This window comes from Rothia sp. CCM 9417, assembly GCF_048513575.1.
Lineage (GTDB): Bacteria > Actinomycetota > Actinomycetes > Actinomycetales > Micrococcaceae > Rothia.
In genome coordinates this window covers 1-57,671 of sequence record NZ_JBLXXT010000007.1, presented here as the reverse complement: position 1 = coordinate 57,671, position 57,671 = coordinate 1, and the positions used below count along the sequence as shown (strand labels likewise).

44 protein-coding genes, 1 tRNA gene, 1 other RNA gene, 1 pseudogene and 1 riboswitch (1 of these 48 running past the window's edge) are annotated in these 57,671 nt (G+C 57.6%); of the genes and pseudogenes, 25 read left to right on the top strand and 22 right to left on the bottom strand.

Annotated features, from left to right (window positions below):
• The 6 genes from ACN082_RS08320 to ACN082_RS08295 all read left to right on the top strand — a co-directional run.
• A protein-coding gene (locus tag ACN082_RS08320) for a DNA-formamidopyrimidine glycosylase family protein (protein ID WP_419100395.1) crosses the window boundary here: on the top strand, window positions 1-100 show its 3' portion. The gene continues 785 nt to the left of window position 1, outside the view; only the last 100 of its 885 coding nucleotides appear in the window; its start codon lies beyond the left edge, outside the window; its stop codon occupies window positions 98-100.
• A gap of 444 nt (window positions 101-544) precedes the next feature.
• A complete protein-coding gene (locus tag ACN082_RS08315; RefSeq protein WP_419100394.1) occupies window positions 545-1,678 on the top strand; it encodes a pseudouridine synthase in 1,134 nt (377 codons plus the stop codon).
• Between the two features lie 261 nt (window positions 1,679-1,939).
• The gene (locus ACN082_RS08310; RefSeq protein WP_419100393.1) at window positions 1,940-3,208 is read left to right on the top strand and encodes a glycoside hydrolase family 76 protein; all 1,269 of its coding nucleotides are present in this window, start codon (window positions 1,940-1,942) and stop codon (window positions 3,206-3,208) included.
• Window positions 3,209-3,226: 18 nt separating this feature from the next.
• Entirely contained in the window at window positions 3,227-3,712 is a 486-nt protein-coding gene (locus tag ACN082_RS08305) for a TspO/MBR family protein (protein ID WP_419100392.1), read from the top strand.
• A gap of 166 nt (window positions 3,713-3,878) precedes the next feature.
• A complete protein-coding gene (gene tgt / locus ACN082_RS08300; RefSeq protein WP_419100391.1) occupies window positions 3,879-5,378 on the top strand; it encodes a tRNA guanosine(34) transglycosylase Tgt in 1,500 nt (499 codons plus the stop codon).
• Between the two features lie 2 nt (window positions 5,379-5,380).
• Window positions 5,381-5,884 (top strand): SRPBCC family protein, encoded by a 504-nt coding sequence (locus ACN082_RS08295; protein ID WP_419100390.1) that lies wholly within the window; start codon window positions 5,381-5,383, stop codon window positions 5,882-5,884.
• 113 nt (window positions 5,885-5,997) lie between these two features.
• Here ACN082_RS08295 and ACN082_RS08290 read toward each other — a convergent pair whose 3' ends face one another.
• From ACN082_RS08290 to ACN082_RS08280, 3 genes are all read right to left on the bottom strand, one after another.
• Window positions 5,998-6,438 carry an acyl-CoA thioesterase gene (locus ACN082_RS08290; RefSeq protein ID WP_419100389.1) on the bottom strand — a complete coding sequence of 147 codons (441 nt, stop codon included), beginning with the start codon at window positions 6,436-6,438 and terminating at the stop codon, window positions 5,998-6,000.
• 138 nt (window positions 6,439-6,576) lie between these two features.
• The gene (locus ACN082_RS08285) at window positions 6,577-7,947 is read right to left on the bottom strand and encodes an amino acid permease (protein ID WP_419100440.1); all 1,371 of its coding nucleotides are present in this window, start codon (window positions 7,945-7,947) and stop codon (window positions 6,577-6,579) included.
• A 197-nt stretch (window positions 7,948-8,144) separates the two neighbouring features.
• Window positions 8,145-9,524: an amino acid permease gene (locus ACN082_RS08280; protein ID WP_419100439.1), complete on the bottom strand. Its 1,380-nt coding sequence runs from the start codon at window positions 9,522-9,524 to the stop codon at window positions 8,145-8,147.
• A 958-nt stretch (window positions 9,525-10,482) separates the two neighbouring features.
• Here ACN082_RS08280 and ACN082_RS08275 point away from each other — a divergent pair.
• Entirely contained in the window at window positions 10,483-10,938 is a 456-nt protein-coding gene (locus ACN082_RS08275; RefSeq protein WP_419100388.1) for a hypothetical protein, read from the top strand.
• A 7-nt stretch (window positions 10,939-10,945) separates the two neighbouring features.
• Here the strand turns inward: ACN082_RS08275 and ACN082_RS08270 are convergent, their stop codons facing one another.
• Window positions 10,946-11,626 (bottom strand): queuosine precursor transporter, encoded by a 681-nt coding sequence (locus ACN082_RS08270; protein ID WP_419100387.1) that lies wholly within the window; start codon window positions 11,624-11,626, stop codon window positions 10,946-10,948.
• A 278-nt stretch (window positions 11,627-11,904) separates the two neighbouring features.
• Between ACN082_RS08270 and ACN082_RS08265 the strand changes: the two genes are divergently transcribed.
• Window positions 11,905-12,573, top strand: coding sequence for a TetR/AcrR family transcriptional regulator (locus ACN082_RS08265; protein WP_419100386.1), 669 nt, complete (start codon window positions 11,905-11,907; stop codon window positions 12,571-12,573).
• 233 nt (window positions 12,574-12,806) lie between these two features.
• Here ACN082_RS08265 and ACN082_RS08260 read toward each other — a convergent pair whose 3' ends face one another.
• The 3 genes from ACN082_RS08260 to ACN082_RS08250 form a co-directional block, all read right to left on the bottom strand.
• Window positions 12,807-13,136, bottom strand: a complete 330-nt coding sequence (locus ACN082_RS08260; protein ID WP_419100385.1) for a type II toxin-antitoxin system VapB family antitoxin — start codon at window positions 13,134-13,136, stop codon at window positions 12,807-12,809.
• Between the two features lie 68 nt (window positions 13,137-13,204).
• Window positions 13,205-15,499, bottom strand: a complete 2,295-nt coding sequence (locus tag ACN082_RS08255; protein WP_419100384.1) for a S8 family serine peptidase — start codon at window positions 15,497-15,499, stop codon at window positions 13,205-13,207.
• A gap of 403 nt (window positions 15,500-15,902) precedes the next feature.
• Window positions 15,903-15,987 (bottom strand) — tRNA-Ser (locus ACN082_RS08250).
• 161 nt (window positions 15,988-16,148) lie between these two features.
• On the opposite strand from ACN082_RS08250, the gene ffs reads away from it, so the two are divergent.
• An RNA gene (ffs, locus tag ACN082_RS08245) (signal recognition particle sRNA small type) lies at window positions 16,149-16,245 on the top strand.
• Window positions 16,246-16,254: 9 nt separating this feature from the next.
• Here ffs and ACN082_RS08240 read toward each other — a convergent pair.
• Window positions 16,255-16,722, bottom strand: a complete 468-nt coding sequence (locus tag ACN082_RS08240) for a MarR family winged helix-turn-helix transcriptional regulator (RefSeq protein ID WP_419100383.1) — start codon at window positions 16,720-16,722, stop codon at window positions 16,255-16,257.
• 225 nt (window positions 16,723-16,947) lie between these two features.
• Here ACN082_RS08240 and hchA point away from each other — a divergent pair, with 225 nt between their 5' ends.
• The 5 genes from hchA to ACN082_RS08215 all read left to right on the top strand — a co-directional run bounded on the left by hchA (window position 16,948) and on the right by ACN082_RS08215 (window position 24,790).
• Window positions 16,948-17,802 carry a glyoxalase III HchA gene (hchA, locus tag ACN082_RS08235; RefSeq protein WP_419100382.1) on the top strand — a complete coding sequence of 285 codons (855 nt, stop codon included), beginning with the start codon at window positions 16,948-16,950 and terminating at the stop codon, window positions 17,800-17,802.
• 244 nt (window positions 17,803-18,046) lie between these two features.
• On the top strand, window positions 18,047-20,737 hold the full coding sequence (locus ACN082_RS08230; protein WP_419100381.1) for a DNA polymerase III subunit gamma and tau: 2,691 nt from the start codon (window positions 18,047-18,049) through the stop codon (window positions 20,735-20,737).
• A gap of 12 nt (window positions 20,738-20,749) precedes the next feature.
• The gene (gene recR / locus ACN082_RS08225; RefSeq protein WP_419100380.1) at window positions 20,750-21,829 is read left to right on the top strand and encodes a recombination mediator RecR; all 1,080 of its coding nucleotides are present in this window, start codon (window positions 20,750-20,752) and stop codon (window positions 21,827-21,829) included.
• A 138-nt stretch (window positions 21,830-21,967) separates the two neighbouring features.
• On the top strand, window positions 21,968-23,260 hold the full coding sequence (locus tag ACN082_RS08220) for an aspartate kinase (protein ID WP_419100379.1): 1,293 nt from the start codon (window positions 21,968-21,970) through the stop codon (window positions 23,258-23,260).
• Window positions 23,261-23,833: 573 nt separating this feature from the next.
• Window positions 23,834-24,790, top strand: a complete 957-nt coding sequence (locus ACN082_RS08215; protein WP_419100378.1) for a 3-methyladenine DNA glycosylase — start codon at window positions 23,834-23,836, stop codon at window positions 24,788-24,790.
• A 108-nt stretch (window positions 24,791-24,898) separates the two neighbouring features.
• Here the strand turns inward: ACN082_RS08215 and ACN082_RS08210 are convergent, their stop codons facing one another.
• The 3 genes from ACN082_RS08210 to ACN082_RS08200 form a co-directional block, all read right to left on the bottom strand.
• Window positions 24,899-26,338: a PepSY-associated TM helix domain-containing protein gene (locus ACN082_RS08210; RefSeq protein WP_419100377.1), complete on the bottom strand. Its 1,440-nt coding sequence runs from the start codon at window positions 26,336-26,338 to the stop codon at window positions 24,899-24,901.
• A gap of 87 nt (window positions 26,339-26,425) precedes the next feature.
• Window positions 26,426-27,100 carry a hypothetical protein gene (locus ACN082_RS08205; protein ID WP_419100376.1) on the bottom strand — a complete coding sequence of 225 codons (675 nt, stop codon included), beginning with the start codon at window positions 27,098-27,100 and terminating at the stop codon, window positions 26,426-26,428.
• Window positions 27,101-27,218: 118 nt separating this feature from the next.
• Entirely contained in the window at window positions 27,219-30,104 is a 2,886-nt protein-coding gene (locus ACN082_RS08200) for an S-layer homology domain-containing protein (RefSeq protein ID WP_419100375.1), read from the bottom strand.
• Between the two features lie 232 nt (window positions 30,105-30,336).
• Here ACN082_RS08200 and purS point away from each other — a divergent pair, with 232 nt between their 5' ends.
• From purS to ACN082_RS08155, 9 genes are all read left to right on the top strand, one after another.
• Window positions 30,337-30,588: a phosphoribosylformylglycinamidine synthase subunit PurS gene (gene purS, locus ACN082_RS08195; RefSeq protein ID WP_419100374.1), complete on the top strand. Its 252-nt coding sequence runs from the start codon at window positions 30,337-30,339 to the stop codon at window positions 30,586-30,588.
• A 3-nt stretch (window positions 30,589-30,591) separates the two neighbouring features.
• Window positions 30,592-31,401 carry a phosphoribosylformylglycinamidine synthase subunit PurQ gene (purQ, locus tag ACN082_RS08190; protein ID WP_419100373.1) on the top strand — a complete coding sequence of 270 codons (810 nt, stop codon included), beginning with the start codon at window positions 30,592-30,594 and terminating at the stop codon, window positions 31,399-31,401.
• A gap of 26 nt (window positions 31,402-31,427) precedes the next feature.
• On the top strand, window positions 31,428-33,734 hold the full coding sequence (purL, locus tag ACN082_RS08185) for a phosphoribosylformylglycinamidine synthase subunit PurL (protein ID WP_419100372.1): 2,307 nt from the start codon (window positions 31,428-31,430) through the stop codon (window positions 33,732-33,734).
• 495 nt (window positions 33,735-34,229) lie between these two features.
• Window positions 34,230-36,776, top strand: coding sequence for an HAD-IC family P-type ATPase (locus ACN082_RS08180; protein ID WP_419100371.1), 2,547 nt, complete (start codon window positions 34,230-34,232; stop codon window positions 36,774-36,776).
• A 271-nt stretch (window positions 36,777-37,047) separates the two neighbouring features.
• Window positions 37,048-39,147: a glucose PTS transporter subunit IIA gene (locus tag ACN082_RS08175; RefSeq protein WP_419100370.1), complete on the top strand. Its 2,100-nt coding sequence runs from the start codon at window positions 37,048-37,050 to the stop codon at window positions 39,145-39,147.
• Window positions 39,148-39,432: 285 nt separating this feature from the next.
• Window positions 39,433-39,912, top strand: a complete 480-nt coding sequence (locus ACN082_RS08170) for a GNAT family N-acetyltransferase (RefSeq protein ID WP_419100369.1) — start codon at window positions 39,433-39,435, stop codon at window positions 39,910-39,912.
• A 351-nt stretch (window positions 39,913-40,263) separates the two neighbouring features.
• Window positions 40,264-42,012: an ABC transporter substrate-binding protein gene (locus tag ACN082_RS08165; protein ID WP_419100368.1), complete on the top strand. Its 1,749-nt coding sequence runs from the start codon at window positions 40,264-40,266 to the stop codon at window positions 42,010-42,012.
• A gap of 159 nt (window positions 42,013-42,171) precedes the next feature.
• Window positions 42,172-43,704 carry an ABC transporter permease gene (locus ACN082_RS08160; RefSeq protein ID WP_419100367.1) on the top strand — a complete coding sequence of 511 codons (1,533 nt, stop codon included), beginning with the start codon at window positions 42,172-42,174 and terminating at the stop codon, window positions 43,702-43,704.
• Entirely contained in the window at window positions 43,704-44,891 is a 1,188-nt protein-coding gene (locus ACN082_RS08155) for an ABC transporter permease (RefSeq protein ID WP_419100366.1), read from the top strand. The genes ACN082_RS08160 and ACN082_RS08155 overlap by 1 nt, the downstream gene beginning before the upstream one ends.
• A gap of 101 nt (window positions 44,892-44,992) precedes the next feature.
• Here ACN082_RS08155 and ACN082_RS08150 read toward each other — a convergent pair whose 3' ends face one another.
• Window positions 44,993-45,613 carry a PH domain-containing protein gene (locus ACN082_RS08150; protein ID WP_419100365.1) on the bottom strand — a complete coding sequence of 207 codons (621 nt, stop codon included), beginning with the start codon at window positions 45,611-45,613 and terminating at the stop codon, window positions 44,993-44,995.
• A 77-nt stretch (window positions 45,614-45,690) separates the two neighbouring features.
• Here ACN082_RS08150 and ACN082_RS08145 point away from each other — a divergent pair, with 77 nt between their 5' ends.
• Complete coding sequence (locus ACN082_RS08145) at window positions 45,691-47,445, top strand: ABC transporter ATP-binding protein (protein WP_419100364.1); 1,755 nt, start codon at window positions 45,691-45,693, stop codon at window positions 47,443-47,445.
• 242 nt (window positions 47,446-47,687) lie between these two features.
• Here the strand turns inward: ACN082_RS08145 and ACN082_RS08140 are convergent, their stop codons facing one another.
• A complete protein-coding gene (locus tag ACN082_RS08140; protein WP_419100363.1) occupies window positions 47,688-48,650 on the bottom strand; it encodes an NAD(P)-dependent oxidoreductase in 963 nt (320 codons plus the stop codon).
• Window positions 48,651-48,677: 27 nt separating this feature from the next.
• On the bottom strand, window positions 48,678-49,382 hold the full coding sequence (locus ACN082_RS08135; protein ID WP_419100362.1) for a TetR/AcrR family transcriptional regulator: 705 nt from the start codon (window positions 49,380-49,382) through the stop codon (window positions 48,678-48,680).
• Window positions 49,383-49,474: 92 nt separating this feature from the next.
• Here ACN082_RS08135 and cls point away from each other — a divergent pair, with 92 nt between their 5' ends.
• Window positions 49,475-50,974 (top strand): cardiolipin synthase, encoded by a 1,500-nt coding sequence (gene cls / locus ACN082_RS08130; protein WP_419100361.1) that lies wholly within the window; start codon window positions 49,475-49,477, stop codon window positions 50,972-50,974.
• 88 nt (window positions 50,975-51,062) lie between these two features.
• On the opposite strand, the gene ACN082_RS08125 is transcribed toward cls, so the two are convergent.
• The 8 genes and pseudogenes from ACN082_RS08125 to ACN082_RS08090 form a co-directional block, all read right to left on the bottom strand.
• Window positions 51,063-51,722, bottom strand: coding sequence for a hypothetical protein (locus ACN082_RS08125; protein ID WP_419100360.1), 660 nt, complete (start codon window positions 51,720-51,722; stop codon window positions 51,063-51,065).
• 354 nt (window positions 51,723-52,076) lie between these two features.
• Window positions 52,077-52,721, bottom strand: a complete 645-nt coding sequence (locus ACN082_RS08120) for an SDR family oxidoreductase (protein ID WP_419100359.1) — start codon at window positions 52,719-52,721, stop codon at window positions 52,077-52,079.
• A 182-nt stretch (window positions 52,722-52,903) separates the two neighbouring features.
• Window positions 52,904-54,362: pseudogene (locus tag ACN082_RS08115) on the bottom strand (LLM class flavin-dependent oxidoreductase).
• A gap of 109 nt (window positions 54,363-54,471) precedes the next feature.
• A riboswitch (SAM riboswitch) is annotated at window positions 54,472-54,572 on the bottom strand.
• A 206-nt stretch (window positions 54,573-54,778) separates the two neighbouring features.
• Complete coding sequence (locus ACN082_RS08110) at window positions 54,779-55,276, bottom strand: GNAT family N-acetyltransferase (RefSeq protein WP_185173596.1); 498 nt, start codon at window positions 55,274-55,276, stop codon at window positions 54,779-54,781.
• A 9-nt stretch (window positions 55,277-55,285) separates the two neighbouring features.
• Window positions 55,286-55,681: a hypothetical protein gene (locus tag ACN082_RS08105; protein WP_419100358.1), complete on the bottom strand. Its 396-nt coding sequence runs from the start codon at window positions 55,679-55,681 to the stop codon at window positions 55,286-55,288.
• Between the two features lie 70 nt (window positions 55,682-55,751).
• Complete coding sequence (locus ACN082_RS08100; protein WP_419100357.1) at window positions 55,752-56,159, bottom strand: hypothetical protein; 408 nt, start codon at window positions 56,157-56,159, stop codon at window positions 55,752-55,754.
• A gap of 52 nt (window positions 56,160-56,211) precedes the next feature.
• On the bottom strand, window positions 56,212-56,706 hold the full coding sequence (locus ACN082_RS08095; RefSeq protein WP_419100356.1) for a hypothetical protein: 495 nt from the start codon (window positions 56,704-56,706) through the stop codon (window positions 56,212-56,214).
• Between the two features lie 8 nt (window positions 56,707-56,714).
• Window positions 56,715-57,521 (bottom strand): hypothetical protein, encoded by an 807-nt coding sequence (locus ACN082_RS08090; protein WP_419100355.1) that lies wholly within the window; start codon window positions 57,519-57,521, stop codon window positions 56,715-56,717.
• Between the last annotated feature and the right edge of the window lie 150 nt (window positions 57,522-57,671).

Genomic DNA, 57,671 nt, shown 5'->3' with positions numbered 1-57,671 from the left:
GGGGGCTAGCCGCTATACACCCGGCCACCTGATCGCCCGTCCCGAGGACATAGACCGCCTGAGCTACCGGTGCCCAGGCTGCCAAATACTTTTGAGCTAAGGCAGGCGATCACTGGCGGGGCATATTCACGCAAGTACTCCCGCACATAAGGAATAGTAAAATCTACATACCCGTGGCGAGGCCAGCTCATAGCTCATGAGTCGGGACCTATAGGTATTCGCCTACTGAGGAGTGCCCCCAACCACGCTCTAAAGCTAAATCCTTATAAGCCTTAAGTAGAACTGTCTTACCTGCCCTTGGGGCTCCGGTCATGAGTAAAGTGCGCGCCGGTTCAACCAATACCGTCTTTGGTAGCTTCAGCGAGATCAACAAGTAGCTGACCACACCCACCAACAGCGGCGGTGTGACACCGAATGTAGGAGTAAAGGGGTGCGACCTATGGTTGATTCCTCATCCTTTTATTATTCCTTCTTATTCTTTCGTATTTTGGGTAGAGATTTTGCAAGGTCTCATCCGGTTCACGCTCCTGGAATAATAGGGGGCATGCGCCGAGTCAACCGCCACCTCACGCCCCAGCCCCTACCCCAACGCAAGGGCATCGATGCTGTCTCCTTCACCCTGCCCGATGCTAACGACCCCACAGACAATGTTCTAGGCACCAGCACCGTCTTGGACTACCTGGTGGCCCGTTTCTACCCCCACCAGTACGAGCTTTTTGCCAGCCGTTTTGAGCGCAAGGAAGTAAGGGACGCTCAGGGCAACCCGGTAGCCCCCACCGCACCACTGACCGGCCAGAAAATCTGGTACTACCGGGAGCTAGGCCAAGAAAAGCCCGTCCCCTTCGACATGCCTGTGCTCTATGAGGACGAGTGGGTGCTGGCTATCGATAAACCCCACTTTCTGCCCACCACACCCAACGGCTCCTTTGTCGCGCACACAGCCCTGACCCAACTGCGGGTACGCGAGCACAACCCGGCCCTCATACCCATCCACCGCCTGGACCGAGCCACCGCCGGAGTGGTCCTCTTTGCCAAAGTGCCAGAGGCCCGAGCCCCTTTCCAAACCATGTTCCAGCGGCGTGAACCCACCAAAACCTATGAGGCCATCGCAGCACCGCTGAGCACCGGGGGCACAGAGCTGGCCCCGGGGGAAAGTCTGACGGTTCGCTCGCGAATTGAGAACGCCCACGGCTCCTTGCAGGTAGCCCAAACCGATATAGAGTTTTTAGCTGGTGACGCCCCGGCCCTGCCCCTTGAAACCAAGGCTCAGTTGAGGGAGCGGCGGCGCTCTGGTGCCGGTTTTTCTGGGCAGAATGCCCAGTCCCGCATCACCTGTCTAGAGACCTTCGAGCTTGCACCGGGCCTTTTACCCGACGCTTCCACAGCTAATCCAGCTTTGCCGCTACCGGCACCGGGCAGACGCCTAACCCGCTATCTTTTGGAGCCCCACACCGGCAAGACCCACCAGCTGCGTGTGCACCTTGCGGCAACGGGGGCACCGATTCTGGGGGACGTTGTTTACCCCGAGGTCCTCCCTATCGCTGAGGACGAGCCAGCCCTGCCCCTCCAGCTTCTGGCCCGGTCGCTGAGCTTCTCCCACCCCGTAACCGGCCAGGCGGTGCTGGTGGAGAGCCAGAGGCAGCTGACCTTAGCCCCAGGCCCCAGCGGGGCTCCCTAAGCCCGTGCTGTGGCCCAAACCTTCACATGTGCGTTCAAAGAACCCACCCATGAAGGTTTAGCACACATGAAAAGACGGACCGCCTCAACCAGGCTCACCCACAAAAAAGAAGCCCGGTTGCACACCACCATGAATGGCCGCCGGAAAAACCGCCCGCCAAAGACCCGCATGAGGTACTTGCCCTTGCTTACATGCACCTACCGGTGGGTAAACTAACAGACAGTACCATCAATTCGCCCCAGCCTCCCGCGAAAGGCAACTATGTGCCCCAGACACTCAAACACCTCCCCTGACCAGCTCAATACCCTGGCCGCCGAGCACTGTTTGACCCTGGCCAACCGAGCAGACACCGCACGCCACTCTATACTCCGACTCTTTGGGTCCAAGGCTGCGGCGCTCCCCGGAACGCTCATTGGGCGCGTAGCCCACCCCGATACCCGCCCCCGCCGCCAGCGGGCAAGGGAATGGCACTACTGGTGGCAGGCCCACCTCATGGATGCGCTGGTAGATACCGGTTTCCGCCAGCAGGCCGCGGGGCAAGGAAACGAAGCCCAGGAGGCTCTCAAACAGGCCCGGGCTCTTCTACGCGGTATCCAGGTACGCAACTACGGCTCCTACCCCAATGACTTCTACGATGACATGGCCTGGCTGACCTTGGCCTGTGAGCGTCTCAACCGGCTAGCTCTGGCGGTGGAGGGTGACGGTGACAGCGCTGCTCAGGACGCTGGTCAACGCCTCTACCGGGAGCTGACCTCAGCCTGCACCGCTGAGGTGGGCGGTGGAGCTTTTTGGTCTAAGGATCACGACTTTAAGAACACCCCTGCTACCGCTCCTATAGCGCTGGCCTTTGCCCGCGCTCACCGGTACAAGGAAGCCGCAGATTTGCTGAACTGGTTGCAAGCTCACCTTTTGGACCCCGAAAGCGGTCTTTACCTGGACGGTGTCAAAGTTACCGGTAGCGGTGAACAGGCAGGCATTTCCTCGGTTGAGCGAGGTCTCTACACCTACAACCAGGGCCCGGTTTTGGGCGCTTATCTGGCCTTACTCCATGCCGGGGCTACAGACCGGCTAGTTCTTGACCCGGTCACCCATATCGCCGAGCTGGTTGACTCTGTTGACCGTACTTTCGGCCTTGATTTTGAGGTTTCCAGCACCGAGAGCCTGCGCCTACTCCGCACCCAGGGTGGTGGTGACGGCGGACTCTTTACCGGGATCCTCGTGCGCTACCTAGCCGATGTGGCTCTGCATAGCGCCCTGCCCGAGGCTACCCGCGCCACAGCGCGGGGGCTTGTTCTGGCAACCGCTGAGGTCTTGTGGGACGGCCGGCGCGAGTTTGACCCCGATCTGCCCATGAGCGAGCCGGGCATTGACCCCAACGAGATTCGTGGGCAGGCCGTTGCGCTTTTCTCCCCCCATGTTGAACGCCATATCTCCGATCTTCTCAAGCCCGGTCAGCCGGTGGATCTTTCCACCCAGATTCAGGCCTGGACTATCATAGAAGCAGCACAAAGAATTTTTGCCTCAGACTAGATTAAAAAGGAGTAGCCCATGGCTCGGCTTTCACCCTACCTTCTGACAACTTCAGCTACCTGTGCCTGTGCGGTTGCTGGTTCGCTAGCCTCAGACCCCGACAGTAGCTACTACAAGAACCTCACTAAACCAGCCTGGAACCCGCCCAACTGGGTTTTTCCGCTTGCCTGGACCTCGCTCTACACCTGCATAGCTGGGACCAGTGGCTACACCCTGGCCCGTTTAAAGCAAGACGGTAACACTGAAGAGGCAGGGCGCTACTCAGCAGCCTTAGCAACCAATCTGGCGCTCAATGCTTCCTGGAGCTATACATTCTTCCGGTCGCACCGTTTAGGTTTAGCAACTGCGCACGCAGGTGTCTTGGCCCTTAGTTCTGCTGATCTGGTGCGGCGGACTGCCCGGATCAGTAAATCCGCTGGCGCCCTTCTGGCCCCCTACGCGGGCTGGACCGCTTTTGCTACGGCTCTTTCAGGTAGCATCTGGTGGCTTAATAACAAGAACTAGCGGTTGGTCCATACTGCTCTGCCCCCGGGGTGCAAGAGGCAGGAGGGTTTCCGACCCGATGAGCCCATTGGCTAGGCTGGTCTCATGACTTTTTGGACTGGCTTTCTCAACCGGGCGCAAGCCCGCCCACTCCAGGCTGTGGAAAGGCTCTAGTAGACTAGGGCTTGTGCTCAATACCGAATTTTCTGATCCCGGCTTCTCCTTTGAGCTGGGTAACCGCCTGACCGAAACAGCCGCCCCCTCCGCTGCCCACCGCACCGCAAACGGTGGGGACTTCCAGGGGCGCACCGGCATCATTCACACGCCTCACGGCGACATTGCCACCCCCGCCTTTACGCCCGTGGGCACCAAGGCAACCGTCAAAGCAGTCTTGCCCGAAGCCATGAAAGAGCTCGGCTCCCAGGCCCTGCTGGCTAATGCCTACCATCTCTATCTCCAGCCCGGCCCCGATGTGCTCGACGCCGCAGGCGGTCTGGGCAAGTTCATGAACTGGGACGGCCCTACTTTAACCGACTCCGGCGGTTTTCAGGTCATGAGCTTGGGCTCTGGCTTTAAGAAAGTCATCGATATGGGCACGGTCGCCGGTGCTGTGGGTGCCGATGGGCGGCCCATCGGTGATGACGACGTAGCCGCCGGCAAAGAACGTATGGCCCATGTGGACGATGACGGAGTTAACTTCAAGTCCCACATCAACGGGGATATGCACCGTTTTACCCCCGAGGTATCCATGCAGGTTCAGCACAAGATTGGTGCTGATATTATGTTCGCTTTCGACGAGTTGACCACGCTTTACAATTCTCGTGCCTACCAGGAAGAGGCCCTGGAACGCACACGCCTGTGGGCTCTGCGCTGTATTGCTGAGCACCAGCGACTGACCGCTGAGCGGGTGGGCAAGCCCTACCAGGCTCTCTTTGGGGTCATTCAGGGCGCCCAATACGAGGATCTACGCCGCAAGGCCTGCCGCGATTTGGGGGCCATGCCCTTTGACGGTTTCGGCTTGGGCGGCGCCCTGGAAAAAGAAAACCTGGGCACCATTGTGCGCTGGTGCACCGAGGAACTTCCCGAAAATAAGCCCCGCCACCTGCTAGGTATCTCAGAACCGGACGATATTTTTGTGGGTATCGAGAACGGGGTAGATACCTTCGACTGTGTCTCACCCACCCGCGTTGCCCGCAACGCCGCCGTCTACACCCCCAATGGTCGCTTTAACCTAACCAATGCCCGCTTCAAGATGGACTTCAACCCCATCTTTGAGGGCTGTGACTGCTACACCTGTACCCACTACACCAGGGCCTACCTGCACCACCTCTTTAAGGCTGACGAGCGTCTTTCAGCCACGCTAGCTTCCATTCACAACGAGCGGTTTATCGTCAAGATGGTCGATGATGCCCGCCAGGCCATTGACGACGGCAGCTACTTTGACTATCGAGATCACTTCCTGGGCCGGTATTACGCCAAGAAAGTGGCCCAGCAGGCGGAGCAGGAGGCCGCGCGGGCGCTTAGGGCTGAGCGAGAGGCTAAGAAAGCTGCCGCGGCTCAGGCCCGTTGGGAAGCCAATATGAAAGCCAAGGCAGAGGCCGAGGCCCGCCGCGCGGCACAGGCCGCTCTTGCCGCGCAAGCTGACGAACACAATGCCACAGAGACCAAGGCCAAGCAGGAGGGCTAACCATGCAGGATTTCACGCTCGAAGACCTCACACCTGAGGAAACCATTACCTACCGGCACGAGTTTGCCGCCAGCCCCGAACAGCTCTACGAGGCCTTCACCAATCCGGCTCTGTTTGTGCGCTGGTTTGGCCCCAAGGACTGGAAAATTATTCCCAGCACCCTGACCCTGGAGCCGGTCATTGGCGGGCGTAAGCAGTTCGTCATGCGCCACCGCCAGCAGAAGACTTTCCAGGCTCCTATGTACATGCGTTTTATTACTATGCAGGAGCCGCATCTGCTGGAGTACCGCGAAGCTCTACCAACTCCCCAGGGTCAACCCAGCGACACTCTCATCGGTCTGCGTCTTGAGTTTGAGGCGGGTACCGCTGTGACCGAAGACGGCGTGGGCCAAGGAACTATCCTCAAGCTCACCCAGGGGCCCCTCCCCCAGGGCGTGCACCAGCAGACCCTGGACTCCTGGAAGGGTTCCTTTGAGTCTCTAGCCGCTCTGCTGGCCGCCCGCTAGGTTCCAGAGCAAGCGAGTGTAAGGGGAATGTACCCAAGGCAGTAGATTTTATACAGCCTTGGGCGCATTCCCCCTCATTTTATGCGCGGATATGCCCGGTTGGAGGCACCCGGTCAGGCCGTCAGCTTTTGGCGCTGTTCGGCGCTCAGCCGCATGAGTGAGCCGGTGGCTGTGCTGTAGAAAGCTAAAGTAGTGGTGGCAGAAACGCAGTGGGTGCCCTCTAGAGGGTCGTAAAGCTCGTAGGCCAGGGTAAAGGAGGCCGGGCTGACCTTACTGACGTGTACCTTGGCGGTCACGGGCATGCCCCGGTAAGCCAGGGGGCTGCGGTACTTGATGTGGTTCTCAGCTACCAGGGCCTGGGTACCCTCGGGTAAGTCAGCAAAGAGCGGTAGCACCGGTTGATGATTTCCCGCTTGCCCCGATGAGGGCGGGCACCCCAAGAGAGCCACACGGGCTTCCTCAAGGATCTGCACGATAGTCACATTGTTGACGTGCCCGTAGGCATCCATGTCTCCCCAGCGGAGCGGAATCTCAAAAGTGTAGGTAGTGCTCATACCTTTTACTGTACCCAGGTCACGGTAAAAAACCTGCCCCGCTACCGGTCACTGCCTTGAGGAGTCACCTATCTTCTTAGGGAACCCGGTGAGCATCAGTGGGGCACCCGACAGCAACAGGTTAGTCTCTGGGCGGTCTTAGTCCTGGGAATTTGCTGCCACGGCGGCATCCGCTTCGGCAAAGGCATCTTCAAAGCCGGTGTGAACGCGCTTAACCACGCCAAAGTAAACCATGGTCAGGATGAAGAAATAGGTAACACCGATGCTTGCAGGTGCTGCGTTTCCGGTGCGGGCAAAGAGGGCCGCCCAGATGGCGAGCAGGAGCAAGATACCGGCCCCGGCAGTGACCCTGCCGCCCCACATGCGGAAGGCTGAGGAGTTACCCTCAACGCCCTTGAAGGCAATGTAGGCCAGAAGAATCAGTACCCATACGGTCAGGGCGCAGACCATGGTCAGCGTCATCATCAGGCCAAAGGCCTGCCCCGGCTGGAAGACCGCAAGCAGGATTGCCAGGAGCACCCCGGAGGTAGAGGCCCACATTGCGGGAACGGGAATACCCTGGGCGCTCACTCGGGCCAGCTGGCGGGGCGCCATCTTTTCAGTGGCCAGTGAGTGAAGCAGGCGGGTGCCCGCGTAGAGGTTGGCGTTAGCGGCAGAGAGCGCGGCCACTAGAATCACGAAGTTAGTGATACTGGCAATTGCGGGTACCCCGATTTCGGAGAAGACCAGCACAAAGGGTGAGGCTTCTACCGAACCGTCCAGTTGGGCCGCTGATTGCCAGGGAATAATCGATACCACGATAAAAAGTGAGATCACATAGATGGTGGAAAGCCGCCAGATATTGGCCTTGGTGGAGGCCCGCACCGAGCGAACCGGGTCTTTGGCCTCTGCCGCGGAGATAGAGAGCATCTCGATGCCGCCGAAAGAGAACATCACAACTGCCAGGGACAGCCATATACCGTGGAAGCCAGTAGGCATAAACCCGCCGTCATTGGTCAGGTTAGCTATACCAGTTGCGGGGTGGTTAGGGGCGCCGACAAAGATGAGGGCTAGACCTATCAGGACGAAGAGGAGCAGGGCAATGACCTTGATGGAGGAGAGGAAAAACTCCATGGTGCCAAAGTAGCGCACGCTGCGCACATTCAGGGCGATAATGACCAGCCCGAAGAAGGCGACCCCCGCCCACAGGGGCAGGGCAGGCCACCAGTACTGGAGGTAGGTGCCCACAGCGACCAGCTCAATACCGGTAATGACGGCGGTAACCGTCCAGTAGGCCCAACGGGTTAGGTAGCCCGCGTAAGAGCCCAGGTAGCGCCCAGCAATGGAGCCGAAGCCGCCACGCACGGGGTAACGCACCGCCATTTCACCGGTGGCGGCGGCGATAATGGCGGCCACCAGTGAGCCGATGGCGTAGGCCAGGATAACGGCGGGCCCGGCCAGGCTAATAGCTCCACTGGATCCCAGAAAAAGACCGGTGCCCAGGGCAGAGCCCAGCACAATCATGGTCATTTGGTGGTGAGTTAGTGAACGTTTGAGGTTGTGTGTCTTACCCGCGTCGGCTTGCTGTGCCACAGTAAATGGACCTATCCCTGTTAGAGCTTGTGTGTCTATTGATGTGATTCTACGGCAGAACGCTGGTTCTAGCTCCCAACCTGGGGTCGGGGCTAGAACCAGCGTCCTCATATCTTATGTGACTATGGAGGGAACTAGGGGCGTTTCTCGGTCACCGGCAGCTGGGTAGTAACGGCCCGTGCATCCTCAAAGGCATCGTCTGAGGAGCGGACGTTCTTCTTGACCCCGGCAAAGTAGGTGAGGGTGACAAGGGCGAAGAAGGAGAGGCCCACCAGGACGGAGGTCAACATGGATTTATCGACAAAGAACATGGCGATGAAGGTGGCGACGATACCGGTGAGTCCCAGGGCTGCGGTGGCGGCCCCACCAAAGACCTGGAAGGGGGCTGGGTCTTTTTCGCTCTTCTTATAGGCAATGTAGGAGAGCAAGATCATAGACCATACAACGAGAACGCTGACGGTCACCAGGGCCATCATGTAACCGAAGATGTTACCGACACCGGAAATCGCCATAATCATAGCTACCACGGCCCCAGCGGATGAGGCTGTGAGGGCTAGAACGGGGCTGCCCTGGCCGCTGGTTCGGGCTAGAACTCGTGGGGCCATGCCTTCGTGCCCCAGGGAGTGCAGTAGCCGGGTGGCAGCGTAGAGGGCTGCATTAGCACCAGAAAGCGCTGCGGTGAGCAGGATGAAGTTGGTGATACCACCAACATAGGGGATACCTAGTTCGCTAAAGACGGTTACAAAGGGGGAGCCCTCAATTTCTTTGCCGAGCTCAGATGCGTTCCGCCAGGGGATGATTGCCACGATCACCAGGAGGGAGAGCACGTAGAAAGTGGCTAGTCGCCACATCATGGCCTTAGCTGATGAGCGGACTGAGCGGACCGGGTCTTTGGCTTCTGCCGCGGAGATGGAGATCAGTTCAATACCGCCGAAGGAGAACATGACTATGGCCAGGGCTAGCCAGATGGAGGCCGGGCCGTTGGGGATGAAGCCGCCATCATTGGTCAGGTTGGCGGTTCCTACGGCCTCTTGGCCTGGTAGTCCAAAGAAGACCAGGGCTAGGCCAAAGATGATGAAGAGGATCACGGCAGTGACTTTGATGGAGGAGAGGAAGAATTCCACGACACCAAAGGATTTGACGCTGGTCAGGTTGAGGGCAAAGATAGCGCCACCGGCGATGAGCACCCAGATCCAGAGGGGGGCTTGGGGGTACCAGTAGGCCATGTATTTGCCTACGGCAACGACTTCCGCGCCGGCCAGGGTGACGGTGGTCATCCAGTAGGCCCAGCGGGTTAGGTAGCCGGCGTAGGGGCCCAGGAATTTACCGGCGATGGTACCGAAGCCACCGCGCACGGGGTAACGCACCGCCATTTCTCCGGCGCAGGCGCCGATGATAGCGGCTATGAGCGAGCCGATAGCGTAGGAGATGATGACGGCGGGCCCAGCGATAGCTATGGCTGGGCCAGAGCCTAGAAAGAGGCCTGTACCTACGGCCAGGCCCAGGGCGATCATGGTCAGTTGGCCGTGTGAGAGTGAGCGGCTGAGTTGGCCGTTTGAGGCTTGGTCTGCGTGAGAATGTGCCACGGTTATCCCTCCCCTTCTTGTCAGTATGTGGTGTATGTAATGAACCGCAAGTTTACACAGGTTTCCCCTGCAAAAACGTGCCTTACTGAAAGACCATTATGCAATGAGATGCAGCTCACCCTCTTGGTTGTTAGTGCAAGCTCTTGGGCGATGAGAACCGAGTGACTAGCCATGTAATTATATTGAGCATCTACAGAAGTAGAGGTTATTAGCCGACCAGACAGACTGGACAGCAACTATTGAAAGTTAAGCAACCTGTAACTCTTATCAGAACAACCAACACAGTTACTCACATATGAAATACCCCTTCCTGATGAATGCACACCCCCATTGAAAAAATTATTGAATCGATATCATCAATAACTCTTGCCGCGTACAGAGCGAATCAGTACGTTAAGAACTAAATAATCCTTTTGATCCCCAAGTTCATCCAAAGACGGTTGACCAAGCCACTCAAAGGAGTACCCCGTGAAATTCACATACCATAAACAACTTTTTGCAACTTTTACTGCTTTACCATGGGTTTCACGCCTGCCTCTTGCCCGGGCTTCCCCCGCCCCCATTTTCGACTCTCTAATATCACCAGAACAACTTCTAGTGTCATTGTAGAAAGTATTGGCCACGATACCGATTGGCGTTATAAATCCGCTATTTGGTGGTTAAAGGCGGGCAGCACCACTTCCAACTCAAATAGGCAAGAACGCACTCTCTACCAACAAAATGTGGCGTTTCCCTGCAAGAATAAAAACAGCACAGTGGGGGCTGGTACTACCGCAGGGACAATCGTGCATCAGGGAAAGACATACTATGCACGTCTACACCCACCTACGATAACCCTTAATTGCGGAGTCTAAGCATGTTTAGACTGCTGAAGCAGCTAGTCAGAATGGTGGCCTGTGAGGATGGAAAACCACCACCGATTCTGCCCCTTTTTGGCAGGGGCCCTTTTCAAGGGGCAGACGCGAGCGTCCAACTGGTCTTTATTGGGGACTTCACTTCTAACTACAATCCGATTGTGGGAGTTGTTGCCGATGAAGCCACTGCCCTAAAGCTTTTTCACCGCCACCCAGAACATAAGATTTCCTGGGAAAAAATTGCTGTTTCGGATGCAATCGAGATGCCTGCTCCAGACTCCCCTCTGTGGGTACTCATTCAGGGTGGCCCATTTAGCCCCACAGCATATTCCAGCCCTTCACCGGTCGCCGCCTATGCAGATAGGGGCAGAGCTATCGAGGAAATAGCCCGCAGAGAAGAGTTATACGGGGAGGAATTTCTGCTCTGCTGCCTCCCCCTGGGCACCATTGATTTAACAGCGCCAGACTGGTCTTATACCGGGTCTTAGAGTACCCCTAAGCCTGCACCCCGTAGGTGGGCTCGTGACGCTTGAACCAGGCAATGACCGGGTAGGTGACAGGGAGCAGGACGAACTCAATAGCGCACTTGTAGATGTAGCCGACCACCACGTAGTTCATAAAGTCGCCAAAACTTGTAATTCCAATAATGGGTGCCGCAATAGCACAGAAAATGAGGGTATCTGCCAGTTCGCCAACCAGGGTGGAACCCATGAGCCGGCCCCAGAGGTGCCTACCGCCGGTTGCCGCTTTGAGCTTGACCAGCACCCAGGAGTTAAGGGTCTGCCCCACCAGGAAGCCCAGCAGGGAACCGGCCAGAATCTGAGGAACAGGCCCCAGCACACTTTCAAGAGCGCTCTGATTCTCGTAGAAATCTGCAACCGGTAGCGCAATGAGGATCCAGAAGGAGGCCGCAGCTACAGCGGCAGCCACAAAACTGGTAACGATGGCGCGGCGTGCCAGCCTGAAGCCGTAAACCTCACTGATGACATCACCCAGCACATAGGCCAGGGGAAAAAGGAAGAAGCCTCCGTCGGTAATGATGGGGCCAAAGGTCACACCCTTGGTTGCCCCAATGTTGGAGAGGATAAAGACCACGCAGGTTGCCGCCAGGAGCAGGTCGTAGTAGGTGCGGGTTGGGCGGGCGTAGCCGGTATCGCCGGGTGCGGGTGTAGACACAGTTTTCCCCTGGATTATCTTGAGTTGAGTTCGAGTGTGCCCACCTGCCACCTGGGCCATCAGTATTTTACACTAAAGGTGGTGGCGCCCGCCCTGCATGAGGCTGCTGAGAGTGAGCCTGCGAGCCTAGCTCACCCCGGTGCCCTGACCCGGTCTTTTTTTTGGGGGGGGCATCCTGTGGGGTGGAGGTTGAGGTCATGGCCGACTGTTTTCTGACGTTTTTGAGCCGCCGGTCGCCCCTGATAGGTTTTGGTGACATTTTAGAGTAAGGTGTCAGTATGCCCAGAATTTCAGCCGCAACGAATGCCGCCCAGCGCGAGAACACTAAACGCGCCATCCTCGACTCCTTCGGCCGCCTGCTCTATGAGCGGGGCCTGCCAGGGCTCACCATGACCCATGTTGCTAAGAACGCAGGTATTGGGCGCACGGCTGTCTATAACTATTTTGCCGATATGGGTGAGCTTCTGATTGCCTATGCCCTCGATGAGACCGAGCGTTTCTTAACTGACTTGCGTGAGGCTCTTGCTGGCCTTGAGAACCCCATCGACCAGCTTGCCGTCTATGTGCGACTGCAGATTGAAGACCTTTCCCGGCGGCATATGCCCCCGGGGCCAGCCATGCGATCGGTACTTTCTCCTGACGCTTTCGCTAAGCTAGGTGCCCATGTGCGCGAATTGCAGATGGTGCTTGCCGGTATCCTCTCGAGCGCTATTGAGCGTGGCTACCTGCCGGATAACGATATTCAGGAGCTGGCTCAGCTTGTTCATGGGTCGCTGTCCTCTACGGCTGACCGTACTGAGGATGCGGCCAGCAACGATGCCCGCGAGCGCCATATTGAGCATACGATTCGTTTTATTCAGCTTGGCTTGGGTGCTCGTTTTGATGAGCTGGGGCGGCCTATCCGTTTGGACGGCTCCCCCGATGTGCATCTGGTAGAGGCTTCCTAAAAATTTTTCTCTGGGTAGGGGTCACCTCCTTTTATGGGAGGTGGCCCTTTTGTCTGCGCTCATGTTTGCTGGTGCGCTGCAGCCAGGGCGCAAGCAAGCGGGTTCACGGCCTGACTTAAACCCGCAGTTGGGGTGCCTGCTAGCTGGCTCGGGGCTGGCCTTTAAGGGGTGCTAGCGGTGCACCCCCCCCAACTTGGGCCCTGCGTTAAACCCGCCCCGCCCGCAGGGAATGATTAGCTGTCAGCATTAGCCAGTAGCCCCGGTGCGAATCCGTCAAGATCCAGGACGCGGGCGTACATGACCGCGCGGCGTTGGAGCGCCGTACGCAGGGCGCGGTGTACGCCGTCTTCCAGATAGAGCTCACCCTGGTAGCGCACTACATGGGGGAAGAGATCACCATAGAAGGTGGAGTCTTCGGCCAGAAGGGTTTCGAGGTTGAGGTTCTTTTGGGTGGTGATGAGGCGGTCAAGGCGCACCTGGGAGGGCGCTATAGAGCCCCAGCTGCGCTGGGTGAGGCCGTGGTCGGGGTAGGGGCGGGTATCGCCGACGCCTTTGAAAATCATGAACCTATTCTAAGCGTCCTGACCGCTGCTACCGGCGCACTCGTCCACTCTAGGGTGGGCGCTAGGTATTAGGATTCCCAGATACCGCGTTTGGCAGACCAGTTGATTGTTTTTCCGCCGCTGAACTTGACGCTCACGACCCCGTTGACAGCCGGTCCCTCATTCTCGAGTGGGAAGCCGTACCCGGTGGTGTAGCCATTGTGGAGCCAGTGATAGTAGATGGCACCTGTGGAGTTGAGGCTGTGAGCCCCGGTTTGGGGTGACCAGAAGATTGCGGTTTCCGTGCCCTTGCGGTGGCGGAAGTAGGTGACGGCTCCGCCGGGCAGGGCGAGTTCGTCGGTGGCGGGGAACCCGTAGCTGTCGATGTGTCCCTTTGCTACCCAGAGTGCGAAGATTGCCCCCCTGTGGTTGAGGGCGTGGGAGCCGGTGTAGGGGGACCAGTAGGTTGCTGTGTAGGTGTTGCCGTTACGGAAGTAGAGTTTGGCGCCGTCACCGAAGGCAGTTTCGTCGATAGTGGGAAAGCCGTACCCGTAGACGTGACCTGATTCGACCCATTTGTAGTAGAGCCCGCCTCTGTGGTTCATGCTGTGGGCCCCTGTTTGGGGTGACCAGAAGACAGCGGTGTAGGAGTTACCGTTGCGGAAGTGTTGTTTTGCACCGTGGCCGATAGGTTCTTCGTCGATAGTGGGGTACCCGTAGCCCCATTCGTAGTGGGCCTGGCGGAAGCGCGCGCCGATGGCTCCTGGCCAGAAAATGGTGTGGGCGCCGGTAGCTTCGGTCCAGTAGATAGTGCGGCTGCGGGCGAAGTTTTGGACGGCTCCACCGAGCCTGGTGGGGAATTCGTTGCCGGTGGGTTTTCCGTAGACTGCTTGGCCACCGGTGGCGTAGTAGTGGGCGCCAATAGCGCCGATGAGGCTGTAGCCGCTCCCGGCGGCTTCTACTGCGGCTGCGGTGTTGAGGAAGGGGTAGCCCTTGATCCAGCCGCCGTTCTTGGTTCTGAGGATTGACCGGATCTGTTCGATGGTCAGTGAGGGGTTGCGCTCTTTCATGAGGGCGATGGTTCCGCTGACGTGGGGTGCGGCCATGGAGGTTCCGCTCAGGTAGCCGTAGGAGGGGCCACCTGGGTCGGTGGGGCCGCTGTTGTAGGTGGAGATAACGCTCCCATTTGAGGCACCGCCGGGGGCAAGGATGTCGAGGCGGTGGCCCCAGTTGGAGTAGCCGGCCATGATTTTGCCTTTGCCGGTTGCGCCCACGACGATGCCGCCTGAGCAGTTAGCCGGGGTTGCCCCTGCTGCATTGATTGCGCTGTTGCCGGCTGAGATGACGATGGGGACGTTGCGGGCGGCGGCGCGGTTGATAGCGTCTTGGAGGATCTGGGGGCAGGTACCCATGTTGATGGCTTCGGAGAAGTTCACGACGTCTGCGGGGGTGGGGTTGGGCGGTGCGCCCTTGACCGGCACACCCGCGCTCCACATGAGCCCGGCGGCGTAGTCGGAGATGTAGCTGCGTCCGTATTGGCCCATGACTCTGGTGTGCTGGATTTTGGCGTCGGGGGCTACACCGGCTATGCCTATGCCGTTGCTGGTTTTTGCGGCGGCGATTCCGGCGACGTGGATTCCGTGCCAGAGGGAGTAAGAGCCGGGGTACCAGTCGCCGGGGTCGGTGGGGTCCGGGTCCCAGCCGTCACCGTCTTTTGAATAGTCCCGGCTGACGAAGTCGTAGCCGGGGATTTCTTGCGGGGTGAGGTCGGGGTGGTAGCGGGTGCCTTCATCGGCTATGCCGATGATAATCCCCTTGCCTGTCGCCAGGTTCCAGGCCGCCGGTACCTTGGCTTCGCGCATATTCCATTGTTGGTCCCAGTAAGGGTCTCTGGGTGGGTTGCCGGGGTGGGCGGCGGCTATGTTTTTGACGCGCAGGTCGGGTTCGGCGGAAAGGATGTCGGGGCGACTTTCGAGTTCTTGGATCAGTGCTTTTTGTTCGTGGGCGTCCAGGTCGTGGCTGAGGTGGATAACGGCTGTACCGTCAATAATCTCGCGGGTATTTTCTGCCTGGAGAGTGTCTGCCAACGGGCTTTGTTCGACTTCTTCGCGGGCAATGGCTTGCTGTTGGGTGGGTGCGACGTGCGGTGTGAAACGGACGATGATTTGATCGGTGGTTTCTTCGACCCTTGATTCTTGCAGGACACTTCGCTCGGCGTGCTCACCGCCGGTCAGGGTGGGGTCCCCGGGCAGGTAGCTGGCTGTTTCGTTGGGGGGTGTGGGCTCGGCCTGCGCGGGCAGTGCGGGGGTGAGCGAAAAGAGTAAGACGAGGGGCAGGAGGCACCGCTTGTGGTGGCGCTCAGCCCGGCGGGTGAGGGGGAACATGGGGGTCCTGTCACGAGAATGTGTATTCGGTAATTTGAATTGTATCGGTCGCGCTACTATCCCCCGCTGGAGGTCTATATCGAAACTTAGCTTAAGGTCATTAAGACCCTATGAAGATATGCGGCCTTCTCCCCTTGCCGGTCGCTTCCAAGCTCACGGCAGAAAAACAACTATGACATCATCATGACGTTCTCTTACCAGCGAATTTTCGCTGGGTCTCTTCTCGGGGCGTACTCCCTTTGAAAAAGCCTTCTTCCCTAGGCTCAGGCTCCTCCAGGTGGCAGTCAGCATGGTCACCTTTGAGGGGTGGATGAGCGGCGCAGGCCGGGGTCAGCATTTTGGGTGTGCATGTTTTGGGCAGATAAAAAGCCGGTCTCATCAAGTGGGCGATGAGACCGGCTAGCGGAGGATGGGGGATTTGAACCCCCGAGGGCGTGAACCCAACACGCGTTCCAGGCGTGCGCCATAGGCCGCTAGGCGAATCCTCCAGGTGTCTTGCTTTAGCTACAGCGAACCGTAGCTTCACGAAAGCGAACAGATACGAGCATACCCCACACAACCCACTAACGCAACACGGGCACCTCTTACCGGGAGGCTAAGGCCAGCAGAGAGCGCTTTGCCATCTACCCCGCAGGTGCGCTACAGTAGATGAAGCCCCTTACGTGGCGTTATCTTGGAGAACTCCCCCAGGGCCGGAAGGCAGCAAGGGTATCTGGGCTCTGACGGGTGCGTAGGGGGTCTTTTTATGCCCACATTTAGTGTTCTGACCGAAAAGCCACAGCGATATTACTCAAGAGGTAGCGGAATATCCGGCTGTCGTCAGGGCTCAGCCCCGCAAAGAAAACCTCTTCCGCCTGCCGTAAAGGTTGCTGGGTTTCTTCAACAAGAGTTCTTCCCTGGGGGGTTGCTTCAACGATTCGGATTCTTCTATCCTCACTGGATACCTGTTTTTCCGCCAGCCCAGCGCGGCATAAATCTTCAATAACATAAGTGAGAACTGTACGGTCAATACCCAGGTAGGCTGCAAGCTCATTCTGTCTAGCAACGCGATAGTGCACCACGGTATATAGAAGCTGATACCCCCGTATACCTCTCGGAAATTGTGCGAACAAGGGCTCAACCAGTAAGCGATACCGGTCGAATGCACTACTAAGTGCCCACCCCAAATCGCAGGGCTGGTCGACTGAAATGGGGTATAGGTCCCGTGCTGGCTGTATGTGCATTGGTTCTCTCTCGGGAGCTTCTACTGAGGGGTGAATGAAGCGGTATTCCCTCTCAACTCTATCTGCACCGGGGTGGCTTACCAGCACTAGAACATGTCTTTCTTAGCACAGGGGCGCCCTCTACGGTGGGGCCAGAAAGCTTGCTTTAAGTGCAGGGAAGGTCTAGAGTCAAAATATGTTGTAGAGCAACATATTTTTTTATTACTCCCCACCGAAAGTAAAACCATGAACGACATCAGCAACCTCCCCACCCCAGACTCAGCAGAAGATAACGCTTTCTTCCCCTCTCCCTACTCACTGAGCCAGTACACCGCAGCAACCACTGACTTCGATGAGCTCTACAGCCCCGCCAAGGTCGCCCCCGGAACCAAAGTTCTCGTCATCGGCACCGAAGAACGCTACATGCTCATGCAGAACGGGGCCATGTTCTCTACCGGCAACCACCCGGTAGAAACCCTCCTACCGCTACACCACATGGTCCAAGCCGGAGCAGAGATTGAAGTAGCCACCCTCACCGGCGCACCCGTCAAGCTAGAATGGTGGGCTTTCCCCCAGGAGGATCAGGCCATCGCCTCCACCTGGAATAAGCTCAAAGAGCAGATGAAACAACCCCGGCGACTCTCAGATCTTCTAGCAGAGAAGAACACATACGCAGCGCTTTTCATCCCCGGTGGGCACGGAGCCATGCTCAATATTCCAGAATCCACAGATGTCCAAGAAGCGCTTGATCGCGCCCTGGCAGAGGATCAACTCATCGTCTCCCTCTGCCACGGCCCCGCTGGCTTCCTTGCCGCTGGAATCAACCGTGAACGTAACCCCTTTGCCGGCTACAGTATGTGCGTCTTTCCCGATGAACTAGACGCCGGAGCTAACATTAATATCGGATACCTTCCCGGTAAGATGCCCTGGGCCTTGGGTGAGGCTCTCTCCAATGCAGGAATCAACATCGTTAACGACTCAATGAGCGGTTTGGTCCACCAGGATCGTAACCTCATTACAGGGGACAGCCCTCTGGCCTCAAATGAGCTTGGCAAAGTCGTTGTTAAGAACCTGCTCGAACGCTATCCGTCAGCTGAATAAGTAACCCCCCACACACGCCCGTTTGGCTGTTCAGAGTTCAGCTTTTACAGCTTGTCTTTGAGCCCCTGGAGAGTTTTTTATTAGGGTATGGAGCGGTTCACCTCTTAGGTGAACCGCTCCACGCGGTTTCTAAGAATGTCAGCCACCCCTACTAGACTGTTAAAAACAGTTCCCCCGCTGGTTCTGTATCTGCCCGGACCTGCACGGTTGGGCTCAGCTGTTAGCACTCGAATGAAGGTTTAATGTGAGCACTGCCCTCTACCGCCGTTACCGCCCGGAGTCCTTTGCCGACGTCATCGGGCAAGAGCATGTGACCCTACCTCTCATGACTGCCCTCGAAAAGAACCGGGTCAATCACGCCTACCTGTTCTCGGGGCCGCGCGGGTGCGGTAAGACTACCTCAGCCCGTATCCTTGCCCGCTGCCTCAACTGCGCGCAGGGGCCAACACCCACTCCCTGCGGGGAATGTCAATCGTGCCGCGATCTTTCCCGTGACGGTGGCGGGTCACTCGATGTGATCGAGATGGACGCGGCCAGCCACGGCGGTGTAGACCACGCCCGAGACCTGCGCGAGAGAGCCACTTTCGCCCCGGTGCGTGACCGCTACAAGATTTTTATTATCGATGAAGCCCACATGGTGACCAGGGAGGGCTTTAATGCCCTCCTAAAGATTGTGGAAGAGCCACCGGCTCACATTAAGTTTATTTTTGCGACCACCGAACCTAACAAGGTGCTAGGCACTATCCGCTCCCGCACCCACCACTACCCTTTCCGGCTGGTACCACCCCAAATTCTGGGCCAATACCTGAGTAAGCTCTGCTCAGAAGAGGGCGTGCAGGTAGCTGAGGGGGTCATCCCGCTCGTAGTGCGTGCCGGTGGTGGCTCGGTGCGCGACTCGCTCTCCATTCTGGACCAGCTCATGGCCGGTGCCTCTAGTGAGCAGGGCATTACCTACGATTTGGCCGTTGCCCTCCTTGGCTTTACCCACGGTGAGCTACTTGATGAGGTTGTAGATGCTTTCGCTGGCGGTGAGGCCGCCCAGGTTTTTGCATCGGTGGATCGGGTGATTCAGACCGGTCAGGACCCCCGCCGTTTTGTGGAGGACCTACTTGAGCGCTTCCGCGACCTGATTATTGTCAAAGCTGTTCCCGACACCGCCGGTTCCATTCTGCGCGGCCTTGCAGCTGACCAGCTAGAACGCATGAGAGCGCAGGCCAAGAAGCTTGGCTCTGCCGAACTTTCGCGCGCCGCAGACCTTACCAACGAGGCCCTGAACGAGATGGGCGGGGCGATGAACCCCCAACTCCACTTAGAACTGCTCTGCGCCCGTATCCTGCTCACCTCGGGCGACCAGAGCCTTGGTGCTCTAGCGGCCCGCCTAGAACGCTTGGAAGGCAAAATAGCTTCTAGCCCGCAGGCTACACCCACCCAGGGGGCACCGGGTAGGCAGGGTACTCAAACAGGGCAGTCGTTAAAGCACCCGATGCCCGCTGCCTCAGGCCCCACAGCGCAAGAGCAGGGTTCCGGCCCGTCCGCGAGCGCTCCGGCTACCCAGAGCTCTTCTGCTACCGAGCAGGCACCTAAACCCCTAGCAAGTGCGCCCTTTGCCGGCGCTCCCCTAGCTGGTAAGCCACTAGCTGCCCCTCCCCTGAGGGCCCCGGCACAGCCCCCGGTCGGGGTTCCGGCACAGGCCCCGGTCGGGGTTCCGGCACAGGCCCAGCCTGCAACCCAAACGAGCGCACCGGCCCCCACCAAGGCTCCCCTAGCAGCGGCAACCACCGGTGAAAACACGGTCAACCTGGTACTCAATTCCTGGTCCGATATTCTTAGCCAGGTGCCTTCCTCTCTGGCCCGTGCCCAGTTTGCCCAATGCCAGCCGGTGCGTTTTGAAAACGGTTCCCTCTTCCTGCTAGCTGAGCTACCCGTGCTTAAGTCCGTCAAGGACTACCTACCTCAGCTCCAGCAGGCACTTCTCAACGTGCTGGGCTTACAGGTTCAGTTGCGTGGTGAAATCAAGCGTCCGGGCGGAGGGTCAGCACCACCCACCAAGCCCACACCCACCAAGCCCACACCCAGCGGCCCGGTTCCTCATCAGCCCTCCCCGGAGCCGTCACAGGATCCGACCTCACAAGCAATGCCGCTGCCACCAGAAAATACAGAGCGCCCCGATCTTCCTGCCCAGGGGCAGAACCAGGGGCTAGCTTCCCCACCACCGGTTGAGCTAGCCCAGGGACCCCGCGGTGGCGACCAGGCCTGGGAGGCCCACGGCCAGCCGCTCTCAGACCAGCCCCCCTCATGGAGTCCCGATGATTGGAGCGCCCCGGTAACCTCCTGGAACGTGGCGGCAATTCCCAGCGAAGACCAGCAGGTTCCCGCCCAAGAAGAAGCCGCAGGCTCTGCGGAAACCCCCCACAGCCCCCACCTGCGCGTCATCGAAGGTGATGCTGATCCCGTAGAAATCGCTAAGGCTCAGCACCCCTCCCAGGGCGCACATGAACGCAACGCCTTTGCGGTAGCGCCCCAAAGGCAGGAAGACCCTGAGGTTGCGCCCACCCCCGAGCAGGAACCGGAAGACCCGGACGAGCCCTCCACTGGCTTTGCCCCTGCGAGACCGGCAGTAGCACCGCTGGCTCCACAGGCAGCAGCCCAGGCAACGGTCCAGCCCCAAGAGCAGACACCCGCTCCTGCCGAGCAAGGCCAGCATCAGACACAAGAACGCAAGCTGTCTTTCCGGGAACGTCACGCAGCACAAATAGCCGCAGGTAAGCAGGCCCTTACTCAGTCCCAGCAGCAAGCCCCGGTAGAAGAAGCAGAAGACTTCACCCCCAGCGACGACGATGCCGCCCTCGAATCTGCCGTCCTCATTGGGCAGAAGGCTGTTGAAAAAATACTGGGTGGAAAAGTTATTGACGAACAGCCCCTGCACCAGGGCTAGCAAGGAGTTTTTGTGTACGAAAGTGCCGTCCAGAACCTAATTGATGAGCTTGGCCGGCTACCCGGAGTGGGCCCTAAATCGGCCCAGCGCATTGCCTTCTACATCTTGAACTCCGATGCCAGTGAGATGGCTAAACTGACCGATGCTATCGCCCGAGTTAAGAAGACCGTGAGCTTCTGTCAAATCTGCGGGAACGTCTCGGAAACCAAGCTGTGCGCTATCTGCCGGGACGAGCAGCGTGACCCCGCGATCCTCTGCGTTGTAGAGGAGTCCAAGGACGTGGTCGCGGTGGAACGCACCCGCTCCTTTACCGGCCGCTACCATGTGCTGGGCGGTTCTATTAACCCTATGGCCGGTATTGGCCCTGAGCAGTTGCGAATCCGTGAGCTGGTGGCCCGCCTTTCCGATGAGCGTATTAGCGAGCTGATTCTGGCTATGGACCCCAATCTTGAGGGTGAGGCCACGGCAACCTACCTATCCCGCCTGCTGGTGCCTATCGGCATTAGGGTTTCGCGGTTGGCCTCCGGCCTGCCGGTGGGTGGCGACCTTGAGTACGCCGATGAGATTACTCTGGGTCGTGCTTTGGAGGGGCGCCGCATTATCAGTGAGGGCAACCGGGCTGAGACCGCCAACCCTGCCGAGGACTTCCAGGCCGCTCTTGAGGCTGAAGCCCAGCAGGCACAAGCTACCCCGCAAACTAAGGCTCCCCGTGCCCGCTGGTCGGGATCAATGTTTGAAGACCTTGATGCAGAGAAGACCAGCGCACCGGAGCAGGCTCAGGAGCCAGCCCATGCGCCCGCTCAGCCCGGCGCAGAAGCACCGGTCCAAGCCCAGCAGGGGGATTTGAACGAGGTTCTGCTCAGCCAGGAGGTTGCGGCTATCCCCGGTGACCTCTCGCCAGAAGAGCGAGCCGAACGTCTAGCAGCAGCTGCCTTTGAGGCTGAAGACGGCCAGCCTGATGAGGGCCTGACTGAAGAACGCCAGGAGGCCTACCAATCCAAGCTCGAAGAGCTCAAGAAAACTCCCCTACGTACAGTAGCGCCCAAGGTTCCTCCGATTCCCGGTAAAACCTACGTTAACCCCTGGGTCTAAGCGAATCATTACGGGCTTTATGTCATACGGCTTCACGATGGGTAGGAGTTTCACCCTGGGTGCTGTGGGCACGTAAGATTGTTCTAGCTGGATCAAAAACCCCTATCACATCACGCACCTGTACTGGAGATAATTCAAATGAGTCTGATTGTCCAAAAATTCGGTGGATCCTCTGTCGCTGATGCCCAAGGCGTCAAACGTGTTGCCCGCCGGATTGTGGATACACACAAGGCAGGCAATGACGTTGTTGTAGTTGTTTCCGCGATGGGTGATACCACCGATGAGCTCCTCGACCTTGCCGCCGAAGTTTCCCCCGGTGCCGGCCCCTCCCGCGAGATGGATATGCTCCTGACCGCCGGTGAGCGTATCTCTATGGCGGTGCTGGCAATGGCTATTAATGATCTGGGTGCTAAGGCGCAGTCCTTTACCGGCTCCCAGGCTGGCATGATTACCGACGGCGTTCATGGTGCCGCCCGCCTGGTTGAGGTTAACCCCCAGCGGATCCAGGAGTCTATTGACCTGGGCAATATCGCCATTGTTGCGGGCTTCCAGGGTATGAACCGCGACAGCCGCGACATCACAACCCTGGGCCGTGGCGGTTCGGACACTACCGCCGTAGCACTAGCAGCAGCGCTCAAGGCCGATGTCTGCGAAATCTACTCCGATGTGGACGGTGTCTTTACCGCCGACCCCCGAATCGTCCCCACAGCCCATAAGCTCGATACCGTCACCAGCGAAGAGATGCTAGAACTTGCCGCTAACGGTGCCAAGATTTTGCACCTGCGCTCGGTCGAGTACGCCCGCCGCTTTAACCTGAAACTTCACGTCCGTTCGTCCTTCTCTGATCTTGAAGGTACTATCGTCATTCCCGATGCCCCGGACGGCTTTGAACACACTACTAAGGAGATTCCTTTGGAACAGCCCCTCATTTCCGGCGTTGCCCACGACCGTTCGCAGGCTAAGATCACCGTAGTGGGTGTGCCGGATGTTCCCGGTTCAGCGGCCCAGCTCTTTGGTTTCTTGAACGAAGAGCAGATTAACCTGGACATGATTGTTCAGAATGTGCCCACTGACCGCCCAAACGTCACTGACATTACCTTTACCCTGGATCAGGCGCAGGGCCGCCAGGCTCTTGAACTGCTGGAGGCCCGCAAGGCTGAGCTGGGCTTTGAGGCGGTGGAGTACGATGAGGCCGTTGGCAAGCTCTCCTTGGTGGGTGCCGGCATGAAGGCTAACTCGGGTGTCTCTTTCAAGTTCTTTGAGGCCCTGAGCAAGGCCGGGGTTAACGTCCAGATGATTTCTACCTCCGAGATTCGTATCTCGGTTATCACCGAGCTGGAGAAGCTGGATGAGGCTGTGAGTGCTGTGCACAGCGCCTTTGGTTTGGATGCTGAAGGTGAAGCTACCGTCTACGGTGGCACCGGCCGCTAATTTCTTGCGGCCCCTTGTCTTGGAGCCCCGGCCTGAGCAGTGTCCCCGCTGGTCAAGCCGGGGCTCTTCGAAGAGCAAGGCTGCGCTAGCTTTTGTTACGGATGGGTCCGGCCGAGTATCCGACCTTGTTAGAAGGCACTTAAGGCCCTATTTGCAACAAACCGTTTGTTTTTTCAACAAATTTTAAACATATCTACAAAATCTTTATCCAATAATCCCATATAAACAACCATTATCGCCTCTGACAAGGGGAAATGTATCTATATTACTCATGAGTAGATAGACTTCAAACAAAGAGAGAAGCCGGTTTACTTTGTTACAAATGACCTTCTTAGGCAGAAAATTTTTTCAAATTATTTAGGGCTCAAAAATCTTCTGCCAGAAGTTGCACACAGGAAAGGGCAACACATTCCTTATAAAACGTTTACCCTAGTTACTGGCGGGTAATGTCTCTCCGGATCCACTCAATAGCACAGCATCTCTCAGTCAAAAACACGCGCCCACTACCCCAAACGCATCCCAAAAACACAAAAGAGAGGTTGTAAGTCCAAATTTGTCACCTAAACTGGTGGCATGCCTTTACAAATTCTCAGTTCGCGTGAGTGGCGCGCCCAAGCCGCCGCTCATGAGGAGCGCGCAGGCACCTACGCTCTTCCTTTTACCGACCGCCGAGAACGCGGTCACGTCCACCCGGTTGAAGATTTCCTCTTCACCTACTACACCCTCAAACCCGGTCAGTTTATGCGCTGGCACCCTGGGGCAGGCACTATCCTTCTCGATGCCCCAGAGCGTTTGAGGTGGAAGTACTACCGGCCAGTCACAGCCTCAGAGTTGATGCGGGCCGGCATGCCTCTCATGGAAGCCCGCAGGCATGCTGATTCGGGGACGGCAGTTACGGTTGACCACCAGCTCTTCGCCCAAGAACGTAGGTCAGCTCTTGATTTCACGCGCACCATTATCTCCAACACCGCCGAAAAGCCCGGCGAATTCAGCTGCTTCGGCCTCCACGAATGGGCTATGGCCTATAAGTCAGTGGAAAACGATATCCGCCATGACTACCTGAATCTGCGTTTAGGGGCGCAAGGTACAGACCAGGTCGTAGAAAGCCACAAGATTAAGTGCTCGCACTTTGATGCTTTCCGCTTCTTCATGCCTCAGGCCACTGAGCTCAACGAGCTCCAGCCCACCCGTGAGGCTCAGCGGAATCTGGAACAGCCGTCATGCCTTCACGCCAATATGGACATCTACAAGTGGGCCTATAAGCTCCTGCCCTTGGTGGACTCAAACTTCCTCATGGATTGTTTTGAGCTCGCCCGGGATATTAGGGAAGTTGATATGAAGGCTTCACCCTATGACCTGCGTGAATGGGGCTATGAGCCTATCGCTATTGAGACCCCCAAGGGTAAGGCCAGCTACGTCAAGTTACAGAAAGACTTTGCTCAGCGCTCACAGGTACTGCGTCACAAGCTACTGGCGAAGATAGACCCCTACTTCACTGAGTTGGCCTGCTCAGCAGAAAAGGTGGCTTAGCCCCGATTCTTCAGTACCTATCAGGGGGCCTTACCCACCAGAGGTGGCGGGTAAGGCCCCTGGGTTTAACCAGCTTCTCGGGGCGTGAGCCCCTTCTCAGCTCAGCCCCTAACCTGCCTTCTCAGCTCCCCTTTTCCCAGCTAGCACAGCCAAAAGTGCATCTAGGAGCAAGAAGACCAGCAGACTCAGACCCAGCAGGGGGATGAAGAGGCCAAGAGCTACCGTAAAGACAGCAGTGAGCCCCCAAGCCCATAGGGGGACCTGCCGTAGCGATGAACGGGACGGTGCCGGCCCCAAGCCTCGCTCCCCCTTGGGGCGGCGCTGCCACCACATGATATAGCCCCAGGCGCACATGAGCATGAGCGCCAAGGCCACAAGAAAAAGCGCCAGCTGGTTAGCGATCCCCAGAAAAAGGCCCATATGTAAGGCAATGCCCCAGCTAGTTAGTTTGGCTGGCAGGGGGAAATCCTCAAAGTCAGTTCGGTCAGTTACCTCCAATGTGCCACCATTAATGGCTACTGAATCAGCTTGGGTAGGGTAGGAACGTTTCAGCTCGCGCACCACCCAGGCGGTGTGATCATCGGGGGCCGGACGAATCTCCACAGAGGCTGAGTCGATATTGACGCCCCGGGCTGTACTTAGGATTTTGTCGTAGGAAACAGCGGCAGCTGCTCCTGAGTCGGCCTGAGTTTGAGCGGTCTGTGAGCTGTGGTCGGCGTGCTCCCCACCTCTTGCGCTTGAGCTACCGGGTTGCAGCTCCTTGGAAATACTCGGTGTGGTCCAGCTCAGGGCCTGACGAACCTGGCTGACGTTCTCACCTGCATAGGTTGACCAGGTCAGACCGGTTGCTGAAAGAAAAAGCATAGCCAGAACAAGCCAGAAGCCCAGGGCGCTGTGCCGTGAAAGAGTCCGCAGGTATCCGCGGCCTTTTGAACTCCGCAGGATCGCTTGGCGCTTGTTTTTCATGCGCCGGGCGCGCTGGGCCCAGAGCACCAGGCCACCTAGAGCCAGAACCCAGAGCCAGGAGGCGGCTAGCTCACTATAGATTCGCCCGGGCTCCCCCAGCTGCAGGTCCTTGTGCAGATTACTGACCCAGGTACGGAAGGGCAGGGATCCGCTACTGCCATAAACCGGGTAATCCCCCAGGACCTGGCCCTTGGCGGGGTCAATGAAAACTGCTCGGTAGGTGGATTCTGGCAGGCTCTCATCGGCGTACATGATGCGGGTAGTGGTACCGGGAGCCACCGCAGGGCGAACAGCTACAGGTTTGTCTGAACCCTGGTAGGCGTTAGCGGCGGCCACCTGCTCATCAAGGCTCAGCCGGGTGGTGCTTTCCGGGGCGGTGAGTACATGGCTGTAGATCATTTTTTCGGCTTGCGGTGCAAGGGCGTAGAGCGCACCGCTGGCCGCCGCGATAAAGATAAAGGGGGCGACCAGGATTCCCGCGTAGAAGTGAATTCTCCTCAAGAGGGCATAGAGCCAGGTGCTGGTAGATGGGCGCGGCGAAGCCGCTGAGGGCACAGCGGTGCCCGCAGAAGTGGTGTTCACAGTAAATCTCTTTCGTCTGGCCTGCCTTGTTAAGAGGGCAGGCTCTCTCTGACAGGCGGTGCATACAGCACCGCCTGATGTGTGTTTTTAGAGGGGTGAGGCGAAAGAGAATAGAGGTGGCCCCCGCAGAAGGTGAGGGGTCAGCGTAATAGCGGGGAGTGCTTTTGGCTGGTGCACCGAGCACAGTGCAGAAGTACGAGGGTAGCCCAAGGGCACAAGCAGACCCAGGGAGCTAAGGAGCCTTGCCCACAGGTAGGTGAGGCAGGTGCCAAGTTTCTCTAGGACCAGCTCATAGCGGTAAAAGACAGCTACGGTAATGACCGTGGCAAGCGCGTGCGCCAGGAACATCTGAGTTTCTGCCGGGAAGATACCCAGATAGCCCGGCGTAACCATGTGCATATGAGCCGGTGCCTCTGCGGAAACCGCCTGGCTCAGGGCAACCCCATGATGGGTTGCGTGTCCTATAGCTTGGCTGGGGAACACATGAGCCGGATGGTAGGGCGCATATTCAGCCGCAGATAAAAAGGTGTGGAAAGCAAATTGGCTTGGAGCCACACCGGCGGTAAGACGCACCAGACTCTTACGTGTTCCAGCAAGGAGCGTGCAGACCAGGATAGCCAGTGCTAAAGGTACCAGGAGCCTTGTAGGTGTAGGCGGCACCTGCCCACCGCCTGCCAGGTGAAAGCACAGGCCCATGAAGAGGGCAAAGCAGGCAGAGAGCACCCCTCGGGTGAGTCTTCGGTGACGGTTTTCTGCCTGCATGATAGTCAATTCTAATAGATTTTTAAGCAGGTAGGGTTCCTCACCCGGCCGGGTGAGGAACCCTATTTCTACTTGTCGCAGGCCCTACAAAGAGCTATCTCTAGCGCATAATGTCCGACTACTTCTGGTCTGTAAGAGACCGGTCAAAGCGGTAGACAAAAGCGGCCATAGCATCACGCTTAATGGGCTGGACCGGGCGGTAGCTGCCATCGGGCCAACCTGTGCTGATCTTCTGTTCAGCTAGCCAAGAGATCTCTGTGTAGAAGATGTCGTCGGTGCTGATATCGGTAAAGGGCGAGGTAGCCGGTGCCTGGTAGCCCTGAGCCCCTGATAGACGGTAGAAGAAGGCGGCCATTGCATCACGGTTGACACTTTGCTGGGGCCGGAAAGTACCGTCCTCCCAACCGCGTGCGATACCGGCTTGGTACATCCAGGCGATCTCACGGTAGAAGGGGTGGCTCGTGGGCACATCCTTGAAAGGTGAAACTTCCGGGGCTTGGTAGTCCTGGGGGCCTGCCAGCCGGAAGAGATAGGCCGCCATAGCAGCGCGTTCGATATCGGCTAGCGGGCGGTAGGTGCCATCAGGCCAGCCGCGAGCGATACCGTGCTGGGCAACCCACTGAATCTCGGTGTAGAACATGTTATCTGCCTTAACATCACGGAAGATAGGGTCCTGGTTACCGGGGGTTTCCGGCTCAGGGGCAGCAGGCACGGCAATTCGTTCGCCGGTAAAGCTAAAGGTCTTCTCGCTACCGTCTAGGGAACTGACTGCGGTGAAAGTAGCCTCTGGCTGGAAGTAGCCACGCTCCAAGTCCTGGGCGGTAAGGGTGTGACGCGCTGTAGAGCAGGTATAAGTGCCTGCAGGTTTGAGCCCGATCCAACGGCAGTTAGGTTTGGCCGGGAGGGAGAAGCCTTGCTCAAAATTACTGGATGTGGGCAGGGCAGTAAGAGTAAGAGCGGATTCGTTTTTGACCTGGAAGCTGTAGGCAATGACATCGCCCTGGGCATAGTACTGCTGAGGCTGTGAAGTCATCTGGCCTGAAATAGCTAGGGTGGGAACTACTTCTGTTTTACCCAGGCGTACCGGGGCACCGGTGTGGGTTACTTCCTGGCTTCGACTGGGATCTGCTGTGGCCCTGACACTAAATTTTAACTCCGGCACAAAGTAGCCGCGATCGAGGTCTTCTTGAGTAACCGTGTGCTTACCGGTGCCACAGCTGTAACCGGCACCTGCCGCAAGTTTCAAATAACGGCAGTTCTTCCGTTTGGCTTCATGGGGTGCCGGTGGCAGGAACCCGGTATCCAGATTCCCCCCGACCGGTACCACGTCAACAGTTTCCGGTGAGGTGTTAGTGACCGAGAAGTTATAGGTCACTTGTTCTCCCACAGAGTAGGGGTTTGCTACGGTATCCCGAGTCTGAGCCGAGGCCTGAGAAATCTCCACACCCAGGCTCTTATTGCCGCTGACGCTAACCCCCAGACTGTAGCGGGATTGGCGGCCGTCCTCACCGGTAAAGACGGCGTCAATGGAGCCTGAACGGGCGGCAGCTGCGGCGGTCAGAGTTAAGGTGACGGTCTGACTTTCACCGGGGGCAAGGGTGATCTGGTCACTCTGGTTACCGGTCAGATCAGCGGTGTCAGCTAAGGTCAGCCTGCCACTAATTGCCCTGTCCTCCTGGTTGGTGATCGTCACCGGAAGGTTCACGCTCTGGCCCGCTTCCACCGTCACAGGCTCAGCACTTAGCGGTGCACACACCACGTTAAGCCAGTCTTGGTTAAAGGTGCCGTAGCGGATATCGGTTTTGTAGCTGGCCTCGTAGAGAACCCCGTAGTTGCCGTTAGAGAGAGCGGTGGCGGAGGAATAGGCACCAGATCCTGGCTGGAACTGGCGGATGCCCGGCCAGGTTTGACCGTCATCGCAGGAAACCCTGGCGGTGAGGTTCTTACGTTGGCTGTTAGCCCCGTTATAGGAGTTAGTGAAGATGAGCTTCTGGGCGTCCTTGCTTCCCTGGGGGGCATTGGGATACATGCGGATAATTGAGGCGTTATTTGTGGGGTCAGGCAGCTCGGCATCTAGGCTTACAGGCCCCCAGGTCTGACCGCCATCGGAGCTGATAGCCACCTTACGGAGGTGGGAGTTGGAGCTATCGCGTGAGTTCATCATGACCCGGCCATCTGAAAGCTCGACCACTTTGTTCTCATCCATACCGGTTCCCACAAAGTTACCGCGCTGCCAGGTTTGACCGTGGTCATCTGAATAGAGAGAGTAGGCCTGGATAGCCTCTGAACCATCAGCTTGCTTGACCTTACCTGCAAACTGCTGTATCAGCCTGCCCTTGTGGGGGCCGTATTTAAGCTGGATTCCCTCGCCCGAGCTAGCAAAGGTGCTTTTGACATCCCCGGGCAGGGGGTTAGCCTTGCTGGTTCCGGGCTTGGCAATGGGGGTAATATCCCGGGGCTTACTCCAGGTGATACCCCCGTCGCTAGATTCCGTGACAACAGCGCCAATGACATTGCGGTCATTGGCTATATCGTTGCCGTACTCGCTGTGGTGGAAACCCTGATCCTGGGAGTAGACGAAGAAAGCAAAGACCTTGCCAGCTTCCCGGTCCACGACAAATGAGGGATCTGAGTACCCGTATTTTTTGGTCCCGGCGGTGGGTAGCTGTCCCTGGGCGATGTAACTGATCTCTGACCAGCTAGCACCGTAGTCGGTGGAACGGCGCATGAGAATAGAGTTAGGGTTAGGTGCATCGCTCGCGTTATTGGGGCGGCCGTCCCAGGCAGCTAGGACAACGCCATCACCGAGGTCGGCTAGGGCTGGGATGCGGTAATTTGAGGCATCCCCGAAGAGGGTGTCTGCTAGGTTCTGCTCGGTGTAGCTACCCGGGGCTCCGGTGGGCCCTGGGAGGGGAGCGGGGAGCGCCTGGGCTGGGAGTGTGCCGGCCAGGGCCATGACAGAAAGGGTGGGTATGGTCAGAAAACGACCGAGTGTGCGTCTCAAGGGTAGCTCCTGAGGGTAGGTGCCTGGTTTTTCTCAAAAATAAACGTGTGTCTCAAGACACAGGTTCACTCAATACCCTACAGCCTAAGACATCCTACCTCCAGACCCAGGGGCTATTTTTCGGCTCCTGAAACCCATCTACAGGTACCCCAATGTGCCCCGCGACACTCCACCCCCGTGTAAAATGAGAGCTGGCTTTAATTAGATTCCAGCACCCAAGGAGTGCCCCTTCATGGCCCGTATTGTTGTTGACGTTATGCTCAAGCCCGAGATCCTCGACCCCCAGGGCAAGGCCATTGCCCATGAGCTTCCCCGCATCGGCCTCTCCAATTTCACCGATGTCCGTCAGGGCAAGCGTTTCGAGCTGACCGTTGATGGCCCCCTGACCGATGAGCTCCTCGCCCAGGCCCGCCAGGCAGCAGAAGAACTGCTGTCTAACCCGGTCATCGAAGACGTCATCAACGTCCAGGCGCTGGAGGACTAAACGGTGGCAGAATCTCTCGCAGCACACGACGTTCCCCTGGTTGGCGATTTCTCCACCGCCAGCCCCGATACCGCTCTAGCGGGTATCCGAGTTGGTGTGGTGACCTTCCCCGGCACCCTCGATGACCGCGACGCAGCCCGCGCCGTACGTCTAGCCGGTGGCACCCCCCTACCGCTGTGGCACAATGACGCAAACCTACACCAGGTAGATGCAGTCATTGTTCCCGGCGGTTTTTCATACGGTGACTACCTCCGCGCCGGGGCTATTGCCGCCAAGGCTCCGGTGATGGCTCAGGTCGTTGAAGCGGCGAGCGCAGCGGGTACATCCGGCTCCTCCCCCCTGCCGGTTCTGGGCATCTGCAACGGTTTCCAGATTCTGACCGAGACGCACCTGCTCCCCGGCTCCATGATTAAGAACGATCACCGTAAGTTCATCTGCCGTGACCAGATTCTACGCATCGAGAACAGCCAGACCGCCTGGACCTGCGATTTTGAGCAGGGCCAGGAGATTGTGGTTCCTCTCAAGAACCAGGACGGCCAGTATGTAGCCGATACCAAGACCCTGGACGCTCTTGAAGCTGAGGGCCGGGTGGTCTTCCGCTATGTGGGCCATAACCCCAACGGCTCACGCAACGATATTGCAGGTATCTGTAATGAGGCAGGCAATGTGGTTGGCCTGATGCCTCACCCCGAACACGCCGTTGAACCCGGTTTTGGGCCCTCATCCTCTGGTTTTGGCCCCGTGGGCCTGCGTCAGGGCGCTGATGGCCTGGGCGTTTTCACCTCTGTTCTTAAGAAGCTGGTCAAGGCCTAGCGGGCCCCACCGAAGGATTCACACCATTGAACGACAAGAAGTTTAACCTCGACACCGTCGAGCACGCTGCCGCCACCCCCGACACCGAACTCCCCTGGGCCGAACTGGGCTTGAAAGAAAACGAGTTCGAGGACATCAAGAAGATCCTGGGCCGCCGCCCCACCGCCGCCGAGCTAGCCATGTACTCGGTCATGTGGTCTGAGCACTGTTCCTACAAGTCTTCTAAGGTCCACCTCAAGCAGTTCGGCGCCAAGGTGACCGAAGAGATGAAGAAGGACATGCTGGTCGGTATCGGCGAGAACGCCGGTGTGACCGACATTGGCAAGGGCTGGGCTATCACTTTCAAAATTGAGTCCCACAACCACCCCTCCTACGTTGAGCCCTATCAGGGGGCGGCAACCGGTGTGGGCGGTATCGTGCGTGACATTATCTCCATGGGGGCGCGCCCCGTAGCGGTCATGGACCCCCTGCGTTTTGGGGCAATTGACCACCCCGACACCGCCCGCGTCCTACCCGGCGTAGTCTCCGGTGTGGGTGGCTACGGCAACTCCCTGGGCCTGCCTAATATTGGCGGCGAAGTGGAATTTGACGAGTGTTACCAGGCAAACCCGCTGGTCAATGCCCTGGCTGTAGGCATTATGCGCCACGAAGACATCCGCCTGGCGAATGCCTCCGGTGTTGGCAATAAGGTCATCCTCTTTGGTGCCCGCACCGGTGGTGACGGTATTGGCGGTGCCTCCGTGCTAGCTTCTGAGTCTTTTGATGACACCAAGCCCTCCAAGCGCCCCGCCGTTCAGGTGGGCGACCCCTTTGCCGAGAAGGTCCTCATTGAGTGCTGCCTAGAGCTCTTCAAGGGATCGGTGGTTGAGGGCATTCAGGACCTGGGTGCTGCTGGTATCTCCTGTGCCACCAGCGAGCTCGCCTCCAACGGGGACGGTGGTATGCACGTTGATTTGACCAAGGTCCTCTTGCGTGACCCCACCCTCACCCCCGGCGAGATTCTCATGTCGGAGTCCCAGGAGCGCATGATGGCGGTGGTGACCCCCGAGAACCTGGCCCGTTTTGAAGAGATTATGCACAAGTGGGATGTGGAATACTCCATTCTGGGTGAGGTCACCGGTTCTGGCCGCCTCACGATTGAGTGGCAGGGCGAAATCATTGTGGACGTTGACCCCAAGACGGTTGCCCACGAAGGCCCCACCTACGAGCGCCCCTACGGTCGCCCCGACTGGCAGGACGCCCTGCAAGCTGACCATTTCACCGGTTCGGCAGCAGATGATGAACGCCCCACCGGTCAAGCGCTGGGTGAGGCTATCAAGAACTTCATGGCCTCCCCGAACATGTGCTCCAAGAGCTACATCACCAACCAGTACGACCGCTATGTTCAGGGCAATACCGCCCTGGCTATGCCCGATGACGGTGGCATCATCCGTGTGGACGAAGAGACCGGCCTGGGTGTGGCCCTAGCAACCGATGCCAACCCCCGCTTCACCAAGCTGGACCCCTACACCGGTGCTCGGGCTTCCCTGGCTGAGGCCTACCGCAACGTGGCTACCGTGGGTGCGCGCCCCGTAGCTGTTTCTGACTGCCTGAACTTTGGTTCTCCCGAGGACCCGGACATCATGTGGCAGTTCGCCGAGGCTGTGCGCGGCCTGGCGGACGGCTGTATGGAACTGGGGGTTCCCGTGACCGGAGGTAACGTCTCCCTCTACAACCAGACCGGTGGTAAGGCCATTAACCCCACCCCCGTGGTAGCCATGATGGGTGTCATGGACGATGTCAGCCGCCGGACCCCCTCCGGTTGGTCTGCTGAGCATGACGGCCAGGCCCTCTACCTGCTGGGCACTACCCGCGATGAGCTGGATGGCTCCGAGTGGGCCCGGTACAAGGGGCACCTGGGCGGTCTGCCTCCCCAGGTAGATCTGGCCGCTGAGCGCCTGCTCGGTGACATGCTGGTGAACATGAGCCGGGACGGCATGATTGATGCCGCCCACGACCTTTCCTCCGGTGGCCTGGCCGCCGCCCTGGTAGAGGGTTGCCTGCGCTTTGGCGTCGGTGCCCGTGTGGGTCTGGGTGAACTGGCGGAGCGTGACGGCGTGGACATCTTCACCCTGCTCTTCTCAGAGTCCCTGGGCCGTGTACTGGTTTCGGTACCCCGCTCCGAAGAGGTACGTTTCAAGGACATGTGCACTGCCCGCTCCTACCCCTTCGCCCGTATCGGTGTCGTGGATGCTGTCTCCAAGACCCTGGATATTCAGGGCCAGGTAGCTCTTGACCTCGATGAGCTACGTCAAGCCCACGAAGGCACGCTGCCCGGCTATTTCGCTTCTTAGCATCACCTCGGGATTCCCGCTGTGATGAATCAGGCATCCGCCCCGACTCCTCTGTGGAGCAAGGGGGCGGATGTTTGTTTTTCCTCCTTGGATCAGCGGAGATTCTGCTTAGAGTTCTTGGGGCTTGAAAAGAGTTCTTGGGGCTAGAAAATCGTCAGGACGCAGTGGAGTGAGCTCATGCAGCAGCCCATCACCCTAGGGCAAAGGCTGGTGAGTGCAGGCGTCCGCTAGCTCCAGAGACCGGGCACCAGTTTTTCTGCTTGGTCCATCATCTTGTGGACCCGCCGGGGTTTTGCTGGACCCAACCCTAGCCAGAGCCGACCACCAACAAAATTCAACTCTCTTTTGTACATGGCTGGGCCCCGCCCTAGCTGGAGCCGAGTACAGAATGAAGGTGTGCAGAGATCAAGACTTCATACCCTAGGCTGAGTCCTGCGGGCACTTGCTGAACTAAACTAGAAAGGACGCCCATCACCTATCCGAGGAGCCCTTTGCATGTCTGGTGCCGCAAGTACCCGCCACCGTGTCGCTGTGAGCACCCAGCCCGATAGCGTCCTGGCCTTGCAGGGCCTGAGTGAGCAAGAGGTGGCTGAGCGTCAGCAGGCAGGGCTCGTCAATACCCAGAACACCGCGACCTCTCGAACGACAGCGGCCATCGTCCGATCCCATCTGTTTACCATGTTTAACCTGGTTCTTGGGCTGTGCGGTCTTGCGGTAATTATGCTGGGAAGCTGGCTCGATACGCTCTTTCTCTTGGCAGCTATCGCCAACGTTGTCATTGGCTTTACGCAGGAATTCTCCGCTAAACGCCAGCTCGATAAAATCGCTCTCTTACGGCGTGACCCGGTGAGCGCCCTGCGTGATGGCAAGCTCGTTCGGGTTCCGCTCGATGAGCTGGTGCTGGACGATGTTGTTCTGCTCAAACGTGGTGACCAGGTTCCCGCCGATGCTGTGGTCCTGACCAGTGACGGCCTTGATGTGGATGAGTCTCTGCTGACCGGTGAGAACGACCCGGTGGGTAAGAAGCCCGGGGATCAGGTACTTTCTGCTTCCTCTGTTATTGGCGGCTCCGGCAGGGTAAGGCTCTCTGCGGTGGGTGCTAAATCTCGTGCCGCAAAGATTACCGCTGAGGCCCGCCAGTTCACCACCATTCATTCCGAACTGCGCGCGGGTATGGAGCGGGTAGTTACCTGGATTACCTGGGCTCTGGTACCGATTATTGCAGTGGTCCTCAACGGGCAGATGCAGGCGGCCGGTGGCTGGCAGGTGGCCTTGGAGACCGGAAGCTGGCGTGATGCCCTGATTACCTCTGTTTCCTCGGTTGCTTCCATGATTCCTCAGGGTCTGGCTCTGATGACCACCATCTCTTTTGCGGTTGCTTCGGTCAAGCTCGCCAAATCTGAGGTGCTGATTCAGGAACAGCCTGCGGTTGAAGTGCTAGCCCGTGTTGATACGGTTTGCTTCGATAAGACCGGCACCCTGACCGAGGGTGGGGTGCGCTTTGAGTCGGCCCGCCTGCTCGATGGAACAGTCTTGGCCCGTGCAGAGGGTCAACAAGAGGTCCGGCTTGCCGGAGGCCACGACGTGGGTAAAAATCCCGGCTGGCAGGGCGCTTTAGCCTGGTTCGGTGCCGATGATAACGCCAACCCTACCGCCGCCGCCCTGAAAGAACCCTTTGCACAGCTAACCAAGGGGCAGGGCCTTGAAGAGGCTCAGGCGCTCCTGCCGTTTTCGTCGGCTCTGCGCTTTAGCGGGGTGGAGTTCGCCAGTAGTGGCGCCTGGATTCTGGGTGCCCCCGAGGTCTTACTCTCTCCCGGTTCAGCGCCCGCGCTCCGAGCAGGTGAGCTTGCGGCCTCCGGCCTGCGGGTGATGGTTCTCGGTCATGCTCCTGCCCTGACCCGTGATTCTTCGGGCCGTGTGGCCCAGCAGGTTCCGCAGGGTCTAGACCCCCAGTTCTTTGTGATTTTCCGGGAACAAGTTCGTTCCGAGGCACCCGCCACCCTAGCCTACTTCCGGGAGCAGGGTATCGACCTGAAAGTGTTTTCCGGTGATAACCCCCGCACGGTGGCCGCCGCCGCCCAGGCCGCAGGCATGGATACCTCAGCTGGCGCAGTAGATGCCTCCACCCTGCCTGAGCAAGGCCCCGAACTGGTTGAGGCTGCCCTGACCCACAGTGTCTTTGGCCGGGTTTCCCCGGAGCAGAAGAAGAACATGGTGCTGGGTCTACGCCAAGCGGGTCGAGTAGTTGCTATGACCGGTGACGGTATTAACGATGCTCTTGCCCTCAAACACGCTGATCTGGGCATTGCTATGGGTAACGCCGCACCAGCAACCAAGGCCGTCTCCCGTCTGGTTCTGCTGGATGGTCGTTTTGATAGGCTCCCCAGTGTGCTTGCTGAAGGCCGTAAGATTATCGCCAACATCGAGCGGGTGACCAACCTCTTCCTCACCAAGACGGCCTTTGCAATTTTCCTGGGCCTGATTTTGGGCATCCTCTGCTGGCAGTTCCCCTTCCTGCCTCGCCAGTACTCCACCGCTGACCTACTGATTGTAGGTGGCCCGGCCTTCTTCTTGACCATGCTGCCCAATAAGCGCCGCTATGTCAGCGGTTTCTTGAGTAGGGCCCTGCACTACGCTATCCCCAGCGCCCTGGTCATCACTGCTGTGCTGGTCTTGGTGATTGGCTACGGGCACAGCCATGCGGGTATAGCAACCTCGGAGGTTCAGACCGCGACCTTTATTGCCCTGGTCCTCATGGGTGTCTACAACATCACCACCGTCACCAGGCCACTTCGCGGGGTCAGGCTCCTCATTGTTGCGGGCATGTACCTGGGCCTTGCCCTGGTTCTGGATCTGCCGCCCTCTCTCTGGTACCACCAGTTCACCCTTCCCTCTGGCTCTTACCTGCTGGTCACGCTAGGTGCTGCAATCATGGGGTGCCTGCTCATCGAAGTCAATCTGCAACTGCACAACAGATGGCTCAGAACTCACCACCGTGAGGTCATCGAAGCAAGCCAGGCCATCTCAAAAGAAGGCTCCTAACAGGGGCGCTTGCGTCTTACCGCAAGGAATAGTAGGGTGAAGGGGTAACGGGGTTCGTCCCCGCAATTTTAGTTAATCATCAGGATTGTTACTGGTTCAGCAGGCAAGACCTGAGTTGCTATCAGCTCTTAGATGAGGTCCGGTCTAGGCACCGGATTGGTTTTAAGTGCATGAGTCTGCCCTCTGGGGGAAGACCGTATAGATAGGCAACTCGGGTCTTTTTGTCTTAAGGGGCCAGGGCAAACCGCACACATACCAGTAAGGTTCACTCGTGAATAATTCACAAATGGGTGAGAAAATTCTTGAAGGCCTGGGCGGCCCCGAGAACATCTCGCACTTTACCCACTGCGCTACCCGCTTGCGCGTGACTCCCAAGTCCAATAGCGCTATTGACCGCACCAAGATTGAGAACATCCCCGGTGTTCTTTCCATCATTGAGCAGTCCGGCCAGACCCAGGTCGTGCTCGGCGATAAGGTCGAGTCTGTCTACAACGAGATGCTCAAGCTCCCCGGCATGGGCACCGTTGGCGAGGGCAAGGGCGAGGCTGACCCCAACCAGAAGAAGGCCGGCGTTCTGACCCGCGTCTTCGATGTGCTCTCAGACTCCTTCCGCCCCATCCTGTGGGCTCTGCTGGGCACCTCCATGATCTTGACCCTGATCGTCTTCCTCCAGCAGTTCGGCTACTTCGGCCAGTACACTGACCTCACCGGCAAGATGGTTAACATTGATATTGTTAACGGTCCCCGCCTGGCTGACCCCGATGCCGCCGCCACTATGCTAGACGAGTGGCGCGCAACCTTCCCCTTCTGGTTCATCCTCATGGCAGCCTCGCTGTCGGTTCTGCAGTTCATGCCCATCATGATTGGCGCCACCGCCGCTAAGCGCCTGGGCGCTAACATGTGGGTTGGTGCAGCTATCCCCGCCGCCCTCATGACCGGCACCTTCCAGGGCTTTAACAACATCGCCGTTGATGGCGTTGTCAACGTCCCCTTCCTGGGCCTGGACCTCCCCCTTTACGTTATGAACTACACCGGCCAGATCTTCCCGCCACTCTTCGCCGCAGCCCTGCTGGCACCCCTAGAGCGCTTCCTCAAGAAGATTATCCCCACCATGCTGCACATGGTCTTCGTGCCCATGATTTCTGTTATGGTTCTGGTCCCCCTGACCGCCTTCCTGATTGGCCCCATCGGCATTAAGTTCGCTCTTGCTATCTCCGATATCATCGGTAACGTCAACGAGGTTGCTCCCTGGTTGGTCGGTGGCCTGATTGCTGGTCTCTACCTCTTCATGGTGCCCCTGGGTCTGCACTGGCCTCTGAACGCCATCATGATTAATAACCTGCAGACCACCGGTACCGACTTCATCCAGTCCCCCATGGGTGCTTACAACTTCGCTGTTTTCGGCCTGGTTACCGGTGTTGCTATCCGCGCCAAGCACAATAGGGAACTGCGTCAGACCGCGACCGGTGCCGCTGTATCCGGTCTGCTCGGTGGTATCTCTGAGCCTTCCCTCTACGGTGTTGTTCTGCGCTACAAGCGTGTCTTCCCCCTCATCCTGGTTCCCGCTATCATCGGTGGCGCAACCATCTCGGCGCTGGGTGTTAAGTCCTACGCTTTTGCTTTCACCTCACTGATCTCGCTGCCTGCTATGCAGCCCACCCACCTGTACGCTATCGGTCTGGCTATTGCCTTCTTTGGTGCTATGGCAGGCGTACTGGTCTTCGGTTACGAGTCCAAGCCCAAGGCCGGCGAAACCTCCGCTGAGGAAAAGGCTGAGCAGCGGGCTTCAGCCGCCGCTCCTGCTGCTGCCGGCGCTAGCGCAGGTGCAGCTGCCGTTGCTGGTGCTGCAACCGGCGCCTCAGCTGCTACCCCCTGGTCCAACGACCAAGCAGAGGCTCAGGCTCCTGCCGCTGGTACCGTCCTGACCCTGGCTTCTCCCCTGGAAGGTCAGGCTGTGGCTCTGTCCGAGACCCCGGATCCTATCTTCGCCGCAGAGAAGCTGGGTAAGGGTGCCGCTATTATCCCCAGCGGTAACACCGTCATAGCTCCTGCCGCAGGTAAGGTATCCGTTACCATGCCTTCTGGCCATGCTGTTGGCCTCAAGCTGGATAACGGCATTGAGCTCCTCATTCACCTTGGTATCGACACCGTTAACCTCAACGGTGAAGGCTTCGATGTCAAGGTCGAAAAGGGTCAGCGTGTTGCTCCCGGCGACATCCTGATGACCTTTGACCCTCAGGTCATTCAGAACGCCGGTTACTCACTGGTGACTCCCATTCTGGTCACCAACACCAACCGCTTTGCCGAGGTTGAAGGAACTACCGGCAGCGTTCAGCCCGGTAGCGAACTGCTGAAGGTCACTACCAAGTAGTCCTCCACTGGCTGTTAGAAAGCCCTGCCCCTCTCTAAGAGGGGCGGGGCTTTTCTGTGGTGGGTGTCAGATTTGCTTGCCCTAGCTTCCCGCAGCTGGTGCCCCCGAGCTGGCGGAAGTTTTTTCGGCTGGTTCTGCCCTTGATAGGGCTAAAAACCCCAAGGCACCCTAACTGGCCAGCCCCGCCCATCAGCACCCACCGGCAGACCCCACTCAATAGACAAGCTACCGCTGCAGTTACCCACCGGTGATAGCCCCACCCTGGACGGGTTTTAGAATAGGGGCATGTTTACCGTGAAACCCTTTTATGAGCTGACTCTTGATGAGCTCAACGAGATTTACCTGCTCCGCGGGCTGGTCTTTGTGGTCGGCCAAAAGATTACCGAAGAAAACGAGATTGACCGCGCCGACCGTCACGCCTTCCATCTCTACCAGGCAACAGAAGAAGGCGAAGTACTGGCCTACCTGCGTATGCTTGACCTGTCTACCTACTCCGATGGCAGCCACCCCGCAGACCCTACTGCTTGGACACTTGGCCGGGTTGCTGTCCACCCCCGCGTCCGCGGTACCGGTCTGGGCAAAAAGCTCCTCGCTCAGGCCCTCACCTGGCTAGAAGAGAATACGGAGGCCGAACGAGTTGTGATCAGCGCCCAGGCCTACCTCAAAGATGGTTACTACGGGCCAGCCGGCTTTAAAGAGGTAGGTTCCCCCTACCTCGAAGCTGGGATCGAGCATATTCAGATGGTCCGCTCGCTAGGTGATTAGGCCCGCCGGGAGAGCCTAGCTCAGCGCCAACATATCAGCATGCTGAGGGGGTCAGAAGCCAGCCGCCACAGCTTACCAATAATTTATTTTCATGTAGAGCCCTGCATAAAGATGATTGGTTCTTCCTCTAGTTTTCAGGGGACTGTCAAAACTTTTTTGACTTTTTATGAAAGTTTTTCAGCCAAAGGAGGGTTCAGGTGGCGGGTGCCCTAAGAAGTAGCCTAATATATAGAGTACAGGTTTTGTGACTCACCACACCCCATCCCTCTGGTTGGTGCTAGACCGGCTCAGGCCGGACTAAGTGTGGGCCACAAGCCACCGAATTTTTCCCCTTCACACGAGGAGACGCCAATGCGTACAACCCGTATCTCATCAGCGCTCGGCCTATCAGCCGTTGCCGCACTCGCCCTTTCGGCCTGCGCCGGATCATCAAACACCGCCGGTGGTGGTTCAGGTTCATCGGGTGATAAGTCTGTATCCATTGCGATCACTAACGTGTTCTCGTCCCTCAACATTGGCACCGCCACGGGTAACACCGACACCAACGCCATTGTTGCTACCATGACCAACACCGGTTTCTACACCATCACCGATGAGCTCAAGGTCCGCCACAATGACTGGTTCGGCAGCTACGAGAAGAAGGATGACGGCGACGGCATCAAGGTCGAATACACCGTCAACGAGGGCCAGAAGTGGTCCGACGGCAACGAGATCGACAAGGGTGACCTGCTGCTGGCTTGGGCTTCTCAGTCAGGTTACTTTGACGGTGAAGGCGAAGACGCCGTTAGCTACTTTGAGTACGCCGGTGACACCCAGGGCCTCAAGGAAGCCGGTAAGCCCACCCTCAGTGAAGACGGCCGCTCCATTACCTTCAACTACCCCCAGGCCTTTGCTGACTGGGAGATTGCCTACGACATCGGCAAGCCCGCTCACGTGGTAGCTGAACTGGCTGGCATGGACGAAGAAACCCTGGTTCAGACCCTGGAAACCGCCACCCCCGGCGAGGAGAACGAAAACCTCCGCAAGATTGCTGATGCCTGGAAGACTAAGTTTGACACCACCACCATGCCCAGCAACAAGGCCCTGACCGTGGGTAACGGCCCCTACCTGGTAACCGGTGTTCAGGAGAACCAGTCAGTTACCCTGACCGCCAATCCCGAATACCAGGGCGAGACCAAGCCCGCCATCAACGAGGTCATCCTCAAGGTTCTGCCCGATGCCGCTGGCCAGGTACAGGCCCTGCAGAACGGCGACGTCAACGCTGTTGCCCCCCAGGCCTCCATCGACACCGTCAGCCAGCTAGAAAACCTGGAGAACGTTGTCACCGAGACCCAGCCCGACCAGTCCTACGATCACCTGGACCTGAACATGAAGGAAGGCTCCCCCTTCGCCGATGAGAACGTGCGCAAGGCCTTCTTGCTGACCGTTCCCCGCCAGGACATCGTCAACAAGCTCATTAAGCCCATGGACGATAAGGCTGAGGTTCTCAACTCCCAGCTCTACGTAGTTTCGGATGCCGATAACTACAAGAAGACTGTGGAGAGCAACAACTCCGACATGTACCCCCTGGATGATATGGACGCCAATATCGCCAAGGCCAAGGAACTGCTGGACGGTAAGACCCCCACCATCCGCATTCTCTACAACTCCAAGAACTCCAACCGCGTGAACTCCTTCCAGATGATTAAGGAGTCCGCGGAGAAGGCTGGCTTCAAGGTAGAGGACGCCGGTAGCGAGCAGTGGGGCACCCTGCTTCCCGGTGGTGACTACGAGGCCTCCATCTTCGGCTGGGTATCCCCCGGTGTAGGTAACAGCACCTTGGGCCAGATCTTCAAGACAGGCTCTTCATCCAACTTCAACAGCTACTCCAACGCCAGCGTGGATGCTTCTGCTGATCAGATCATGAAGACCACCGATGAAGCTAAGATCAACGAGCTCAAGATGTCTGCCGATGCCGAAACCTTCAAGGACGGCTACGGTCTGCCCCTCTTCCAGTCCATTGCTGTTACCTCCTACAGCGACTTCCTGAGCGGGGTCAAGCCTAAGGCAGGTTCTCAGCCCCTGACCTGGAACATTGAAGAATGGGATATTGCTAACTAGTAGCTAGCAAATGCTCAGCTCACGCTACAGTGGCTGAACTTCTTAGCCCTGTAGCTTGTTCCCCGGCGCGGACGCTCAAGCAGCGTCCGCGCCTTCTGGCTATTGAGTTAGGCTGGCAACCCCAGCACCTCTAACTCCCCAACCCACCAGGAACCTATCATGCTCATGTACTCCGTGAGGCGCTTGATTACCGCGGTTTTCATTCTCTTTGGTGCCTCCTTTCTGATCTATAACCTCGTAGCTATTGCCGGTGATCCCCTAGAAGAGCTACGAGTCTCCACCTCCCCCAATAAAGAGGCCCTGATTGCCCAGCGCATTGCGGCCCTCGACCTGGATACCCCAGCCCCTCTGCGTTACTTCAAGTGGCTAGGTGGTGTGCTGGGTTGCTTTGCCGGTAAGTGTGACTTCGGGCAGAACCTGGCTGGCACCCCGGTCACCCAGTTGCTCTCTAACGCCGTCTACCAGACCCTGACCCTGGTGCTTGCCGCAACAATTCTGGCTATCCTGATCGGTGTCTGCCTGGGTATTGTCTCGGCTCTGCGCCAGTACTCCGGGCTGGATTACACCGTTACTTTCGCCAGCTTTCTCTTCTTCTCCCTGCCCTCCTTCTGGATCGCAGTTCTGCTCAAGGAATTCCTGGCCATTGGTTTTAACGACTTCCTGCGAAACCCCGTGGTAACTATTCCCACCACCCTGCTGATCTCGGCCCTAGCCGGCCTCTTCTGGTATGCGGCCTCCTTCGGCAAGCAAAAGACCCGCTACCTCATGGGTCTGGTGGGCTTCACCCTAACCGCTGGGGCCATCATCTTTGTGTCTGCCACCCACTGGTTCCTGACCCCCTTCCTGGGGATCCCCTTCATTCTTCCCCTGGGCCTGGTTGCCGCCCTGACCTTCACCGTTTTGGTCTCCGGCCTGCGCAACCGCCGTGCCCTGGGAGCTGGCCTGAGCATGGTGGTAGTCGGTCTTGTGGCCTACTTCCCCATTCAAGGTCTGCTGGCGCAAGCTACCTTGCTGATGATCGTCATCGTCACGGCAGCCTTTATGGCCCTGGGTGTCATTCTGGGCCTGGTCTGGGGTGGCTACGACAAGGGCCAGGGGGCCCGTGTGGGTATGCTCACCGGCCTAGCTATGGCGCTGCTGATTATCGCAGACCGCTTCATGCAGGCCTGGCCCAGCTACCTCAACAGCGGCCGTATCAAGGGTCGCCCTATCCCAACGGCTAACGCCTCCACCCCTAACTTGCAGGGTGACTTCTGGATCCATGGGATTGACACCATGACCCATATCCTCCTGCCCACTATCGCCCTGACGCTGATTTCCTTGGCATCGTACTCCAGGTACTCACGTGCCTCTATGTTGGAGATCATGAACCAGGACTACATCCGCACAGCTCGCGCCAAGGGTGTCTCCGAACGTTCCGTGGTCATGAAGCACGCCTTCCGCAACGCGCTGATCCCCCTCGCAACCATTATCGCTATGGATATTGGGTCGATTATCGGTGGTGCAGCTATCACCGAACGCATCTTCGCTTTCAAGGGTATGGGTACCCTCTTCTTGGACGCGCTGGCCCAAACGGACCCTAACCCCGTCATGGGTGTCTTCTTGCTGACAGGCATCATGGCACTGACCTTTAACCTGGTTGCTGACCTTCTCTACTCAGCACTCGATCCGCGCGTGAGGGTGAAAGCATAATGAGCACCAACGAAACCACCAACAAGGGCTCGGTCGCAGAGCCCACCACCGAAACCACCGCTATGCGGGCCCTAGAGACCAACGTGGACATCCGGGCCCAGGAGTCGGTGGGTAAAACCCAGGGGCAGATTGTCCGCAAGCGCTTCCGCCAGAACACCGGTGCCGTTATCTCCCTGGTTCTCCTGGGGCTGATCCTGTTACTGGCTGTCACCTCCATTGGGGTGGGCCCGGTGCCCGGTTGGTGGGGCTACAATTACACAGAAATGAACCCCACCGTCAACGGAGCCGCCCCTAACGCCCAGCACTGGTTCGGCCAGGACGCTACCGGCCGCGACCTCTTTGCCATGACCATGCGCGGTGTTCAAAATACCTTCTTAGTGGTTACCCTCATTACCGCCATCGCGGCCTTCCTGGGGGTACTCTTTGGGGGCCTGGCAGGTTACTACCGGGGCTGGGTTGAAACCCTGATCATGCGTTTTACCGACATGGTGATCATCATCCCCCTGATCCTGCTGACCGCCGTACTGGGTAAGCTAGCCGGTAGCTACTTTAACGGTATTTGGAATACCATCATGTTCGGTGTAGTGGTGGGCTTGCTCTTCTGGGCTTCCCTGGCCCGTCTGGTGCGCGCCGAGTTCCTCTCCCTGCGTGAACGCGAATTCGTTGATGCCGCCCGTCTAGCGGGAGCCTCTGATTTGCGGATCATCTTTAAGCACATTCTGCCCAACGCTATTGGTGTAGTAACCGTGAATGTGTCCCTGATGATGAGTACGGCCATCCTAACCGAAACCGCCCTCTCCTACCTGGGCTTCGGCATTAAAGCGCCGGACTGGTCGCTGGGGTCACTGATTTCAGCTAACCAGTCAGCTTTCTCAACCCGCCCCTGGCTCTTCTGGTTCCCCGGGCTTTTCATCCTAGTAATCTCACTGGCTATCAACTTTGTGGGTGATGGTCTGCGAGATGCCTTTGATCCTCGCCAGAAGAAGTTCAACCCCAAGAAAGCCACCGAGCGTACCGCCCACTCAGCGGAGAACGGTGTGGGGGTAAGCGGTCAGACAGCCCCGGCTGAGGCAGGCCTAGCACGGACCAGCCTGGATGCTGAGCTCACCCAGCAGGGCTCAGGCCCCTCGGAGACCGTCGGCCCTGACGCTCCCGGTTCCGGTACGCCCGGTACTGGTAAAATCTGAGGCTCAGTAGCCAGCCCCGGTAGCTTTGAGAACCGTGGCGGTGGCTGAACAAGCAGCCACCGCCACCCATAAACCTATAGAGAAAAGCAGACCCCTCCTAGCTAAAGGAAGAGCCCTACCACAGTCAAGAAGACCAGGGCGCCGCAGGTGAGGATCCCCCGCAGATCAAGGGTGGATATCTGAACCGGCTCAACACCGTCAAGGGCACCGTCTTCTACCTGCTCCTGCCAGTAGCCCCGAATCATCAGGGCCAGGGCGCCTGCCGCTGAGTTCGGTAAATCCGAAGTCCGCACAGCAGAGCCGACAGCGTAGGTGATCGCGGGAAGATTGCGTAAGTCCTGACGGTGAGCCGTGAGGGAGGCAAGCATACCGCTGGCGGGCACCCCGAAGGCCTGATAGCGCTTAGTGGCTGTCACCAGGGTCAGGTGGTACCTGGTCGAGATATCAATCAGGGCCGCGTAGTTAACGGTATGGTTCACAAAAGGGTTGCGCACGGTAATTGCGTCTTGGTCAACAAGGACATCCGAGCGGCCCAGCAGGTACCAGATGGCGTAGGCTATCAGCAGTGCACCCCACCCCTGCTTGAGAAGGGCTAAGGGGCCGCCGCTGTAGGCCAAAGCCAGCAGGACGCTAAGAGCAACAAGGCCCGCACACCAGGTGTAGAGGGCAGCTGTCTTGGTCCGAAAACGTACCGGGGGGTTCTGCAAATACTGAGACTTCATAGTCTTTAGATTCTCTCAGATAAAAACCGCTCTACAAGATAAAACTCCTTAACCAAACCTAAGAGTTGGGAAAACTAGTGAATACTCCAGTAACTCAGCAGACCGCTAGCCCGGTGCTTGAAGTTCGTGACCTCAGCGTCGACTTCGGTGTCGAACGCAAGTGGGTTCCCGCCGCCATTAACCTCAGCTACGAGGTTCATGCCGGTGAGGTACTCGCTATTGTGGGTGAATCAGGCTCCGGTAAGTCCGTCTCCTCTATGGGTATGATCGGCCTGCTCCCCAAGAACGCCCGGGTCACTGGATCCGTTAAGCTCAACGGCCGTGAACTGATTGGGCTCTCTAATACCGACTTGCTCAGCGTGCGCGGTGAAGAGGTCGCGGTCATCTTCCAGGAACCTATGACCGCTATGAACCCGGTCATGACCGTGGGGGATCAGATTATTGAGACCCTGCGAATTCACAAGGACATCTCACCCGCTCAGGCTAAAGACGAAGCTCTTAAAATGCTTGAGCTGGTGGAGATGCCTGACCCGGTCAAGGCCTTTAATTCCTACCCGCACCAGATGTCCGGTGGGCAGCGCCAGCGCGCTATGATCGCCCAGTCACTGTCCACCAACCCCAAGCTCCTGATTGCCGATGAGCCCACTACGGCACTGGATGTGACCGTGCAGGCTGAGATTCTTCAGCTCATGCGTAACTTGCAGAAGAAGCTCAACTCAGCAATTATTCTGATTACTCACGACATGGGTGTTGTTGCTGACCTGGCTGACCGGGTAGCGGTTATGCGCCGAGGGGAGATTGTGGAGACCGGTGAAATCCACGATATCTTCAATAACCCCCAGCACGAGTACACCAAGGCTCTGCTAGGCTCGGTGCTCCACCTGGGCGGTGATGAGATTGATGTGAACGCAGCCATTGACGATGCCGCTGAAGGCCAGCGCCCGCCAACGGCTGTCATCAACCAGGTACTCCCCCCGCCCAAGGCAGATGGTGAGGTTATCCTGGAGCTTAAGAACGTTGCCCTGGAATACCCCAAGCAGGGCCGGGTTGGTCCCTTCCGAGCGGTTACCGACGCTAACCTTCAGATCCGGGCCGGTGAGGTGCTGGGTCTGGTGGGTGAGTCCGGCTCCGGTAAGTCCACCATTGGCCGCGCTACCGTGGGGTTCTTGCAGGTTGCCGAGGGTGAGCTGAACGTTTGTGGTGTTGATATGCGCAAACCCAGCCGTAAGGACCTGGCCCAGGTGCGTAAGGATGTTGGCATGGTCTTCCAGGATCCTTCTTCTTCCTTGAACCCCCGACTGCCCATTGGTGAATCTATTGGGGAGCCTATGATGCTGGCCGGTGAGGCCAAGGGCGATGCTCTACAGAAGCGGATTGAGGAGCTACTCGACCGGGTTGAGTTGCCCCGCTCTTACCGTAACCGTTACCCGCATGAGCTCTCGGGCGGGCAGAAACAGCGTGTGGGTATTGCCCGTGCGCTGTCCCTCAAGCCTAAGCTCCTGATCGCCGATGAGCCGACCAGTGCCTTGGATGTGTCTGTGCAGGCTCGTGTGCTGGAACTCTTCCAGGAGCTTCAGCAGGAGATGGGCTTCGCCTGCCTCTTTGTGACCCACGACCTGGCTGTTATTGACGCTCTGGCCGACCGTATTGCGGTCATGCGCCGAGGGGAGATTGTAGAGCAGGGGACGCGTGAGCAGATCCTGCGCCACCCCAAACAGGCCTATACTCAGCGTCTGCTGGCTGCTGTTCCCCTACCTGATCCCGATGCTCAGGCCCAGCGCCGGGAGCTTCGCGCCAAGCTACTGGAAGAGAACGGCAAAGTTGACGACTAGGGTTCGCTCTAGCTGACAAAGGGGCCGCCCCACCTATTGCAGGTGGGGCGGCCCTATTTTTTGAAGTCTTGAGGTGCCAGTACCCTACCTACCCATAGGCGGTGTGACCGTTAGCTGGCTCGGATCTGGCGTTAAGGGGCGCTAACGGGAGCGCCGCCTACGGGTGCCTGTAGAACTGTGTGACCGTTGGTTGGCTCGGGTCTGGCGTTAAGCGGGGCGCTGAGCGAGAGAAGGAGAGAAAACTAGTTCATCCTGTTGCGCCAGTTAGCGGTCTTATCTGCTCGTTGGTCGCGCAGAGCTTGCAGGTTCTGGGCAATCAGGGGCTCCGGCTCAACGGGGCGGCCACCGGCGGAGTGAGGGGTGATGACCAGGTTCTTGGCTCCCCAGAGCGGGTCGGCGGGGTCCAGAGGTTCCTGATCGACGACGTCAATGGCGGCACCCGCGATGGAACCACTGTTGAGGGCTTCAATGAGGGCGGCATCGTCAACGGTGGGGCCGCGACCCACATTGATTACGTAGGCGCGCTCGGGGAGTTTGGCTAGGCGGGCGGCGTCCAGCGAGTTTTTGGTTTCTTCTGAGTTGGGCAGAATCATGACCAGGATGTCGGTGGTGGGTAGAACCGAGTCGATGTCTTCGGTGGCGATGACGGGGAACCCTTCGCGTTCCCCTGCGCTGCGGGCTACACCTGTGACGTTGGCGCCGAAGGCCGCGAAGAGGCGGGCGGTTGCGGTGCCGATGGAGCCGAAGCCCCAGATGGTGACGTTGGCGCCGAGCAGGGTGGTGACCTGGTTGGCGGGGTGGAGTTCCTGGGGGCCGCCTAGCTCGCCGGCCCAGTAGTTCTTGGTCTGGTGTTCTGCCAGGGTGGGTAAGAAGCGTACGAAGTTGAGTGTTAGCGCTAGGGTGTGTTCTGCGACGGTTTTTGAGTGGAGGCCGCTACCAGAGGCAATGACGGCTTCGGGGCGGAATCCTGCGGCGCGGGCCTGGTCGGGGCCAGCGAGGAGTGCCTGGACCAGCTCTACCTTGTGGAGATTGGTTGCGGCGTTTTTGAGCTGGTCGTTGGTGTTGCCCCAGGCGATGAGTACTTCCGCGTCGTGGTGCTCGGGGGAGATGTTTGCGGTGGGGTCGTAGCTGATGAGCTGGTCCTCGGTGGTGAGGCCTAGTAGCTCTTCGTTGAGGCGAATGGAGGTGGGGGCGAGTATTTTCATGGGGTTCTCCTTTGATCTGGGGTGGGTTTAGGGTATGCCGTGTGAGGGCAGACCTGTTGGTGTGTCTTCGCGGAGTAGGTAGCGGAAGGTTGATACGGCTTCTCTAATGAGGGTATCGCGTTGGGGGCCCACTGGGATACCCTGGGTGACGTCGATGTAGCGGAGTATGGCTGTGGTGATGCAGATGGCGGCTTGAACCATGTGTTCACCGTGCTGGTTTGCGTCCGTTTCTGTACGGAAGATGATGGGGCCTCGGCGGCCGCGCTGTGAGAAAGTTTGCCAGTCTACGGTTCGAAGGAAGTCTGCTAGGACGTTCTCGCAGGTGAGATGGTGTGTTTTCATGCGGAACCGGAGCTCGGGGTAGGTGCTCAGGAGTTCTTTGATTTGGGGGTAGGTGGGGCCGTCTACTGAGTGCACCAGGATGTCGATGAGTAGGTGAGCTATACGCTCGAAAATGTAGGTGTCTCCCCTGGTCTGATCTCGTTGGAGGATTTCATCGGTGAGTTCGGGGGCGCGCAGGCCGAGGACGGCGTCTTCTTTTCCGGCGAAGTAGTTAAAGAGGGTTCGGGGGCTGACCTGGGCTTTTTCTGCGATTTCTTCGGTGGTTGTACCTTTGAGGCCTTTGTCTATCACCAGGCTGAGGGCAGCTTGGTGGATCGCTGCATGGGTTCGTTCACGGCGCTGTTGACGAACCGACGGGGTGGGCTTCTCTGCGGGGGTGGGTGTGTTCACCCCATCAGTCTAGTGCAGGGCCCGGGGGCTTACCTATCTTATGTAGTGGGTTGGCGGGGCTCTACCTGTGGGCAAGCCGGTAAACTGGGAGGGTGAATCTTAGCCTCCCTTTTCTTAATTTAGCGAACCTCCCTGACTGGCTTTCTGTTTCTTTGGTCGTCATCGATATTTTGATTCGTCTGACCGTTATTTTCTGGTTGCCTTATAACCGTAAGCCTGTGGTGGCGCTGGGCTGGCTGATGGCTATCTTCTATATCCCTTATGTGGGTCTGCTTGCCTTCCTGGTTTTTGGTTCTAATCTGGTGCCTAAGCACCGGCTGAGCCGTCAGCGTACGATGAACAGTATTATCAAGGATGCTATTGAGGGTGATGAGGCGGTTCTGGGGAGCCCCGTCCTGTCGGAGCCCGCCCGTGTGGCAGCTAATTTGAATTACAAGCTGGGTGCTCTGCCGCTTATTGGGGGTAATAGCTTTGAGTTGCGCCACGATAATAACGCGGCTCTACTAGAGATTGCTGAGCATATTGATAGGGCACGGACCTATGTTCACTTCGAGTTTTATATCACCGGCCTGGACGCTACAACGGAGCCGCTTTGGGACGCTCTGATTCGTGCGCACCAGCGGGGGGTTGCGGTGCATGTGCTCATCGATCATATTGGCTCCCGCAAGTACCCGAGGTGGAAGGAACTACAGCGCAAACTCAATCAGGCAGGGGTTCCGTGGCATTTGATGCTTCCTCTGAAGCCTTGGAAGGGCCAGTGGCAGCGCCCTGACCTGCGTAATCACCGCAAGATTGTGGTGATTGATGGTGAGATGGCGTTTACGGGTTCGCAGAACGCTATTGATCGCACCTATAACCTCCCAAAGAATCTTAGAAAGGGCCTAGAGTGGAAGGATCTTTCTTTCTTTTGCACCGGACCGGTTGTTCATGAGCTTAACGCGGTTTTTGTGTCGGACTGGTATGCGGAGACTAAGGAGCTTTTGCTCAACGAAATTGATGCAGATATTGAGGCTCATGAGGACCCAACCCAGGACTCGCAGCGCCCGCTGGCCCAGATTGTGCCGTCTGGCCCGGGTTTTGAAACGGAAAATAATCTGCGCCTGATTAACCACCTGATTTATAACGCTGAGGAGCGAATCATTATCTGCTCCCCCTACTTTGTGCCTGAGTCAACGCTCTTGCAGGCGCTGACTAACATGGCGCTCTCCGGTATTGATGTGACCCTGATTGTGTGCGAGAAGGGGGATCAGTTCCTGCCGATTATGGGTCAGCGTTCTTACTATGAGGAGCTTTTGAGGTCGGGGGTTAAGATTCAGCAGTACCCCGGCCCTACCGTCCTGCATTCTAAGTTCATGATTGTTGATGATGAGCTGACCTTTATTGGGTCCTCTAATATGGATCCGCGTTCTTTTGCGCTGAACTTTGAGGTCTCTACTTTTATCGTGAGCCCGTCCATGGTGAAGGAGCTGGAGCAGGTCGCTCAGGAGTACATCGCTGACTGCAAGCGGTTGCGCTACGATGAGTGGATTTACCGGCCGGTGCGCTATAAGGTCATGGAGAACGTGTGCCGTCTGTGGAGCGCTCTGCTCTAGCCTCTTTTCTGTTGCACACGCAGGAGTCATGAAAACCGCCACCCGGGTTATAGCCCAGGTGGCGGTGGTTTAAGCCCTCCCGAAAACCTTAGGAATCGTAGCTAATTGAATCCATCTTTTCTAGGTACTTGTTACCGTTAATCTTCCAGGCCCCATCGACGTAGCGAACGGGGATGTGGTTGAAGAAGTCCTTCATGGATTCTGTTGCGCTATCGGTCTCTGCAAGAGCTTTGACGGGGATTTCCACCTGGGTTCCGTCTAGGCTGAGCTCATCCAGGTTGATTTTGTTATTATCCAGGCTGATTTCTGTACCGTCCATGGTGAACCCAAGTACCAGGATGAAGTTCAAGAAGTCCAGGGTAAGTTTTTTGTTGTCATCCATGTCGCTGTAGTCAATCAGGTCATGGATCTTGAGGCTATCTGAGCTCACAACTTTACGTAGAAGGTCCTGATCTTCTGGGCTCAGTTCAGAGAAAAACTGTTCTAGGTCTGCAACGGTTTCGATGTCCCGGTCAGCGCCAGAAAAAATTTCTGTGAAGCGTGCTTGTTCGTCTGCGGAGAGTGCGCTCTCTAAGGCGGTGGGGTCTACGTCGGTCATGGCAGTAGCGTAGTCATCTGCCAAGGTCTGAACACCGTTGAGATTGGCCTGAGCCACTGATGCAGAGGCTGAAGCAGCAGCCTCTTGAGCTTTCTCGGGGTTAGCGCCGCAACCGGTGAAGGCAAGTGCGCCAATGAGCAGGGCTGACACCAGAGCTGAATATGAACGGGGGGGTAGCCATGTGTTTTCCTTTGAACAGTTTGTGTGTAACTCGTCTAGGCTATAATTTTTGGTGTCCCCTTTCCTTGATATTTCGGTAAATCTTGCACAATATCTCTGAGTATTAATAGACGCTAGAACGAATGGGCAGGGCTATGATGAGGATGTTTACGCTGGCGCAACAGCTATGGGTTGTGTTGTAGCCGGTGTGCCCGTTAGCTGGCTCGGGGCTGGCGTTAAGGGGTGCTAGCTTACTCCCTCCCTGTAGCCGGTGTGCCCGTTAGCTGGCTCGGGGCTGGCGTTAAGGGTGCTAACGGGCGCACCGGCTAGAGGAAGAAGCCTACCCTATGCCCCAATTGCGCGAATAGCATCTGCGATAGGAGTATCCCCATCGCTCATCTGAATAATGGTTCCGTAAGTATTTTTGGCTTCGAGAACCTCTGCCAGAACCTTGGCAACATTGGGAATCGTGTTGGGCTGGGGCTTTTCAACACCAATCTGGATACGGCCGCTCCCCTCTGCCGCTTCGACCAGTGTGCCCGGCTGCACGATGGTGTAGTCGAGGCCTGTGTGGTGGATGAGCCACTTGTCGGCAAAGAACTTGGCGATGTTGTAGTTGGTGATCTTGGAGAGGTCGGACTCGGCCCATTTCTCGGGTTCAGTTGCGAAGATGGAGCTCAGCATAATGAACCGCTTAATCCGAGCTTTTTCGCTGGCCTGCATGAGCTTCACGGCGCCGAAAGCATCGGTTTGTAGCAGGTCTTGGCCGCGAGAACCGGCGACGAAGTAGACCGCGTCACTGCCCTGGATCAGTTCAGCGAGCGGGGCGACCTCGGCGTGTAGGTCCAGGTGTACAGGGTGGACGCCCTCTAGCTGTAGAACTTTTTCGGGGCTCCGGGCACCGGCTACTACCGTGTGCCCTTGGGCGACCAGCTCCTTGATGAGTACTTCTGCGACTCGTCCTGTGGCTCCTGCGATAAAGGTTTGCATTGCTCTAGTTTCCTTCCCTGATGCTGATGCACGAATATACGTGCTGTCTTGGGACACTATCACTCCTGCATCTTTGGCATAAGGCCTGTAGCGCTGAGCGTAAGTACGGTTTGTTGCCGCCCAAAGACTGCGCGCCCCCGCTGCTTGAGCGGGGCGCACATCTGTTACAGGCCGGTTATGCTCTACTGGTTTTCGGCATCGTAGGCTTCCTGGGCCAGTTTGAGGAAATCACGGGCCGGGGTATCTGCTGCAGAGGGCTTGCCCACGTAGGCCCCACGGTACTTAGCGGCAGGGTGGCGCTCATCGACGTGCTTGTGGCCCTCGCCGAAGAGGCTCTCACGCAGGGTGCTGCCCTGGTAGGAGGTGCGGTAGCGGCCGCGCTTCTGTAGCTCGGGGACCACGAAGTCTACGAAGTCCTCAAAGGAGCCGGGTGAGACGTGGTAGGCAAGGTTGATACCGTCCAGGCCGCCCTCGTCAATCCAGTGTTCGAGCTGGTCGGCAACGGTCTGGGGTGAGCCGACCAGGACCGCGCCCATACCGCCGGTGGCGCAGTGTTCGGCGATATCCTTGCGGGTCCACTCGCGTTCCTTGTCCTGCAGGGTGAAGGGGGTGAGGAAGGACTGGATGGATTCGGTCTGAACGTATTTGAGTGCTTCGTCCTCATCAAACTGGTCAAGGTCCAGGCCGCTCCAGCCACCGATGATGCCCTGGGAGGATTCAAGGTTCTGGTACTCAAGGTATTCCTCGTACTTGGCCTGAGCCTTCTCGTCGGTCTCATCGACAACAACCGAGAGCATGGCAAGAATCTTGACGTCATCACGCTTGCGACCGGCCTTTTCCGCCTCGTTGCGGATACGTTCGGTCAGTACCTTGGTCAGGTGGGGGCGCAGGGCGGTGATGAAGATAGCCTCAGCATGCTGGCCTGAGAAGGCCTGGCCGCGGCTAGAGGCACCGGCCTGGAAGATAACCGGGGTGCGCTGGGGGGGAGGGCTCAGTCAGGGCGATACCCGGCACCTGGAAGTACTTGCCCTTATGCAGGATGGGGTGGACCTTAGCGGGGTCGGCAAAGATACCGTTTTCGCGGTCGCGCAGAACAGAGTCATCTTCCCAGGAGCCTTCCCAGAGCTTGTAGCAGACGTCCAAGAACTCTTCGGCGATTTCGTAGCGCTCGTCGTGCTCAATCTGGCCGGGGAGCCCCTGGTTTTCAGCGGCGGACTGTAGGTAGGAGGTAACCACGTTGAAGCCTACGCGCCCGCCGGTCAGGTGGTCCAGGGTGGAGTAGGCGCGGGCTAGGGTGTAGGGCTGGTTGTAGGTTACGGCGGCGGTTACGCCAAAGCCCAGGTGTTCGGTGACAGCGGCCATGGCTGAAATTTGGAGGAAGGGGTCACCTACGGGGACCTGGGCACCGTCTTTGAGGACGGGGGCTACGGAGTCCTTGTAGACGTCGTACACGCCCACAACGTCGGCGATGAAGACCGCGTCGAAGAGGCCCTTTTCGCAGACCTTGGCGAGGTCGGTCCAGTATTTGATGGTGTTGTACTCGTCGGCTCGTGAGCGCGGGTGCCTCCATAGGCCGAAGCTCTGGTGGCTGGTGGTGGTCATATCAAAGGCGTTGACGACGATGCGCTTTTTCTCGGTCATGCTGGGGTGGCCCTTTCCTCAGGTAGCGTGTCCTACCCCCTGCGCCCGTACACGGCCTTGCACCTAGGGAAAAGGCGCCCTGCCCTATATCAGAGGGTGGCGCCTGGTTGCGCCGTACTTGCATTACTGCCTGATCTTCATCTGGGGCACCCCGCTACGGGAGAGGGGTGCCGCCCAGCTAGCCAGAGCTTGTCGCTGGGTCTCATGATCATTTGTCTACCAGTGAAACAGACCACGCTGGCAACGGGCAAGAACCGACCGTCACGTTACTTTCTGTGACCGAATATTTCGTGTGTTGGGTGCCCCCACCCCGTTCATAATCGTCATGTTCTTGCCCGGGTAAGGTCTTACAGGTATGGGCTAGTCGCCGACCTATTACCGCGCAACCGAACTAGATAGTAGCCGGAGAGAGGGGTTTAGGAAGTAGCGAAATCTCTGAGGCTTGAGCCTTCTAAACGGTAGCCCAACCATTGGGACTGGTAGGTTGCGCCAATACTTTCATAGAAGTTTCGGGCTGGCTCATTCCAATCAAGGACTACCCAGTCAAGGCGCTTATAGCCACGCTCATGCGCCGTGTCAGCAAGTTTCTTGAGTAGAGCTTTACCGCCCCCAGACCCCCGAGCTTCGGGGCGAACGTAGAGGTCTTCAAGATAGATTCCGTGGCTACCTTCCCACGTTGAATAGTTGAGGAACCATAGGGCAAAACCGTCAATGCGGCGGCCAGGGGTATGGGATTCAAGCACGTACGCAAAAATTGCTGGGTGCTCGCAGAAGAGTTGTTGCGTGAGCGTGCTGACCTTATTTTTTACAGTGCTTTCAGGCTCTTTTTCGTAGGCCGCGAGGTCTTTGATGAGTTGAATGATTTCGGGGACGTCTTCGGCTGTAGCGGTACGGATGCTATTCGGGGTGTTCATACTTTGATTCTACTGCGGGGTGTTCTCCGGAATAATCACAAACTCCGCAGCAGTATTCCCAGGATTCCACGACAAAGGACCAATCATAAAAACCAGCTTCTGCCCCTGATACTGGTTCACCAAATCAATATTCTTCAACAGATCATCAGTGCCGCCAACCACTTTAGGGGTGATAATTAATCCGCACTCAGTAGTTTCTACAGCTATCGCATTTTTACTAGAAGCTACCTTAGTGCCGGTACCCCCTCTAGAAAACCGAGCCGATTCAACAGTACATTCTCTAGGCTCACTATACTTTGAATTCATATAATTCATAAACGGCGTAAAAAGGATAAAGGGCAAACAAAAAATTCCGAAACCAATGTAACAGAGTATTTCTTTACGTGTTAGCTTCCGCTTTTCCATCTGCTCCCCCCTCCAGACACAGCGCAGCCTTACTCTCTGTCATTTCTAGCTACAAACCCACACAAGAAAACTATTCAGAAGATCCAAAATTCACAGGAGAACCATCAGCCTCCTTAATATCCTGAATATTATAGAAATTATCAAATACAAGATACTTATTCACCACAAAAATATACTTCTTACCCACCACCAAACTATCCGTCGTCTCCTCCATACCCACACCATCCAACACAGGACGATAAAGCATCAAAGTCCCACACTCCTCCGTCACAACAGACGAATCAGGACTCGGTGAACTAATCTTTCCCGAACCACGCATACGCCAGACGGTCGAGGCAGACTTCACGGTACAGGTCATCTCCTGGGTATAGTGCGAATCCGTGTACCGTTTAACAGGGGTCATCGCCATAGCAAATAATACGAAAATTATCCAATATAGAATCCAATTCTCCCGTATATAGTTAAAAACCTTTTTCATCAGCACCCCCTACCTTTTTCGGAACAAAATACGCTCGCCGAGCACCCAAATCCTAAGATTTCTGCTCCACCGGCACCTCAACAAACCGACCATCCGCACCAGCACGCAACCGCATCCCACGGCGAGCACGATCATTAATCACCTCAATCTGCGCCTCCGTCTCGTACATAGAATGGAAATACTCCAACTCACCCAAAGCAGGACGAGCCGAAATCTCAAAAGACAAAGCCGAAGGTAACTGCCGGCCAATCCAATACCTATTCACAGTAGAACAACCCGAAAAAGAACGAACCTCCATAGCCTTCTCAAACCGAGCAACCCTCATCTTGACTCGATTCACCCAAGACTCATCAGCCCTAAACACCACCGGACGGTCATACCCACCACGCCCAGCAACACCAAACGTCACCGTAGCCTGGCCCTGAGCGTCCTGCCCAAAAACCACATCCGCCACACTAATATCCGTAAAACCTAAAACCCAGGCATGACGACGCGCGAAATCCTCACCCGGGGTCTGCACCAGATACATCCCGCGGTGATCAACCACTAAATCAACTATGCGAGTATCGGTGGGGTGAGCTTGGGTCCCTGCTCAAAAAACTTCTGTTCGGCTCGCCAGAGCATGGCGCCTTCTGGGGCAAGGCCGGTGAAGGTGAAGTCCCCGGTGACGGTGCCTCGGATGCGTAGCCGGTCAAGGGGTTTGCTGGGGAAGTACTCACGGTATACGGCATCAGAGTCAACGCTGAAGGCCCAGATAGCGATCTCGCAGGCGGTTGGTGCTGGGCCGGTTGGGTAGGTGTAGGGAGGTAGTTCACGCCCTTCTAGCATGGTGCTGGTGTTAATGGGGCGGGTGGTGTGTTTGGTGTGGGGGTTGATGTCTTGTGCGTGGGGGTTGTTGGTGGGCAGGGGCCAGGTGCGGAGGCCGATGTAGAGGTTTTCGATGTTGGCTATATCGTGTGTGCTGGTGATGCCTTTGTGGCTGAGGTGGGCTAGTCGGTAGGCGCGGAGTTCTTTCCACCAGTGGGGTCGGTAGCCTAAGTAGGGGATGGTTTGTCCGCCGATGAGGCCCATGAGCAGGGCGAAGGCGAGGGAGCCTATGAAGGTGATGCCGAATCCGGCGGATATCCAGAACCATACTGGGTGGTTTACCCGGTCTTGGAGCCCTAAATCATTAATGATGATTGCTCCAAGCATGCCTATGAGGGAGAGGCCTATGTAGGGTACCAGGGTGATCCACATATCGAAGGGGTCGATGCCTTGTTGGGCGGTGACCCAGATGCGGTTGCGGCTGTTGGCCATGAGGGTCCAGGTGATGATGAGGAGGGTGATGAGGGTGATGAGGAATATGTAGTATGCAGGCATGGTGTTCTTTCTCTGTGTGGTTACTTGAACCAGTTCCCCACGGTTTCTGCTACTTTGTCGGTGAGTCCGGTTTCTCTGTTTCAGCCGGCTGCCGGGCTAGTTTGAACTGCCGATAAAGTTGTCGGCGGCGCTAGAGTTCTTATTCGTCCC

What these genes read in the sequence shown, in the direction of transcription:
- ACN082_RS08315 (WP_419100394.1), top strand. Translation starts at nt 545, where the DNA reads ATGCGCCGAGTCAACCGCCACCTCACGCCCCAGCCCCTACCCCAACGC.
- ACN082_RS08310 (WP_419100393.1), top strand. Translation starts at nt 1,940, where the DNA reads ATGTGCCCCAGACACTCAAACACCTCCCCTGACCAGCTCAATACCCTG.
- ACN082_RS08305 (WP_419100392.1), top strand. Translation starts at nt 3,227, where the DNA reads ATGGCTCGGCTTTCACCCTACCTTCTGACAACTTCAGCTACCTGTGCC.
- ACN082_RS08295 (WP_419100390.1), top strand. Translation starts at nt 5,381, where the DNA reads ATGCAGGATTTCACGCTCGAAGACCTCACACCTGAGGAAACCATTACC.
- ACN082_RS08290 (WP_419100389.1), bottom strand. Translation starts at nt 6,438, where the DNA reads ATGAGCACTACCTACACTTTTGAGATTCCGCTCCGCTGGGGAGACATG.
- ACN082_RS08285 (WP_419100440.1), bottom strand. Translation starts at nt 7,947, where the DNA reads ATGACCATGATTGTGCTGGGCTCTGCCCTGGGCACCGGTCTTTTTCTG.
- ACN082_RS08280 (WP_419100439.1), bottom strand. Translation starts at nt 9,524, where the DNA reads ATGATCGCCCTGGGCCTGGCCGTAGGTACAGGCCTCTTTCTAGGCTCT.
- ACN082_RS08275 (WP_419100388.1), top strand. Translation starts at nt 10,483, where the DNA reads ATGGTGGCCTGTGAGGATGGAAAACCACCACCGATTCTGCCCCTTTTT.
- ACN082_RS08265 (WP_419100386.1), top strand. Translation starts at nt 11,905, where the DNA reads ATGCCCAGAATTTCAGCCGCAACGAATGCCGCCCAGCGCGAGAACACT.
- ACN082_RS08260 (WP_419100385.1), bottom strand. Translation starts at nt 13,136, where the DNA reads ATGATTTTCAAAGGCGTCGGCGATACCCGCCCCTACCCCGACCACGGC.
- ACN082_RS08255 (WP_419100384.1), bottom strand. Translation starts at nt 15,499, where the DNA reads ATGTTCCCCCTCACCCGCCGGGCTGAGCGCCACCACAAGCGGTGCCTC.
- ACN082_RS08240 (WP_419100383.1), bottom strand. Translation starts at nt 16,722, where the DNA reads ATGCACATACAGCCAGCACGGGACCTATACCCCATTTCAGTCGACCAG.
- hchA (WP_419100382.1), top strand. Translation starts at nt 16,948, where the DNA reads ATGAACGACATCAGCAACCTCCCCACCCCAGACTCAGCAGAAGATAAC.
- ACN082_RS08220 (WP_419100379.1), top strand. Translation starts at nt 21,968, where the DNA reads ATGAGTCTGATTGTCCAAAAATTCGGTGGATCCTCTGTCGCTGATGCC.
- ACN082_RS08215 (WP_419100378.1), top strand. Translation starts at nt 23,834, where the DNA reads ATGCCTTTACAAATTCTCAGTTCGCGTGAGTGGCGCGCCCAAGCCGCC.
- ACN082_RS08205 (WP_419100376.1), bottom strand. Translation starts at nt 27,100, where the DNA reads ATGCAGGCAGAAAACCGTCACCGAAGACTCACCCGAGGGGTGCTCTCT.
- purS (WP_419100374.1), top strand. Translation starts at nt 30,337, where the DNA reads ATGGCCCGTATTGTTGTTGACGTTATGCTCAAGCCCGAGATCCTCGAC.
- ACN082_RS08180 (WP_419100371.1), top strand. Translation starts at nt 34,230, where the DNA reads ATGTCTGGTGCCGCAAGTACCCGCCACCGTGTCGCTGTGAGCACCCAG.
- ACN082_RS08170 (WP_419100369.1), top strand. Translation starts at nt 39,433, where the DNA reads ATGTTTACCGTGAAACCCTTTTATGAGCTGACTCTTGATGAGCTCAAC.
- ACN082_RS08165 (WP_419100368.1), top strand. Translation starts at nt 40,264, where the DNA reads ATGCGTACAACCCGTATCTCATCAGCGCTCGGCCTATCAGCCGTTGCC.
- ACN082_RS08160 (WP_419100367.1), top strand. Translation starts at nt 42,172, where the DNA reads ATGCTCATGTACTCCGTGAGGCGCTTGATTACCGCGGTTTTCATTCTC.
- ACN082_RS08155 (WP_419100366.1), top strand. Translation starts at nt 43,704, where the DNA reads ATGAGCACCAACGAAACCACCAACAAGGGCTCGGTCGCAGAGCCCACC.
- ACN082_RS08150 (WP_419100365.1), bottom strand. Translation starts at nt 45,613, where the DNA reads ATGAAGTCTCAGTATTTGCAGAACCCCCCGGTACGTTTTCGGACCAAG.
- ACN082_RS08140 (WP_419100363.1), bottom strand. Translation starts at nt 48,650, where the DNA reads ATGAAAATACTCGCCCCCACCTCCATTCGCCTCAACGAAGAGCTACTA.
- ACN082_RS08120 (WP_419100359.1), bottom strand. Translation starts at nt 52,721, where the DNA reads ATGCAAACCTTTATCGCAGGAGCCACAGGACGAGTCGCAGAAGTACTC.
- ACN082_RS08110 (WP_185173596.1), bottom strand. Translation starts at nt 55,276, where the DNA reads ATGAACACCCCGAATAGCATCCGTACCGCTACAGCCGAAGACGTCCCC.
- ACN082_RS08105 (WP_419100358.1), bottom strand. Translation starts at nt 55,681, where the DNA reads ATGGAAAAGCGGAAGCTAACACGTAAAGAAATACTCTGTTACATTGGT.
- ACN082_RS08100 (WP_419100357.1), bottom strand. Translation starts at nt 56,159, where the DNA reads ATGAAAAAGGTTTTTAACTATATACGGGAGAATTGGATTCTATATTGG.
- ACN082_RS08090 (WP_419100355.1), bottom strand. Translation starts at nt 57,521, where the DNA reads ATGCCTGCATACTACATATTCCTCATCACCCTCATCACCCTCCTCATC.